The sequence below is a fragment of the Agaribacterium haliotis genome, from assembly GCF_002312815.1.
GTDB classification, from domain to species: domain Bacteria; phylum Pseudomonadota; class Gammaproteobacteria; order Pseudomonadales; family Cellvibrionaceae; genus Agaribacterium; species Agaribacterium haliotis.
Map to the genome: position 1 here is coordinate 1 of NZ_NKQJ01000019.1, position 49,940 is coordinate 49,940.

At 51.6% G+C, this 49,940-nt stretch carries 43 protein-coding genes; 28 read left to right on the forward strand and 15 right to left on the reverse strand.

The genetic code is table 11. From position 1 onward, the window contains the following. Positions 1-201: 201 nt before the first annotated feature. Positions 202-1,071, reverse strand: coding sequence for a hypothetical protein (locus CFK45_RS17300; RefSeq protein ID WP_096087707.1), 870 nt, complete (start codon positions 1,069-1,071; stop codon positions 202-204). A 211-nt stretch (positions 1,072-1,282) separates the two neighbouring features. Here CFK45_RS17300 and CFK45_RS17305 point away from each other — a divergent pair, with 211 nt between their 5' ends. The 5 genes from CFK45_RS17305 (at position 1,283) to CFK45_RS17325 (ending at position 7,092) form a co-directional block, all read left to right on the forward strand. Continuing rightward, complete coding sequence (locus CFK45_RS17305) at positions 1,283-1,816, forward strand: zinc ribbon-containing protein (protein ID WP_096087708.1); 534 nt, start codon at positions 1,283-1,285, stop codon at positions 1,814-1,816. A gap of 267 nt (positions 1,817-2,083) precedes the next feature. Continuing rightward, positions 2,084-4,450, forward strand: a complete 2,367-nt coding sequence (locus CFK45_RS17310) for an efflux RND transporter permease subunit (protein WP_096087709.1) — start codon at positions 2,084-2,086, stop codon at positions 4,448-4,450. Positions 4,451-4,467: 17 nt separating this feature from the next. Further along, a complete protein-coding gene (locus CFK45_RS17315; protein WP_096087710.1) occupies positions 4,468-5,277 on the forward strand; it encodes an outer membrane lipoprotein-sorting protein in 810 nt (269 codons plus the stop codon). A gap of 25 nt (positions 5,278-5,302) precedes the next feature. Next, on the forward strand, positions 5,303-5,899 hold the full coding sequence (locus CFK45_RS17320) for a TetR/AcrR family transcriptional regulator (protein ID WP_096087711.1): 597 nt from the start codon (positions 5,303-5,305) through the stop codon (positions 5,897-5,899). Positions 5,900-5,922: 23 nt separating this feature from the next. Beyond that, positions 5,923-7,092 (forward strand): hypothetical protein, encoded by a 1,170-nt coding sequence (locus CFK45_RS17325; RefSeq protein ID WP_096087712.1) that lies wholly within the window; start codon positions 5,923-5,925, stop codon positions 7,090-7,092. Positions 7,093-7,219: 127 nt separating this feature from the next. Here the strand turns inward: CFK45_RS17325 and modC are convergent, their stop codons facing one another. From modC to trmB, 5 genes are all read right to left on the reverse strand, one after another. Beyond that, entirely contained in the window at positions 7,220-8,314 is a 1,095-nt protein-coding gene (gene modC, locus CFK45_RS17330) for a molybdenum ABC transporter ATP-binding protein (protein ID WP_096087713.1), read from the reverse strand. A 62-nt stretch (positions 8,315-8,376) separates the two neighbouring features. Then, entirely contained in the window at positions 8,377-9,060 is a 684-nt protein-coding gene (gene modB / locus CFK45_RS17335) for a molybdate ABC transporter permease subunit (RefSeq protein ID WP_096087714.1), read from the reverse strand. Next, entirely contained in the window at positions 9,060-9,968 is a 909-nt protein-coding gene (gene modA, locus CFK45_RS17340; protein ID WP_158224749.1) for a molybdate ABC transporter substrate-binding protein, read from the reverse strand. Before modA ends, modB begins: the two co-directional genes overlap by 1 nt. 106 nt (positions 9,969-10,074) lie before the next feature. Beyond that, positions 10,075-11,658: a protein adenylyltransferase SelO gene (locus tag CFK45_RS17345; protein WP_096087716.1), complete on the reverse strand. Its 1,584-nt coding sequence runs from the start codon at positions 11,656-11,658 to the stop codon at positions 10,075-10,077. 10 nt (positions 11,659-11,668) lie between these two features. After that, on the reverse strand, positions 11,669-12,340 hold the full coding sequence (gene trmB, locus CFK45_RS17350; protein ID WP_096087717.1) for a tRNA (guanine(46)-N(7))-methyltransferase TrmB: 672 nt from the start codon (positions 12,338-12,340) through the stop codon (positions 11,669-11,671). A gap of 281 nt (positions 12,341-12,621) precedes the next feature. Here trmB and CFK45_RS17355 point away from each other — a divergent pair, with 281 nt between their 5' ends. From CFK45_RS17355 to ggt, 7 genes are all read left to right on the forward strand, one after another. After that, on the forward strand, positions 12,622-13,443 hold the full coding sequence (locus CFK45_RS17355) for an outer membrane lipoprotein-sorting protein (protein ID WP_096087718.1): 822 nt from the start codon (positions 12,622-12,624) through the stop codon (positions 13,441-13,443). Beyond that, entirely contained in the window at positions 13,443-14,690 is a 1,248-nt protein-coding gene (locus tag CFK45_RS17360; RefSeq protein ID WP_096087719.1) for an ABC transporter permease, read from the forward strand. The genes CFK45_RS17355 and CFK45_RS17360 overlap by 1 nt, the downstream gene beginning before the upstream one ends. Beyond that, positions 14,690-16,009 carry an ABC transporter permease gene (locus tag CFK45_RS17365; protein ID WP_096087720.1) on the forward strand — a complete coding sequence of 440 codons (1,320 nt, stop codon included), beginning with the start codon at positions 14,690-14,692 and terminating at the stop codon, positions 16,007-16,009. The genes CFK45_RS17360 and CFK45_RS17365 overlap by 1 nt, the downstream gene beginning before the upstream one ends. Positions 16,010-16,013: 4 nt before the next feature. After that, a complete protein-coding gene (locus tag CFK45_RS17370) occupies positions 16,014-16,709 on the forward strand; it encodes an ABC transporter ATP-binding protein (protein ID WP_096087721.1) in 696 nt (231 codons plus the stop codon). A gap of 4 nt (positions 16,710-16,713) precedes the next feature. After that, positions 16,714-17,979: a hypothetical protein gene (locus CFK45_RS17375; RefSeq protein ID WP_143247636.1), complete on the forward strand. Its 1,266-nt coding sequence runs from the start codon at positions 16,714-16,716 to the stop codon at positions 17,977-17,979. A gap of 276 nt (positions 17,980-18,255) precedes the next feature. Then, positions 18,256-20,724 carry a putative bifunctional diguanylate cyclase/phosphodiesterase gene (locus CFK45_RS17380; RefSeq protein WP_158224750.1) on the forward strand — a complete coding sequence of 823 codons (2,469 nt, stop codon included), beginning with the start codon at positions 18,256-18,258 and terminating at the stop codon, positions 20,722-20,724. Positions 20,725-21,317: 593 nt separating this feature from the next. Then, positions 21,318-23,072, forward strand: a complete 1,755-nt coding sequence (ggt, locus tag CFK45_RS17385) for a gamma-glutamyltransferase (protein ID WP_096087724.1) — start codon at positions 21,318-21,320, stop codon at positions 23,070-23,072. A gap of 63 nt (positions 23,073-23,135) precedes the next feature. Here the strand turns inward: ggt and CFK45_RS17390 are convergent, their stop codons facing one another. Beyond that, the gene (locus tag CFK45_RS17390; RefSeq protein ID WP_096087725.1) at positions 23,136-24,125 is read right to left on the reverse strand and encodes a tRNA dihydrouridine synthase; all 990 of its coding nucleotides are present in this window, start codon (positions 24,123-24,125) and stop codon (positions 23,136-23,138) included. A 211-nt stretch (positions 24,126-24,336) separates the two neighbouring features. Here CFK45_RS17390 and CFK45_RS17395 point away from each other — a divergent pair, with 211 nt between their 5' ends. From CFK45_RS17395 to pyk, 4 genes are all read left to right on the forward strand, one after another. After that, positions 24,337-24,591, forward strand: coding sequence for an OadG family protein (locus CFK45_RS17395; RefSeq protein ID WP_096087726.1), 255 nt, complete (start codon positions 24,337-24,339; stop codon positions 24,589-24,591). 53 nt (positions 24,592-24,644) lie between these two features. Next, positions 24,645-26,432 (forward strand): sodium-extruding oxaloacetate decarboxylase subunit alpha, encoded by a 1,788-nt coding sequence (gene oadA / locus CFK45_RS17400; RefSeq protein WP_096087727.1) that lies wholly within the window; start codon positions 24,645-24,647, stop codon positions 26,430-26,432. Positions 26,433-26,506: 74 nt separating this feature from the next. Then, on the forward strand, positions 26,507-27,748 hold the full coding sequence (locus CFK45_RS17405; protein WP_096087745.1) for a sodium ion-translocating decarboxylase subunit beta: 1,242 nt from the start codon (positions 26,507-26,509) through the stop codon (positions 27,746-27,748). A gap of 250 nt (positions 27,749-27,998) precedes the next feature. Continuing rightward, positions 27,999-29,444 carry a pyruvate kinase gene (gene pyk, locus CFK45_RS17410; protein ID WP_096087728.1) on the forward strand — a complete coding sequence of 482 codons (1,446 nt, stop codon included), beginning with the start codon at positions 27,999-28,001 and terminating at the stop codon, positions 29,442-29,444. A gap of 69 nt (positions 29,445-29,513) precedes the next feature. Here the strand turns inward: pyk and CFK45_RS17415 are convergent, their stop codons facing one another. Further along, the gene (locus CFK45_RS17415; protein WP_096087729.1) at positions 29,514-30,158 is read right to left on the reverse strand and encodes a response regulator; all 645 of its coding nucleotides are present in this window, start codon (positions 30,156-30,158) and stop codon (positions 29,514-29,516) included. A gap of 85 nt (positions 30,159-30,243) precedes the next feature. Between CFK45_RS17415 and CFK45_RS17420 the strand changes: the two genes are divergently transcribed. The 6 genes from CFK45_RS17420 (at position 30,244) to CFK45_RS17445 (ending at position 37,388) form a co-directional block, all read left to right on the forward strand. Continuing rightward, positions 30,244-30,642: a BolA family protein gene (locus CFK45_RS17420; RefSeq protein ID WP_239923743.1), complete on the forward strand. Its 399-nt coding sequence runs from the start codon at positions 30,244-30,246 to the stop codon at positions 30,640-30,642. A 123-nt stretch (positions 30,643-30,765) separates the two neighbouring features. Then, on the forward strand, positions 30,766-31,743 hold the full coding sequence (trhO, locus tag CFK45_RS17425) for an oxygen-dependent tRNA uridine(34) hydroxylase TrhO (protein ID WP_096087730.1): 978 nt from the start codon (positions 30,766-30,768) through the stop codon (positions 31,741-31,743). 171 nt (positions 31,744-31,914) lie between these two features. Next, the gene (locus tag CFK45_RS17430) at positions 31,915-34,023 is read left to right on the forward strand and encodes an ATP-binding protein (protein WP_143247637.1); all 2,109 of its coding nucleotides are present in this window, start codon (positions 31,915-31,917) and stop codon (positions 34,021-34,023) included. Positions 34,024-34,119: 96 nt separating this feature from the next. Then, complete coding sequence (gene trxA, locus CFK45_RS17435; protein WP_096087732.1) at positions 34,120-34,974, forward strand: thioredoxin; 855 nt, start codon at positions 34,120-34,122, stop codon at positions 34,972-34,974. Between the two features lie 95 nt (positions 34,975-35,069). Beyond that, positions 35,070-36,188, forward strand: coding sequence for a phosphoserine transaminase (locus CFK45_RS17440; protein WP_096087733.1), 1,119 nt, complete (start codon positions 35,070-35,072; stop codon positions 36,186-36,188). 27 nt (positions 36,189-36,215) lie between these two features. Beyond that, on the forward strand, positions 36,216-37,388 hold the full coding sequence (locus tag CFK45_RS17445; protein ID WP_096087747.1) for a phosphoglycerate dehydrogenase: 1,173 nt from the start codon (positions 36,216-36,218) through the stop codon (positions 37,386-37,388). Positions 37,389-37,834: 446 nt separating this feature from the next. On the opposite strand, the gene gap is transcribed toward CFK45_RS17445, so the two are convergent. Next, positions 37,835-38,836, reverse strand: coding sequence for a type I glyceraldehyde-3-phosphate dehydrogenase (gap, locus tag CFK45_RS17450; protein ID WP_479686146.1), 1,002 nt, complete (start codon positions 38,834-38,836; stop codon positions 37,835-37,837). A 332-nt stretch (positions 38,837-39,168) separates the two neighbouring features. Here gap and zwf point away from each other — a divergent pair, with 332 nt between their 5' ends. Together zwf and CFK45_RS17460 are read left to right on the forward strand one after the other, a co-directional pair. Next, positions 39,169-40,656 (forward strand): glucose-6-phosphate dehydrogenase, encoded by a 1,488-nt coding sequence (zwf, locus tag CFK45_RS17455; protein WP_096087735.1) that lies wholly within the window; start codon positions 39,169-39,171, stop codon positions 40,654-40,656. A gap of 463 nt (positions 40,657-41,119) precedes the next feature. Beyond that, positions 41,120-42,427, forward strand: a complete 1,308-nt coding sequence (locus CFK45_RS17460) for an HD domain-containing phosphohydrolase (RefSeq protein WP_096087736.1) — start codon at positions 41,120-41,122, stop codon at positions 42,425-42,427. Between the two features lie 117 nt (positions 42,428-42,544). On the opposite strand, the gene CFK45_RS17465 is transcribed toward CFK45_RS17460, so the two are convergent. The 6 genes from CFK45_RS17465 to CFK45_RS17490 all read right to left on the reverse strand — a co-directional run bounded on the left by CFK45_RS17465 (position 42,545) and on the right by CFK45_RS17490 (position 46,276). Beyond that, entirely contained in the window at positions 42,545-42,958 is a 414-nt protein-coding gene (locus tag CFK45_RS17465; RefSeq protein ID WP_096087737.1) for a CBS domain-containing protein, read from the reverse strand. 115 nt (positions 42,959-43,073) lie between these two features. Then, positions 43,074-43,865 carry a pyridoxine 5'-phosphate synthase gene (locus CFK45_RS17470; RefSeq protein ID WP_096087738.1) on the reverse strand — a complete coding sequence of 264 codons (792 nt, stop codon included), beginning with the start codon at positions 43,863-43,865 and terminating at the stop codon, positions 43,074-43,076. A gap of 27 nt (positions 43,866-43,892) precedes the next feature. After that, the gene (locus tag CFK45_RS17475; RefSeq protein WP_239923745.1) at positions 43,893-44,513 is read right to left on the reverse strand and encodes a peptidylprolyl isomerase; all 621 of its coding nucleotides are present in this window, start codon (positions 44,511-44,513) and stop codon (positions 43,893-43,895) included. Between the two features lie 68 nt (positions 44,514-44,581). Then, positions 44,582-45,250 carry a TIGR04211 family SH3 domain-containing protein gene (locus CFK45_RS17480; protein ID WP_158224751.1) on the reverse strand — a complete coding sequence of 223 codons (669 nt, stop codon included), beginning with the start codon at positions 45,248-45,250 and terminating at the stop codon, positions 44,582-44,584. Further along, positions 45,250-45,549 carry a YciI family protein gene (locus CFK45_RS17485; protein ID WP_096087740.1) on the reverse strand — a complete coding sequence of 100 codons (300 nt, stop codon included), beginning with the start codon at positions 45,547-45,549 and terminating at the stop codon, positions 45,250-45,252. Before CFK45_RS17485 ends, CFK45_RS17480 begins: the two co-directional genes overlap by 1 nt. 10 nt (positions 45,550-45,559) lie before the next feature. Beyond that, positions 45,560-46,276 (reverse strand): VC0807 family protein, encoded by a 717-nt coding sequence (locus CFK45_RS17490; protein ID WP_096087741.1) that lies wholly within the window; start codon positions 46,274-46,276, stop codon positions 45,560-45,562. Positions 46,277-46,398: 122 nt separating this feature from the next. On the opposite strand from CFK45_RS17490, the gene CFK45_RS17495 reads away from it, so the two are divergent. From CFK45_RS17495 to scpB, 4 genes are all read left to right on the forward strand, one after another. Then, positions 46,399-47,250 carry a PHP domain-containing protein gene (locus CFK45_RS17495; RefSeq protein WP_096087742.1) on the forward strand — a complete coding sequence of 284 codons (852 nt, stop codon included), beginning with the start codon at positions 46,399-46,401 and terminating at the stop codon, positions 47,248-47,250. 67 nt (positions 47,251-47,317) lie between these two features. Further along, positions 47,318-47,944, forward strand: coding sequence for an L-threonylcarbamoyladenylate synthase (locus CFK45_RS17500; protein WP_096087743.1), 627 nt, complete (start codon positions 47,318-47,320; stop codon positions 47,942-47,944). Positions 47,945-48,020: 76 nt separating this feature from the next. Next, a complete protein-coding gene (locus CFK45_RS17505) occupies positions 48,021-48,980 on the forward strand; it encodes a segregation and condensation protein A (RefSeq protein WP_239923746.1) in 960 nt (319 codons plus the stop codon). Between the two features lie 19 nt (positions 48,981-48,999). Continuing rightward, the coding region (scpB, locus tag CFK45_RS17510) for an SMC-Scp complex subunit ScpB (protein WP_096087744.1) at positions 49,000-49,940 on the forward strand (941 nt) is incomplete at its 3' end.

Below are 49,940 nucleotides of genomic sequence, written 5' to 3' on the forward strand. Positions count from 1 at the left end.
AGTTTGGTTTGCTCCAAATAAGCGACAAACAACACAGAGAGCGGGATGAGGGGCACAACCCGAAGGGCTGGGCCTGAATATCCGCCCCGATGCGTTACTTATCGCTTATTTAGCTCGCTAAACTGCGCTCAAAGTGCCTTTCAGGTCGAATACTCAGGCTCCAGCAGAGCGTATTTAATTAGTGTTAACAGGCCCTAGCAACTACTGATTTAGCCGCGCCTTTAGTTCGGCAGCGAAACGATCGCTGGCCCCGGGCCCACACTGGTAGGGCAGGCTCCACCACGACTCGCCATTGATGTTCTGGCTTTTAGTGATGCATTTCCCCGCGTGCTGCACAACGAGTGCGCCGTCGCCGAGCACTTGGTAGTTGCTATCCTCTGTACTGGCGCTGGCAGTGTGCGGGGAGCTGTGTTGAAGTCGCTCGTATCGGGCTTGCCCGGCGGCGGTTAATTTTTCTCGAAGGCGGGGGTCAAAAACGGAGCGCTGTGTTGCGGTTTCGCTATTTTGTTTGCTGTTGTTTAGCTGCAAAAATCGATTGTGTTGCTGCGGGCGTTTTTGTCGCAGTGAGTGCGTAAGTTTCTGAGAGTGTTCTTGTTGCAGGGCTTCTTCTGGGTCTTGCAGGTTTTTATCTGATGCAGGTTTTTTACCTGAGTTTAGCTGAGCCCCTGTTGTCGATATCCGCCTATCTATCCGGCTTGTTGTTTGCTCTGCTTTTGTTTTCTCGGCTTTTGTTGTCGATGTTGGCTTTTTAAACGGCGCCGGGGTTTCGGGGGAGCTAACCGCGGTGCTAGTGGTGGAAATAGCCGTAGGCTTATTTGCAGTAACGCTGCGCTGGGCACGGGTTTCGGCCAGCGTTAAAACAAGGCGGTGCTTTGTGTTTGGCATGGTGTTTGGCTTGTTTAAGGCAAGCTGCGCATCATACGCGGAGTTATCCAGGTGTTTTGTAGCAAGTGTTGGCTCAATTGCGCAAAACGCGCCAATGTGAAATAGCGCCGATACCAGCAGAGCTATAAACAGCCGTTTGCGCCGGCGCAGCTGCTCGGCATTGTCGCTGTTATCTATCGCATGCACGTGCTTATCCCTGCAGTGTGACTAATCGCCGATGTATGAGGCTGTTTAATAATGAGTGTTCAGACTAAGGCGCGCCGTTGAAGTTCCTCGCTGTCATATTTGTTAAGCTGCTAATGAGCTATCTTCTAACTATCAACGGCTAAACGGCCAAGTTTTAGCTGGCAATTTTTTGCAACAAGAATTGACGGCGACAAATCCAAGGAGAATGTCTATGAGTGGTGGCGAGAGTAAAACAGGCGATGCGCACGGCGATGGAAAGCTTGCCGAACTGTATGAAAAACTGTCGGATAAAACCAAAGAGTTTTACGCAGAGTCGAGTGAAAAAAGCCTCGCTGCACTCGAAACTGCGCTGGAAAAAGCGCGAGTAGGCCTGGAAAAAGCCGGCGAGCTTAGCCGCCAGGAAGGGCAGAAGTTAAAGTTGTTTGTGCGGCGCGACCTTGAACAGGCCGCGGCAAAAATGAAAGGCCTCGGTGCGCAGACCCGGGATCAGGTTGTTGAACCTGCGATCAACAAAGCTGAAGAGGGCTTTTTCAGTTTAACCCACCACCTTGCGCACAACGCCAGTGAAGCCTTTGCCCGCCTGGCCGACTGGGCCGATACCAGCAGTGTCTACCACACCGGGCAGGTGACGTCGGCAGGCACCTTGCGCTGCTTAAGCTGTGGCAAAGAGATGCAGTTCAAAAAAACGGCCAATATTCCGCCGTGCCCGAGCTGCCATAAAACGGATTTTGAACGCGCGCACTGAGTCGGCGCTTAGTCATCTTTTTCGCCCGCGGTGCCTGTCGCCGCGGCTTTGCCCCTGCCATTTCCCCCGGTGTTTATAGCTTGTTATCGCAGTTGCGCGACTTTTCTGTCATCAAACTTTTATTTGACAGACTAGTTGGTCTGTAGTTCAATCTGCATCCAGACCAACTGGTCGGTATGTGTTTTGACATCGATGTCAGGCACAGGCGCCGTCTGGCTCGTTTTTCACCCAACCACTTCAGCTTACTGAGATTAAGGAGAAACTCTGATGGTGACGCGTTACGCTGAGCTCATCCTCCGTTATCGCTGGTTTGTTGTTGCGCTGACTTTTGTTGCCGTATTTATGGCGGCCAAAGGCGCAGGCAATCTTGCGTTTACTAACGACTACCGCGCTTTTTTTGCCGAGGAAAATCCTCAGCTACAAGCGTTTGAAAAACTGCAAAACACCTACGATAAGAGCGATAACGTTATGTTTTTGCTCACCCCGAAAGAGGGCACGGTGTTTGAGCCTCGCACGCTCGAGGCCATCGCCTGGCTGACAGAAGAAGCTTGGCAAACCCCCTATAGTAATCGTGTTGATTCGATTACAAACTTCCAGCATACGCGCGCCTTTGAAGACGATCTTGAAGTTGCAGATTTGATCGAAGACCCGATGAGTTTTAGCGCCGCCGACCTGGCTTATGCCGAAGGCATTGCCCAGAACGAGCCGCAAATTAAAGGCCGCTTGTTAAGCGCCGACAGCGAAGTGACCGGCATCAACGTCAATATCCAGTTGCCCGGCAAGGCGCTGACAGAGGTACCGGAAGTTGCGCAGTTTGTGCGTGCCTTAAAGGCTGAGTTTAATCAGTTGTATCCCGATATCGATGTCAAATTAAGCGGCATCGTGATGATGAACAACGCCTTTGGTGAGAGTGCCCAGCGCGACATGGCGACGTTGATCCCGCTGATGTTTTTAATTGTGATTGTCACCCTCGCTTTTATGCTCTGGAACATTAGTCGCAGCTTCACCAGCCTCAGTGCCACCGTTGCCTCTGTGCTGGTTATTTTTATGTCGATCTTAAGTGCGATGGGCGCTTTTGGTTGGAGCGGTGGTTTGTTAACGGGCATGACCGTCAGTGCGCCAACGATTATCTTGACCATGTGTGTTGCCGACTGTGTGCACCTGTTGATCAGTTTTTTCTGGGGTATGCGCCACGGCAAAAGTAAACACGAAGCAATGGTCGAAGCGATGCGCATCAATATGATGCCGATCTTTATTACCTCAGTAACCACGGCGATTGGCTTTTTGAGCATGAACTTCAGTGAAGTGCCGCCAATTGGTGAACTCGGCAACATTGTTGCGATTGGTGTGATGGTCGCATTTGTTTTGAGTGTCAGCTTTCTGCCTGCGCTGGTAATGATTCTGCCCGTTAAAGTTAAAGCCATTGCCGACGATCAGAAAAAGGCCGAGTGGCCAGACAAACTTGCAGCTTTTGTTATCAACCACCGTAAAAGCCTGCTTGCCGGCGGTGTTGTGGTCACGGTGTTGTTCCTGGCAGCCATTCCTCGCAACGAGATCAACGATGAGTTTGTTAAGTACTTTGACAAGAGCATGGATTTTCGCACGGCAACCGATTACGCCTCCGATCGTTTAATTGGCCCCTATACCATTGAATATTCGCTGCAGGCCAATTCCGATCGCGGCCTTGAAGGCGCAATTAGCGAGCCGGCGTTCCTGGCCAAAGTTGATCAGTTTGTCGATCACTTAGAGGGCTATGACGAGGTCAGTCATGTTTTTACTCTGACGGACACGATGAAGCGCTTAAACAAAAACATGCATGGCGACGATGACAGCTGGTACCGGCTTCCCAATGATAGAGAGCTCGCCGCGCAATATCTGTTGCTTTACGAAATGTCTTTGCCTTACGGTTTGGATCTAAACAACCAGATCGATGTTAGCAAAAGTGCAACGCGCGTCACCGTGAATATGGACAACCTGAGCACAAACGAAGTACTTGCGCTCGAGAAGGCCTGGGCAGCGTGGTTACACAAAAATGCCCCTGAAATTGAGTTTCAGGCAGCCAGCACCAACTTAATGTTTGCCCATATCGGCTATCGCAATGCACATTCACTTGTTACTGGTACCATTATTGCCCTGTTTGCGATTTCGATGATCATGGTATTTGCGCTGCGCTCGCTGAAGCTGGGTTTTATTAGCCTTATTCCCAACTTGATTCCAGCTGGCCTTGCCTTTGGTGTCTGGGGCTTGATCGATGGCCAAGTGGGCATGAGTGTCAGCATTGTTGCCGGCATGACCTTAGGTATTGTGGTGGACGATAGTGTGCACTTTTTGAGCAAATATTTAAGGGCGAGAAGAGAAAAGGGCCTGGATTCGCAACAAGCGATACAATATGCCTTTAGCCATGTGGGTAAGGCGCTGTTGGTCACCACCGTGGTACTGGTTGCAGGCTTTATGATGCTGACTTTGTCGACCTTTAAAATTAATTCGGATATGGGGCTGCTTACGGCCATTACCATCACCGCCGCGCTGATTGTCGACTTTTTGTTACTGCCACCGCTGTTGATGCTGTTTTCGTCCGACAAAAAACAAGCCGATGCCGTTGACCCTTTGCCGGGTCAGGCAACTGCATCCTAAGTTAACAAGGAAATACAATGAAATTGAAGATGTTTGTAAATGCCGCGCTGTTTGCGGGCCTTGCCTTAAATCAAGCGTGGGCCGCTGCACCGGCCGACGTATCACCTGAGGCCGCTGCGCGCGGCCTTGAGATCGCCAAAGAAGTCGTGCGCCGCGATGATGGCTGGGGCGATAGCAAGGTCAGCATGCAGATGATTTTGACCAATAAACACGGCGATACCAGCGAGCGCCAGATTCGCCTGCAGTCGCTTGAAGTCGATGGTGACGGCGACAAAAGCCTGAGTATCTTTGACGAACCGCGCGATGTAAAAGGCACTGCATTTTTGTCGTTTACCCACGCTACGGTACCGGATGAGCAGTGGTTATACCTGCCGGCGCTCAAGCGTGTTAAACGCATATCATCGGCCAACAAAAGTGGCCCATTTATGGGTAGTGAGTACGCCTTTGAAGATTTGACGTCGTTTGAAGTTGAAAAGTACGACTACGAATTTTTGCGTGAAGACACCTACGACGGCCAGGATGTTTTTGTTATCCGTACCTTTCCCCGCTATCCAAAGTCGGGTTATACCAAACTTGAAGTGGTGATTGATCAGGCCGAGTACCGCACCTTAAAAATTGACTTTTACGACCGCAAAGGGGATTTGTTAAAAACCCTTGAGAACAAGGCGTACAAGCAATATCTCGACAAGTATTGGCGCGCGCACAACGCTTTGATGGTCAACCATCAAAGCGGCAAAAAAACCGAGCTTATATGGTCTGGCTACGATTTTCAGACGGGTTTAAGTGATAAAGATTTTAATAAAAACAGCTTAAAACGCGCTAAATAATCGCAGTTAGAACTGGAGTTGGTCGATGGTAGAACGCAATGCCGAACAAACGCGCGAACGTATCTTGCAAGCGGCGTTTGAAGAAATATATCAAAACGGTTATCAAGGAATGAGGATAGATGCTGTTTTAAAAAAAACAGGCTTGGCAAAAGGAGCGTTGTACCATCATTTCCCTAACAAACAGAGCCTCGGTTACGCCGTAGTCGACGAACTTTTGTTTGCGCGCACCAAGGAAATCGGTAAGCGTCTGCAGTCGTTTGCCGACCCGATTGAAGGTTTGTGCTGTATTTTACAAGACTTTAGCAGTTGCCTATCCGATGAAGAGTTAGTACTCGGTTGCCCGGTTAATAATTTGTCACAGGAGATGTCCGGGCTCGATGAAGGTTTTCAAGAGCGCCTTAGCAATATTTACAGTGAAAAGTGCCGGGCGATTGTCTGCGCACTTGAAAAAGGCAAAACCGAGGCCCTGGTCCGCGAAGATGTCGTCTGTGAAAACGCCGCATGTTTTATTATTGCGTCGTATCAGGGGCTTATCGGCGCGACCAAGTGCACAGGTAATCGCGGCATGTTGACGGCGTTAATCAGTGAGCTGTGCAGCTATATTGGCAGCCTTAGGCCTTAATCTGGATAAATACGGAATTAAACGTGAAAAAACTTAGCCTTCTACTGGGCCTGCTAAGTGCAGGCTCATTGGCTCACGCAATGCAGTACTCAGGCCGGGTCGGTCTTGAGACGCGTTTCTTTACTGACGACAGTGAGTATCAAAACTCGGTATTGGCTGAACCTGAGTTTTACTGGGAAGATGCCAGTGGCGATAATAATTTTACCGTCGAGTTGTTTGGCCGCTGGGATGAGCTTGACGACGAGCGCACACATTTTGATGTGCGCGAAGCGGCCTGGCTTCATGTTGGCAGCACCTGGGAGATGCGCCTTGGTGTGTCCAAGGTTTTTTGGGGGGTGACCGAAAGCAATCACCTGGTTGATGTTGTCAATCAGACGGACTTAGTTGAAAGCCCGGACGGAGAGCAAAAGCTCGGTCAGCCGATGCTGCAGTACACGGCTATTCGCGACTGGGGTGTCATCGATGCATTTGTTTTACCGTGGTTTCGCGAGCGAACGTTTCCCGGCCCCGATGGCCGCCTAAATGGTTTGTTGCCGATTAACGCCGATGAAGCGAGCTATGAAAGTGATCAGGAGCAGCAGCACCTTGATTTTGCGCTGCGCTACAGTCAGAGCATCAGTGTCTTTGATATTGGTTTAAGCTGGTTTAAAGGCACCAATCGCGACCCTCATTTAGTTGCCTACAGTGAAGCAAACACGCCGCTTGAACTCAGGCCCTATTACGATCAGATGCAGCAACTTGGCATTGACGTTCAGGCGACTACCGGCGACTGGCTGTGGAAGTTAGAAGCTATAGCACGCGATGATAGCGTGCGCGACTACGGTGCTTTTACTGCGGGCTTTGAATATACCTGGGTTGGTTTTGCCGGCTCGGCCATGGATTTGGGCCTGCTCAGTGAAGCCAGCCGCGATAGCCGCAATAATCAAGCGCCGACACCGTCGGAAAAAGACGTATTTTTTGGTACGCGTTTCACCTTTAACGACGCAGCCAGCTCAGATTTATTGCTTGGCTATTCGCGCGGCATCAACGAGCCAAAAAGTTATGCGCTGTTTGCTGAAGGCAGCCGCCGCTTTGGGAACAACTGGCGCACCACACTCGATGCGCGTATTTTTAACGGCGAGCGCCCTGATGACCCGGTCTATCAATTTAATGACGATGACTATATTTCGTTGACGGTTGAGTTTTTCTATTAGCCAGCCGAACTGTTTATTTACAGCTACTATCGTTTTATTTGTAGCTACTCGCGTTGTATAACGCCTACTAATGCATAGGCGCCCGCTTTTAAGTGGGCGTTTTTTTGGTTTTCAGTGTTAGTAGGCCCTAGCGCAAAAGCGCAGCGCTTTTGATCTGAGCTTTTATTTGTTGGCCAATGTGAAGTTTGAGCTTTTCCGCTGACCACGCCGTAATTCTTGCAAGTAGTTGCTGCTCACCCCAGGCCAGTTTTAATAAAACAATCGACTCGGGTTTGCTTGGGCATATATCGATAATTTCAGCGTAAATATGATTGCTGATGCTGCTGTCGTTTTCGTGTGCTTGCGGTTCATTATCGAGCAGTTCAATGCTGACGTCGCGCGCCATCACCCGCAAGCGCAATTTGCTGCCCGGGGCTTTATCTATCTGGTTTAGGCTCAGCCGAGCGCCGTCGACGTCGATGCAGCTTAAATGGTACTCGGGGCTGTGTGTGTGTAGTGTGCCTTGCAGCAGGGCACTGGCGTCATCGTCGTGATTAAAATACAGCGAGGTATCACACAAGACTTCATTGCAGGGGCCCTGTGCGATAATTTGGCCGCTGTTCATCACTAACAGTTCGTCAGCCAGGCGCAGGACTTCATCTGCACTGTGGCTGACGTACAGCACGGGGATAGACAAGGTGTCTAAAATCGCCTCGAGGCAGCCGATCAGTTGGCTTTTGCTGCTTTTATCGAGCGCTGAAAACGGCTCGTCTAAGAGCAAAAGCTCAGGCTCACAGAGCAGGGCACGGGCGAGCATGCAGCGCTGAATCTGGCCGCCGCTTAGCTCTGCCGGACGGTGCTCAAGCAGATTTTGTATGCCGCACAGCTCGCTTACCTGCTCGACACTTAAACGCGCTTGCTGCTGATAGCGATGGGCAAAATGCAGGTTGGCGCGAACGTTCATATGCGGCAGTAAGGTGTTGTGTTGACTGACATAGGCGAGCTTGCGCTTGTGCGTTGGCAGCTGAGACTTGCCTTTTTGCCAAATAGTTGGGCCAAGCGCGATATCGCTTTGTGCGCTTTGTTCCAAACCGGCAATGATACGCAGCAGTGAAGTTTTACCGCAGCCACTTGGGCCAAATATGGCGTGTACTGCTGGGCGAAACTCGGTGTTGATATCGAGCTTAAAATCGCCGCGTTGAAGCTGGCTTTTAACAACAAGCGTATGCGTGCTTTTATCCATATGCGGCTAATTAATCTCTCTTGTTTCGGCTGAGCGCTTTAAGGCAGCTTCGCTAACAGTTTTTAAAGGCTGCCCATTTTGTGAGCTTTGCGGCCATTGGACAGGTACAACAAACTCAAAATTAGCAGAGAAAAGACCAGCATCAGTGTCGATAGCAGCGCCGCCTGGGTGTATTCAAGCGCTTCGACATGATCGTAAATAGCGATGCTTAACACCCGCGTCTCACTATCTATATTGCCACCTATCATCAATACCACACCAAACTCACCCATGGTGTGGGCAAAACTGAGTATCAGCGCACTGTAAATGCCGTTGCGGGCCAGGGGTAATACGATATAAATAAAACGCTGCACTGCGTTGGCGCCCATGCACGCGGCAGCCTCGAGATAGGCTTTGTTGACTTGGCTAAAGGCACTTTGCAAAGGTTGCAGCGCAAATGGCAGTGAATACACCATGGAAGCAAGTACCAGACCGCGAAAACTAAAGCTGAGCGGTTCGAGACCGAGCGCTGCATTTAACTGCCCGAGCCAGCCACCGGGGCTCATTAACAGCAGTAGATAAAAACCGATGACCGTCGGCGGCAGCACCAGAGGCAGTGCGCACAAAGCGTTAATCAACGCCTGGCGAGTGGGTTTTTGCTGTACCAGCCACCACGCCAGAGGAATACATATAACAAGTAACAGCATGCTGGTGAGCGCTGCGAGCTTAATGGAAAGATAAAGTGGCTGAAGGTCAACGGCGTGCATTAATAAATATCCGATAAATAACCACAGTTGCGAACGATTTGCTGAGCCTGTTTTTGTTTTAAGAAACGAAAAAAATCATTCGATGTGTTGTTGGCCCAGGCCTTAATTTCGATCGCCTGTTGTTGTATCGCGCTGTGTAAGTCGGCGGGGACGAGCCAGTATTGGCCGCGCTGCTCGCTGTCGAGTTCCAACCACTGAGCATAGGCAATAAAACCCATGTCGGCTGCGCCGGACGCGACAAACTGCAAACTTTGAGCGACGTTTTGGCCAAAGACAAGTTTGTCTTGTAGCTCGCCGTAAAGTCCGAGCTGTTTTAAGCTTTGCTCTGCGGCAAGGCCGTAGGGTGCGTGTTTGGGGTTGGCCAGGCTCAGGCGCTTAATAGCATGTGTGCCGTGTTCTTTTAACCACGCAGGCCCCGGTTTTTGTTCGAGCTTAGGGGCCCAGAGTACAAGCTGGCCTACGGCGTAAATAAAACCATTTTGTGCATCGGCGAGATCGCGCTGAATTAATTGCTGCGCGCGCTTTTGATCGGCAGATAAAAAAATGGCAAACGGTGCTCCGCGGCTAATCATTGCAGCAAGCTGGCCACTAGAGGCATAACTGGCTTTAATTTGTTGTGGCGCTAAGTTGTGTTGTTGAGAATAAGCCTCGGCAAGCTTTTCGTAACAGGCCTTAAAATTTGAAGCCACGGCAATATTAAAATCAGAACCGTTTGTTAAGGGCCCGTTGTTATTTGTATTGTTTTGTTGATCGTTATCTTTGGCCAAGCTTGTTGTGCTTAAAATACTAAATACAAAGAGACTGACTATCGTAGATGCACGCTGTGATATATAGCTTGATACATACGTCGATACAGATCTGGCAAGGCCGGTCAGCCAGCTAATAGCGTGGGCCCGAATAAAAACCATAGATGTCGGCATTCTCGTCAAGGTGTTTAATCCTAAAATAAGCCCGCTTCAGTGTTGACTTCAAGTACTGGCTTCAAACGCTGGGCTCAGCTACCAGGCGCTTGGCCTAGGTGCCACAAAAAGTTCGGTAGTGTTGATCAAAATCGGCCTTGCTTTGCAGCAGCTCACACTGATCAGCCTGTTTATCATACGGCCGTTGCCAGGCGCTTAGATAGTCTTGTATCAAGTTTAAGCCTTGCGTTTTTGTCGTTTGATTCAGCGTTTGTTCGATTGCCTGCTCAACAAAATAATTGCGCGGAATCAGTTCGGGATTGTTGGCCCGCATCAACGCCACAGCGCTGTCGTGCTTGTGTTCTTCTTTGCCGGGCTCAGAGCCCTGTTGTCGAGCCAGTTGCCGCTCGCCACATTCTTGTAAGTTGCTACCGTGAAGGCCTAACCAATCGTGCAGGGAGTCGGAAAAATAATGCTCAAGCTGATCTTGTGCCTTGGGGTCGAGTTCGCCGGCTAACAATTTAGTGAGCTGGCGAAAGCTCAGTGTGTAATCGAGCTCGTGTTTGGCCATCGCTGCGAGCATGGTATCGATCAGGCTTCGAAGCTCAGCGGGGTTATTTTGTTGGCCAGCGCTGATATCACTAAAGCCAAATTTATTGGCGAGCATCGTGTAATACGCGCTGTCAAAACGCGCCGGAATGCCTTCAATCAGGGGCCTCGCCAAGTCCAGAGCGGCCTCGACGTTCGTGTCTATCAGCGGCAGCAGGCTTTCAGCCAAGCGCGCCATATTCCAATTCATCATTGCCGGCTGTTGAGCAAAAGCGTAGCGGCCCTGTCGGTCAATGGAGCTGTATACGGCGCTCGGGTTAAAGCTGCCTAGCATTGCGCAGGGGCCAAAATCGATGGTTTCACCGGCGATGCTGCAGTTGTCGGTATTCATGACTCCGTGGATAAAACCGATACGCATCCAATGGCAAAGCAGTTGGATCTGTTTGTCGATCACCGCATCGAGCAGGGCAAGTGCGGCCGCGCTGTCGCTATTGCCTGCCTGCTGTTTGACGCCGGCGGCTTGTTCAGGGTAATGGCGTTTGAGCGCGTAGTGAGTCAGTTTGGCAAGCACCGGGTGCTGCTCGGTTGCGGCGAACCACTGAAACGTGCCGACACGCAAGTGGCTCTGGGCGACGCGACAGACAATGGCGCCGCCTGTGGGGCCATCGCGCTCGACAGTTGCACCTGTGCTAACAACGCCAAGACTGCGCGCACTTGGCACACCGAGCGCATGCAGTGCTTCGGACATCAGATACTCACGCAGAGCCGGGCCGAGCGCACAAAAACCATCGCCACCGCGAGAGAAGGGCGTAGGGCCGCTGCCTTTTAATTGCAGGTCGACAAGTGAGCCAGTTGATGTGGGCCACTCTCCGAGCATATGCGCGCGACCGTCGCCGAGGCGCCCGGCAAACTGGCCAAATTGGTGGCCGGCGTAAACCAATGCATAACTCGAGCTATTGGCAAGGCTGGTTTGACCACTTAATAAATCACATTGGAGCTTCGGCTGTTGGCGCAGCGCCTCGGGCAGGTCGATTTCTTGTGCCAGTTTGTTATTCCACAGCAGCAGCTTAGCTTCGGGCCAATCGGCGATGGCGCAGTTTTCAAAAACGGCTTGATCAAGCTCGCGATAACTATGGATAAATTGTTTCATTTGTCGTGGCTCACAGCTGGTTTTGGCAAATAAGTTGGTAAAGCGCCTGGCCGCTGTTTAGGTACTTGCGCTCAAATAAGGTCAGCGGCTCTTGAACGGCCAGCTCATTGAGCTGGGTCTCGCCGGCGCCCAGGTGGCGCCAGCACAGTTCAAATTCTTCAAGGTAGATACGCCAGTTGCTGCGCAACTCGGTTTTTTGTGCGAGTTTGGGCAGCAGCGGAAAGACCGGGTGGCCGTGCCAGCGCCTTTTTAAATGCTCAGTTTTTGGATAGGGGTTGGGATAGAGCAAAAAGTGTTGTTTAAACACAAGCCCTTCGCGCTCGCAAAGGCGCCAGATATCTTCGCAGTTGGCTCGCAATAACAGGCAATTTTCCGGCAGCTCGCCGGCGTTGAGCGATTCGGTATTTAGGCGTTTTAAACTGCGATCAATGCCGATAACCAGAGCACCGGGGTTATTGTTGGCCAGCGCCCTCGAACTTAGGCCCGTGCCGCAGCAGGAGTCCAGAATTAGCTGCTCGTATTTGTTGCTGTTGATGTGTTTTAGCAGTTGTTCAAAGGCCTCGAGGTTGTGGGTTTGTAGTGGTTTTTGATAGGGCGCTGCAAGGTGGCGCTCGAGATCGTCGATCAGGCGCTTGTGTGGCGCCTGTTGTGCGCTGCTGATTTCTTTTGAGGCAAACTGCATGGTAAATACTGGTCTTCGACGGGGCGCTTACTATAGCATGGCTGGATAAGAGACCGGGCTGGGCTTTATTTTGCGCCTTGCTTTGCGCTTTAGGTTCCTTAGCGGCACCTTGCCAAGCCTTTTACGGTCAAGGACAACCGAGTCAAGAACAGTTCAGTCAAGCGCGACTCAGCGAGCATACGCGAATGGTGAATGCAGTTTTCTGAAAGAGAATTTTTGCGAAAGTAATTTTTGAACACAACAACTGAACACAACAACACAAGTACTTTAAAGGAATAAATATGGACATAGGTGTTTTCAGTGTTTGTGCCCGGCGTTTTTTTCTGCGCGCCTTTTTATATGTGAGTGTTTTTTATTCAAATGGGATTTTGGCGGACACGCGCGATGGGCAAGCGGCTTCAGTTAACGCGGCTGAACCTGATGCTCGCGAGCTGATTCAAAAAAGCATGGATCTGTGGCGCGGTAAAACGTCCTACAGTGAGGTGAGCATGACCATTCACCGGCCCGACTGGCAGCGCAGTATGAGCATGCAGGCCTGGACCGAAGGTGAGAAAAACAGTTTGGTGCGTGTCAGTGCCCCGGCGCGCGATGCCGGTAATGCGAGTTTAATTAAAGATCGCGATATGTGGAGCTTTGCGCCGAAAATTAACCGCGTTATCAAAGTGCCGTCGTCGATGATGGCGCAGAGCTGGATGGGCAGTGATTTTTCTAATAAAGATATCAGTCGCAATACGGATATTATCAATCTGTACGATCACAGCTTGGCAGGCCAGTCGAATCAAGACGGGCACCTGGTTTACGAGATTCACTCTGTGCCGCATGAAGCGGCGGCCGTGGTTTGGGGCAAAGAGGTACTGTTTATTCGCGATGACTATGTTTTGCTCGAGCAGCAGTACTGGGATCAGGATGGCAAACTGGTGAAGACGATGAAAACCATCGACTTTATGCAGGCTGACGGGCGCACCATCGCCAAGACCATGCGCATGAATAAAAGTGATGATAAAAACAGCTGGACGCAGATAGAAAACACCAAAGTGCAATTTGATATTGAATTGTCGAGCTCGACCTTCACCTTATCTAACTTGCGCAATCCGAGGCTCTAATGCTTTCGCTGGCCCTTGCCTGGCGCAATTTGTGGCGCCACCGCCGCCGGACCTGGCTGACCGTAGGTTCAATGATATTTTCCAATCTGCTGCTTATTTTTGCGATATCGCTGCAGCTATCGACTTATGAGCAGATGATCAAAAATAGTCTGAGGGCGTTTTCAGCGCCCTTGCAATTGCAAAAAACCGGTTACAACGTCGATCAAAAGATGCGCCTGGCGCTCAATAACGGCAAGCTACTTGTCGCAAGCTTAAGCGAGGCTTTCCCCAAGCTTGCGATTGCGCCGCGCGCGCAGGCCTTTGTGCTTGGCGCCAGCGAAACCCGCAGCTTGGGCATTGCTGTGGCGGGGGTGGACAAAACGGCCGAGACGCGGCTTTCGTCCATTCCGACATCGATGCTTCGCGGCGCTTATTTAACCGGGCGGGCCGGCGAGGTGGTTATTGGAGAGGCGCTGGCGCGCAGTTTACAGATCGACATAGGCGATGAGCTGACCTTGCTCGGTTCGGGTTACGACGGCTCGTTTGCGGCGGCAGTGCAAACGGTTAGCGGTATTTTTCGAACTGGGGTCATTGAGCTCGATAAAAGTGTGGTGCAGATTAATTGGAGCGACTTCGACGCGATTTTTTTTATGGGCGCTCGTGTGCACAGTATTGCACTTGCGCCGGATTCGTTAAACGAGCTTGCTCGTTACCAACAAAGTTTGCAGGCTTTTATTGATACCAGCGATATAAAAACACAAAGCCACAACACAGAGCTTGAGCTGCTCAACTGGCAAGCTCTGCACCCGGAGATTAAACAAAGTATTGAAGCGGATTTTGCCAGTGCCTGGTTTATGTACGCGGTATTAATTGCCCTGGTTGCCTTTAGTGTGCTCAATACCCAGCTGATGTCGGTGCTCGAACGCACGCGTGAGTTTGGCATTATGATGGCTATCGGCTGCTCCAACGGGGTATTGGTTCGCTTGATTGTGATCGAAAACTTTCTACTTGCCGGGCTCGGTTTTGTGTTGGGGCTGGTTGCAGGTGGCGCCTTGGTATTTTATTTCTCTCACGCGGGGCTGGTACTTTCAGGTATGGAAGAGGCGGCTGCACTTTACAATGTGCCGAGCACGCTTTATCCGCAATTAAGCCCGCTGGCGCTTTTGCTCGGTCCCTCGGTGTTGTTGTTATTTTGCCTGTTGGCGAGTTTATATCCGGCGCTGAGGCTGATTCGCCTGCAGCCGATTATGGCGATGAGGGCAAAATAATGGCAGCGCTTGAATCTGGCAGCCCTGGCTCTCAAAGCCCTCAACGCAGCGCTCGTACCGGCACTCACAGTACAAATGGCACATTGTTGGGCATTTCCCTGCAGCTGGCCTGGCGCAATCTGTGGCGCAATAAAAAGCGCAGTTTGATTATGTTGGCGGCCATCAGCTTGGGCGCCTGGGCAATGATTTTTATGCCGTCGCTGATGCGCGGTATGTTAAACGACAGCTTACAGCGCAGTTTCGATGCTCTGCCGGGCCAGGTTCAGGCCCACCAAAAAAATTACCGTTTAGACAGCAGTATTGAATCTAGTTTTTTAGTGCCCGGGGCCGAGCAACAGGCCTTGCTCAGCGAGGCACCGGTAACGCACTGGGTTGCGCGCATTAAGTTGCCCGCAGTGCTAAACAGTGAACGAGAAAGCCGCGCGGTACAGTTGATCGGCTTAAATTACCAGCGAGAAACCCAGCTCGATTTGAAGCTTGTAGCGGGGCACTGGCCGGCCGATAACAGCGAAATGGGCTTGGTGATCGGCAGCAAATTGGCTGAGCGCCTGGAGACCGGGCTCGGCAAGCGAGTCGTGCTGATGTCTCAGGGGGCCGACGGTGAGCTGGCAGAACGCGGTTTTCGTATCGTTGCCCTGTATCGCAGTGAACTCGGGGCCGGCGACGAGCGAGTAATCTATTTGGGTTTAGATGCCGCGCAGCGTTTTTTGAAGATGCCCGGCAAAATCTCCGAACTTGCCTTTTGGGGCGGTGCCGATGCGGATAGTGTTGCAGATAAACACAGCGAGACTGCGCTGCTTAATTATGTGCGCTCGGTACTCGACAAGCAGTTAGAGGTTTTGCCCTGGTACGAACTCGACCCGTATTTAGCGTCGATGATGGGCATGCTCGACGCGATGATTGTTATCTGGATCTTAGTGGTTTTTATCGCCATGGGCTTTGGTTTGGCCAATACCTTGTTGATGGCAATCTTCGAGCGTGTGCGAGAGCTGGGGCTGATGATCGCGCTAGGTATGCCAAGGGCGATGGTGCTGGTGCAGCTTCTATTAGAAAGCCTGTTCATGTTGATGATTGGCTTGGCGGTCGGCAATGCTCTGGCCTTGCTGTGTGTCTTTGCGTTTCGCGATGGCATTGATTTAAGTGCGTTTGCCGATGCGATGGCGATGGCAGGTGTCGGCAGCCGCCTGTACCCGAATTTACAGTTTACAGATGTGGCGCTTGCCAATGTCACCGTGCTGGTGCTGGGTTTGGCTACAAGTCTGTTGCCGGCCTGGCGCGCATCCCACTACGACCCCGTACAAGCGTTGAGTAAGGATTAAATATATGTCGGCAATACAGTGTCGGAAATTGCTAAAGCAGTTTGTGCAAGGAGAGCAGCTTGTTCGCGGCCTCGACGAAGTTGACCTCGAGGTAGAAGCGGGCGAATTTGTGTGTTTGTCGGGCCCGTCTGGCTCGGGCAAAACAACGCTTCTAAATGCCCTGGGTGGCCTGGACAGTTTGGATGCCGGGCAGGTGCAGGTGGCCGGCCAGCAAGTCGAGCAGTTGAGCAAAAACCAGCGCGCCAAACTCAGATTAACAAACATCGGTTTTGTGTTTCAGGCTTATAACTTGATCCCGGTACTCAGCGCGCTTGAAAACGTAGAGTTTGTGATGCAGTTACAAGGGCGCTCTAAGCAAGAGCGCCGTGAAAAAGCCCTGGCGGTGTTGGCCGAGGTCGGCTTGCAGGGCTTAGAGGCGCGTCGCCCGTCTCAGTTAAGTGGCGGCCAACAGCAGCGCGTTGCAGTTGCCCGGGCGATTGCCAGTGAGCCCGATCTTGTGCTGGCCGATGAGCCCACGGCAAACTTAGATTCGGCCTCGGCTTCTCAGCTGATTGATCTTTTTTTGCAGCTCAATGCCAAGCACGGATTGACGTTTGTTATCGCCACCCACGATCAGCGTGTGATGCAGCGCTGTCGGCGCTTAATCACCATGCAAGACGGTAAAATCATTGCTGATGTTCGCCAAGATGCGGCCGCATAAGCATGTGTTGTACCTGAAATGGGCAGCTATCTATTTAGGTTTTGGCGCTTTTTTTAGTTCTTTAAGTGGGCTGCTACATGCCTGGCAGCTCAGCGGCCACACCAAAGCTCAGTATCAGTACAACAATTACGGTTCGGATTCCGCCTTTGCGCCCTTACTGGGGCAGCAAGACGGCGATGCGCTTGTGAATGTGCGTTTAAACCTACTTAAAAATAAAAACAACTGGGCTTTTGAAGCGGATTACGAGCTGGCGGCTTATCACAGTGATAAGTTAGAGCTTGAGCAAGCGGCCGGTTTAAACGATGGCACTTACGCTGAATTTACTCTGCCCAATGACAACAGACGTTTTTTTAACCTAAGCCAAACGGTCGAGCAAGATGGGCCGCGCGCTTTGGTTCAGCGCATAGACCGGTTGGCGCTCAGCTACCAGCGCCAGGATCTGGTGCTTAAGCTCGGCCGTCAAGCGCTCAGCTGGGGCAACGGCATGATGTTCAGTGTGATGGATCTGCTCAACCCTTTTGATCCTCAAGCCATCGACACGGAATACAAAAGTGGCGACGACATGCTTTACGCTCAGTACCTGCAGGGCAATGGCAACGATCTGCAGTTCAGCTGGGTGTTGCGCCGCGATGAGAACGGCGAGCACAACAGCGACGTCGACTCCTATGCGCTTAAATATCACGGCCTTTGGCGGGCGCTTGAATACGATGTATTGGTGGCTCGGCACTACGGTACAGATGTGCTCGGCATCGGTGGCAGCGTTGCTTTAGCCGGCAGCTTGTTGCGTGCCGATTGGGTTCAGCATCACGACGATGGGCAGGTGTATAACAACGCTGTTGCCAGCCTCAGTTATTCGTGGACGGCCATGGGCAAGCCGAGCTCGGCAATACTTGAGTATTATCACAATGACTTTGGTTTTGCCGAGCCGCCGTACAGCGCCGGACGTATTGCTGAAAACTCGGCGCTGGCGAAGCGCCTTTTGCGCGGTGAGCTTTACAATCTCGGCCGCAACTATCTGGGCGCATCGCTCTTGTTAGAGTTACACCCGCTGTGGCAACTGAGCCCAAACCTGTTTGTAAATCTAGATGACCGAAGCTACCTGACGCAGCTTTTGACCATTTGGGATGTGTCGCAGAACTCGAGGCTGACCTCGGGCCTGATCTGGGGTAACGGCAGCGATGGCAGTGAATTCTCAGGGCCAGAGCTTGTGCCAGGCGCGTTTGCCAGCAGCCGCTGGGCGGTCTACGCCGAATTAGCCTGGTATTTTTAGTAGAGCCTTGCCTGCCTTGCAAGGCGCTGCGCTGGTGTTCCTGGCCCCTTGTCTATACTCAACAGTGAGTTCTCGGGGCGAAGCTATGCAAGGCTTAGTGTTTTTTGTGATCAGATCTATCGCTGCCATATCGTCGCCAGGCCTATGTCACGTGTTTGCTTGCTTGTTTGGCTCTGCCTGGTGGCTGCGGCCGTTTAGCTCTGGTGGGCAGATACCGCAACGCCGGCTATGTGCACGGCGAGTCTGCCTGCTTATTGTGGCGCTCTGGGCTTATTGATGAAATTAAGGCTCAACTTAAAACTCAAACGCGTCTCTTTGCAGCTTAAAGCACTGGTTTTTATTGTCGTACTCAGCACCGTTTTTTTTGCGCTGACGCAGATTATGATCTCCAAAGATGTTGCCAAACTGGTCGATTCAAGTATTCGCGAACAGCTAAAACTGACCAGCCACTCACTGCTGTATGAGTTTGAAACCCGAAAGCAGCAGCACCAAACACTGCTTGAGCAAATCAGCTCCGACGAGTTAATTCAGCGCTTTTTTAAAAGCCAAAACGAGGCGCAGCGCAGCCTCTTGTATCGATCGGTCGCAGATTATTTTAAAACCCTGTTGGATTTAAATGAGCACATTATCGATCTGGCGCTGGTGCTGCCCGATGGGCGCGAGCAATTAAGGGTTAGTTCGGGGCCGATTAACAAAAGCACGATTGATCGAAGTTTTTTAATGAGCGATGTGCTCTTAGGGCGCGATGTACAGGCTTATGAAGTTCGCTGGAACGATGATGTCAACGCCTACAGTTTTTTCCTGTATAAAAAAATAGTTCTCGATCGTGACGCCACTGATGATGCTTCGGCCGTTAATACGGAAGCGGTGGCGCTGGTGCGCGTCGCTGTTAAAGCGCAGGCGATGTTAGACAGCGAGCTGTTGGCGTCACTAAATGAAAATATCGCGTTGGGGGTGGTAAATAGTACCGGTAATTTTTTTGTGAATGTCGGTCTCGATCGAATCCCCACAAGCTTGCTTGGCCGTATTCATGACCAGTTTTTTGTCGATGAGAACCTTTATGTCAGCGCTATTAAACTCAGTGACAAGTGGCAACTGGTTACGGTGTTTGATACAGATAAAGGTGATGTGCAGTTAAAGTCGATTACCGATCGAACCCGTTTGATGTTGATGTTGTTTTTTTTTGCGGCGGTGGTGTTAGGGTATTTTTTACTGGACGTTTATATTATTCGCCCAATCGCTTCGCTCAATGATGCTGTACGCGCATTGTCTCGCGGTGAGGCCGTGCCGCTATTGAGTCGGGGCAGCGGTGAAATTGAGCAGCTGCGTAAATCATTTATCGGTATGCGCCGCAATATTATTCAGCAAAAAGATCTGTTGCAGCGCCAGGTGAATACCGATGCGTTAACCGGCCTGCCGAATCGCCACGCGCTGAGTCTGTTATTGGAAGGCGATCTTGCCTACGCCGATGAGCACGGCCAGGTTGTGGCGCTGCTGTTTATGGACCTTGATGGTTTTAAGCAGGTTAATGACGTCTATGGTCACGACGCCGGCGATGAGCTGCTCAGACAGGTGGCAAAGCGTCTGAGTTCTCTACTCAGGCCAACAGATAGGCTTGGGCGTTCCGGGCAGGGGCCTGAAAATGCGCTTATCCGCTTAGGTGGCGACGAATTTACAATTATTCTGCCGTCGATACAAAATGCGGATAACGCGGCGATGGTTGCCAATCGTTTGGTGCGCCAGTTTCGCGAACAGTTCAGTGTCTTTGGCAATCAGCTTTTTGTCGGCGCCAGCATAGGCATTGCCATGTTTCCAAAAGATGCAGGTGATGCCAAAGATTTAATCAGTCACGCGGATACGGCGATGTACGCTGCCAAACAAGCTGGCAAGATGCGCTTTAGTTTTTACGACAACACCATGCTTGAGCAGGACCTGGCCAACGTACATATCGATACCTTGTTGCACAACGCTTTGGAAAATGAGCAGATTTATGTGCATTTTCAGCCCAAGGTTGACCCTGTCGATAATAGTTGTATCTGTTTCGAGGCGCTGGCGAGAATGTTTGTTCCAGACAAGGGCAGTATTAGTCCCGCGATCTTTATTCCTGCGGCGGAAAAAAACGGTTTAATTGATCGATTAACTTTGAGTATTTTTCGTGCTTCGTGCCACCTGTTATTGGCTCTAAAAGCTCAGGGCTTAAATGGTATGAGCTGTGCGGTGAATATCAGCCCGGGTCAACTGGCAAATAAAGATTTGTTTAAAAAAATTATCGATATTATTGTCAGCAACGATTTAATGCCGCATGAATTTGAGCTGGAGATTACCGAAAGCTCTCTGATCAATGATGAAGAAGCCAGTCAGCGCGCCATTCGCTACCTGCAAGACTTGGGCTTTTCGGTCGCGCTGGATGACTTTGGTGTCGGATATTCAAGTTTAAGTCACCTTAAAAACTTTTCATTTAACACCTTGAAAATAGATCGTATCTTTTTTAAAGATTTGGAAATTGACAACGTTTCAAAGGCTATTTTGCATGCGATTATCGGCCTTGCAAGACAATTGCGCATGACCATCGTCGCTGAAGGCATAGAAGACGACTACCAGTTGGAGTTTGTCAGGCGCCAGCAGGTGCATTTAATTCAGGGATACATCTACTCTAAACCCTTGCCGCCAAAAGATGCGGTGCAATTTGCACTCGAGCATCGCAGCATCGCAAAGGCGGGCAAGCGCGGCCCCGATACAGACTAATTATTATTGGCTTTGCTGCTTCCACCTTGGCGAACACAGCGGTTGCGCTGCCTAAGCCGAGGCGTTAGCATGCGCGCTCGATTTTTGATCACCACCTCCATTAGCCATAACAGGTCTTATTGCTGGCTTATCGAGCTAGGCTGTTTCACGCGTGGTTGATCTAAGCGCTTTATATCTAGTGAAAGAAGTAAGTGAATGTTTTGGGGTAATGCTCAGCTGTTTTATCACAGCCTAAGGCTTCGGGCTGTTGGCCGCTTGAGTGGCCGGATGAATATCAACGGCTGTCGCAACGGTTGTTTTTGGGCCTGAGCTCGCGGCTGTATCTCAAGCTTGTATTTTAAGGTCGTATTTTACGGTTGTGTTTTAAGGTCGTATTTCAAGGTCGTATTTCAAGGTACAGGCATCGACCCTTGTCTTTTATTTGCTGGCAGAAACTATTCGCGAAGCGCTTCGTGTGCCATTCGCTAGTTCGGCAAAGCCGCCATTGATCTCACTGTAGGTGCTCAAACTACCGCGAACAGGTATTATGCTGGTCGCGCTAGCTGCGCCAGTCTGACCTTTGTTATTACAGCTTGAATCAAGTGGATGCTTCTATGTTTAGACGTCTCTCCCGTCGCTGCTTTGTATATGTATCGTGCGTGTTCTGTTTGCCGGCGCTGTTGATCGCAGCAAGCTTGCATGCCGATGAGCTCGGTTACGCGCGTATCAGTGATGATGGCAAGCTTGCGCTTGCGTCTGTTCAGCCCTTAGCTACTGAGGCGGGCATGGATATGTATCGACGCGGTGGCAATGCTGTCGATGCGGCTCTGGCGATGGCTTTTAGTTTAGGGGTTGTCGATTCGCACAACAGTGGCATTGGCGGCGGCCTGTTTATTATTGCGCGTTTGGCCGACGGCCGCGTTTTGGCCATCGATGGTCGCGAAATGGCGCCTAAGCTTGCCAGCAGAGATATGTACTTGCGCGATGGTGTGTTTCACTCCGAGTTGAGTAAGACCGGGGCGCTGGCTGTTGGCATACCCGGTTCGGTGCAGGCGCTGGCCGAGTTACAGCGCTTGGGCGGCAAGCTCAGTTTGGCTGAAACGTTAAAGCCCGCCATCGATGTGGCCGAACAAGGTTTTGCCATTGATCACGTGCTGGCCGCGCGATTGCAGCGCAGTAAAAACAAACTTCAGCGTTTTCCCGAGGCGGCGGCCATCTTCTTGCCTAAAGGTCAGACCCTGAAAGCCGGTGATACTCTGGTTCAGAAAGACCTTGCCCAAACTTATAAAAAACTCGCCAAGCAGGGGCCTGAGTATTTTTATCGCGGCGACTTTGCTAAGCAGACGGCAAAGTGGATGCAGGCCAATGGCGGCCTGATCAGCGAGGCAGACTTTAAGGCCTATCACACGGTCAGGCGCGAGCCTGTGAGAGATATGTTCTTAGGTTATGAGCTGATCGGCTTTCCGCCGCCAAGCTCCGGCGGTACACACGTTGCACAGATTCTGAAAATGACGCAGATGCTCGGCGCCTATCAGGCTCCGCCGGAGCAGCGCTACCACCTGTATATCGAAGCGAGCAAGTTGGCGTTTGCCGATCGTGCGCACTGGATGGGCGACTCCGATTTTGTCGCCGTGCCCAAGGGCTTGACCGACCGCAATTATCTACTCGAACGCATCGCGCTGGTGAACAAAAAAGCCGCAAACGACAACTACAGTTACGGCACACCCAAAGACTGGCAAGACAATATTTTTGATAAACACACCACGCATTTGGTAGCGGCAGATAAACAGGGCAATTGGGTGTCGATCACTACCACGCTCAATACCAGCTTTGGCAGCGGTGTGGTGATTCCGGGCACCGGTGTGCTGATGAACAATCAGATGGACGACTTTGCTGCCCAACCCGGCGTCGCCAACGCTTTTGGCTTGATAGGAGCCGATGCCAATGCGATTGCCCCGGGCAAGCGGCCACTGTCGAGCATGAGCCCGACTCTGGTGATGAAAGACGGTAAACCGCTAATGGCTTTGGGGGCTGCCGGTGGGCCGACCATTATTTCGCAAGTGGCGCAAGTGATTCAAAACAGCCTGGCTTTTGGCATGACGCTAGACCAGGCGATGCTGACACCGCGAGTGCACCACCAGTGGAAACCCAATCTGGTCTTTATCGACAGTTACGCAAGTGAACAATTAAAAAAGAGCTTAGAGGCGAAAGGGCACAAATTGCGCAACTGGCCGCCCTTTGGTTCGACTCAGGCGCTGATGCTGCGCGATGGCACATTCCAGGCCGAAGCCGAGCCGCGTATTCGCCCGGGTTTTCAGAGGCGAATCGAGACGCTTGTGAAAAACCAAGAGCCTATTGGCAGCCGTTAAGCGTATGGTGCAATTCTTACAGCCCGTATCTTAGTTTGTTGAGCGAGCAGGCTTGTTTAGCGTTTATTGGCTACAGCTGGCGCTCGCTTTAATGGCCGCGTAAATACTGTCGTAATCGCGGCTGCGTTTTATTTGCTTAAATAGCTCGGCTGCCTCGAGGTAGTGGCGCTGTAAGTAGTGCAGCCACTGTTTAACGCGGTTGCCCATAAAGCGCGCTGGGTAGGCGGCGCTCGTGTGTTCAAAAAAATCAAGCAGCAGCGGCGCCAGCTGTAGCCAGCTTTGCTGGCTGGACTGGTGATAATCTAAACCGTCGGCGCGAGCCCGAATCTCGTGGGCGAGAAAGGGGTGGGCGAGCAGGCCTCGGCCGAGCATAAAGTCCTGGCAGTGACTCTGCTTTTTACAAGCGACAAAATCTTCCCAGCTCCAGATTTCACCGTTGGCAACCACCGGTATATCGATGGCCTCGCGAATATCTGCGCAGTAGTGCCAGTACGCGGGTGGTTGATAGCCGTCGCTTTTTGAACGAGCGTGCACAATCAACTCATCGGCACCGGCGCGAGCGATGGCTCTGGCGTTGTCGAGATAGCTCAAACGGTCGTTGTAGCCTAAGCGGATTTTGGCGCTGACCGGAATACTTGCCGGCACTGCGTCGCGCACGGCGGCGACAATCTCTTCGATCAGTGGGCTCTCATCCAGTAAACAGGCTCCGCCGCGGTTGCGATTGACGCCCTTGGCCGGGCAGCCAAAATTGAGGTCGATACCGATCGCACCGAGCCGCGCAGCTTTTTTTGCATTTAAGGCCAAAAGGCTTGGGTCACTGCCGAGCAGCTGGATGCGAATCGGGATGCTCGGGTGCTGCCCGGTTGTGCTGTGTATGCTCTGGTTCTGTGTTAGCAATTCAGGGCAGGATTTAATAAAAACATGGCGCGGCAAAACGGTTTGGCTTACGCGAATAAATTCGGTGACGCACAGATCTATGCCGCCGATGGCCGCAAAAATCTTTCTCAGGTGCACGTCTACGACACCCTCCATCGGAGCGAGCATCAATCTCATAATATTTATCGAATAAAAAAAGGTCGCGGATCTTAGCAAAAAGTACCAAAGCTTTATATGTTTTGGTTGAAATGTGTTCGCTTTGGCGTCAAAACATGCAGTTGCTGCGCTTTTACTTGCTCAGCACCGGGTTTTTTCTTTATTGTATAGGGCTAAGTGCGCTTGGTAGGCGCCTCGATTCTAATTATTAAGAAATAAATTTGGGGGATTCGTGGAAGCGGATTTAATCCAGCAGGGCGTCGACTTGATGCTCTTTGGCATGGGCACTGTATTTGTCTTTTTGAGTGTCTTGGTTGTCAGCACAACCCTGATGTCCAATGTCGTTACTCGCTTTTTCCCTGAAGCGGAAGTGCCCGAACCGGGCCCAACCGCGCCTGCTGCCAATGCGGGCGCAGCTAAGGTCGATGCCCGTACCCTGGCTGTTATTCAGGAAGCTATCTATCAACACCGCGCCAAAACCAAGTAGGGCGCGGCGAATCCGCATCCATCTTATCGCGATCACTTCTGGGGAAGATCTGAATGTCTAATCCTAAAAAGCCTTTAGGTATCACTGAACTTGTGCTGCGAGACGCGCACCAGTCACTGTTTGCGACACGCATGCGTATCGATGACATGCTGCCAATCGCCGAAAAGCTCGATAAAGTGGGTTTTTGGTCGATGGAGTCATGGGGCGGTGCGACCTTTGATGCCTGCATTCGCTATCTGGGCGAAGACCCATGGGACAGAATTCGCGAGCTCAAAGCTGCGATGCCGAATACACCTCATCAGATGCTGCTGCGTGGCCAAAACCTGCTCGGCTACCGCCACTATGGCGATGATGTTGTTGAAAAATTTGTTGAGCGCGCAGCCAGCAATGGCGTTGATGTATTTCGTGTCTTTGATGCGATGAACGATATGCGCAATATTGACACCGCGCTCAAAGCGGTAAAAAACCAGGGCAAACACGCTCAGGGAACCATTTCTTATACGCTGAGCCCCGTGCACACCGTCGACAAGTGGGTTGAACAGGGCAAGCGTATTGAAGATATGGGCGCCGACTCAATTGCCATTAAAGATATGGCCGGCCTGCTCAAACCTTACGACGGCTTTGAGCTGGTCAGCAAGCTAAAAGCTGCCTGTGACATCCCGATTCATATGCAGTGCCACGCAACCACGGGCCTGGCGCACGCAACTTATCTTAAATGTGTTGAAGCCGGCATCGACAACGTTGATACCGCGATCTCATCTATGTCGATGACCTATGGTCACAGCCCTACGGAAACCCTGGTCAGCATACTCGAGGGCACCGATAGAGACACTGGCCTTGATTTAGAATTGCTCGAAGAGATCGGCCTGTACTTTCGCGATGTGCGCAAAAAGTACGCAAAATTTGAAGGTTCACTTAAAGGTGTGGATGCTCGTATCCTGCGCGCGCAGGTACCCGGTGGCATGCTGACCAATATGGAAAACCAGCTCAAAGAGCAGGGCGCCGAAGACAAGTTTGACGAAGTGTTGGCGGAGATTCCGCGTGTGCGCGAAGATTTGGGTTATCTGCCCCTGGTAACGCCGACCTCGCAGATTGTTGGCACTCAGGCGGTTATTAATGTCTTGCGCGGTGAGCGTTATGCAAGCATCTCCAAAGAGACAACGGGTGTATTAAAAGGCGAATATGGCGCTACGCCTGCGCCGGTAAACGCCGAGTTACAGCAGCGTGTGCTCGCCGAGGGTGAGCAGGTTATTACCTGCCGGCCAGCCGATCAGATTAAGCCAGAACTCAATGCCTTAAGTGATGAGCTCAAAAAGATTGCTGCCGAGAAAGGTATCAAACTTGCCGACGCCGAACAGCAGATCGACGATGTGCTGACTTACGCCCTGTTTCCGCAAATTGGCCTTAAATTTCTTGAGCATCGCGGCAACGCCGATATGTTTGAGCCGGCGCCGACCGGTAAAGAAAGCACTGCGGTACTCGCCGACAATGGCGATGAAATATATACCGTTGATGTCGAAGGTAAGAGCTACACCGTTACGGTGAATAACGGTGGCGATTTAACTGGTATTGTGCCGCTCAGCGGCGCTGCTGATGTATCCGCATCGGCCGCTGTGGTTGACGGTGCGGGCGAGCCGATAGCGGCGCCATTGGCGGGGAATATTTTTCGTGTGTTGGTTACCCCGGGGCAACAGGTCGCCGAGGGCGATACCTTGCTTGTGCTTGAGGCGATGAAGATGGAAACTCAAGTAAGCGCGCCTAAGGCGGGTACCGTTTCTGCGGTTAATGTGAAAGAGGGAGACGTTGTTGCCGTTGGCGATACGCTCCTGAGCATCGCTTAAGGCGGGGGAGAACTAAGTTGTTTAGTCTTTGGCAGAGCTCTGGTATTTACAATCTCCAGTTTGATCAACTGGCGATGATTTTTATTTGTTTGGGTTTATTGTTCCTCGCCATTCGCAAAGGTTTTGAGCCTTTGCTGTTGGTGCCCATTGGTTTTGGTGGGGTTCTGGCGAATATTCCCGCGGCGGGTTTGGCCCAGTCCGCACTTGAAAATGCACTTTATGCCGGCAACCCGGCGGTATTGGCAGAGCTTGCGATGTTGGCAGGTCTCGATGTTTGGGAGAGCAGCAAAGACATTGCTTACGCGCTTAAACTTGCAAGCCCAGCTGTTCAGGCCTCAGCTGAAGAACTTGCCTATTACGCCGGTTACAACAATGGCATGTTGTACACGTTTTACTCCGTTGCCATCGCTTCAGGCATTGCCCCGTTACTTATTTTTATGGGCGTGGGTGCGATGACCGATTTTGGGCCGCTGCTGGCGAACCCAAAAACATTATTTTTGGGCGCGGCGGCCCAGTTTGGTATTTTTGCAACCGTGCTCGGTGCGGTAGCGCTCAGTGCTGCCGGCGTGTTTGATTTCAGCATCGCCGATGCCGCAGCGATCGGAATTATCGGCGGCGCCGACGGCCCGACGGCAATTTACGTCTCCAGCAAACTTGCTCCTGATTTACTCGGTGCAATTGCAGTGGCAGCTTATTCCTACATGGCCCTGGTGCCGTTGATTCAACCGCCTATTATGCGCGCGTTAACAAACAAGGAAGAGCGTAACATTGAGATGGTCCAGCTGCGGGTTGTCAGCAAGCGTGAGCGTATTGTGTTCCCAATTATTCTGTTGATACTGGTTGCCTTGGTATTGCCAGATGCGGTGCCGCTGCTGGGTATGTTCTGCTTTGGTAATTTGATGCGCGAGTGTGGTGTTGTCGATCGTTTGAGCGACACCGCGCAAAATGCCTTGATTAATATCGTCACAATTTTCCTGGGGCTATCGGTTGGCTCCAAACTTGCGGCCGATAAATTTCTCGACCCTAAAACACTCGGTATTTTGCTGCTCGGTATTGTTGCCTTTGGTATTGGCACGGCCGCTGGGGTGTTAATGGCCAAATTTATGAACGTGTTTGTTAAACACAAAATTAACCCGCTTATTGGCTCGGCCGGGGTATCGGCAGTGCCGATGGCTGCGCGTGTTTCAAATAAACTCGGCTTGGAGTCCAATCCGCACAACTTCCTGTTGATGCATGCCATGGGGCCAAATGTTGCAGGGGTTATTGGCTCGGCGGTGGCGGCTGGAGTTATGATTTCTCTCGTATCGGCGATGTAATTGCCGCCTGACAGGGCGGCCTTGCGCTCGCCCTGTTAATTAGCTCGCGCTGTATTCAGCTAAGCTTGCCCAAACATCCTCTATAACTATAACTACAATTCGTTTTTTATATGGCGGCGTCGTGTAGAATCGGCGACGTGTTCGCAATTGTAAGTACCGACGATAAGTAGCGATTGTTAGTACCTATAGTAAGCCGCTATTAGATATAGCACCTATCGTAAGCCTCTTTTCAAGTACAGTGGAGAAACGCATGTTCAGACGTACAAAGATTGTTGCAACCCTCGGCCCGGCCACGGATGAACCCGGCGTACTTGAAAAGCTGATCCTCGCAGGGGTTAATGTTGTACGCATGAATTTCAGTCACGGCAGCGCCGAAGATCACGAGGCGCGCGCAAAAGCGGTGCGTGAATACAGTGATAAGCACGGCAAGCATGTGGCGATTCTCGGTGATTTACAGGGGCCTAAAATTCGTGTTGCACGCTTTGGCGACGGCCCAATTACATTGTCGGTCGGCGATAAATTTGACCTGGATGCCTCGCTTGAGCGCGACGCCGGCAACCAGCACGAGGTTGGCATCGATTACAAAGAGCTGCCCAACGATGTGGTGCCTGGCGATTTACTTTTACTCGACGACGGCCGGGTAATACTCAAAGTGGAGTCGGTTGAAGGTTCGCGAGTTAAAACCGTGGTTACGGTCGGTGGCAAGCTCAGCAATAACAAAGGCATCAATCGCCAGGGTGGCGGTTTGACGGCGCCGGCGCTGACCGAAAAAGATAAAGCCGATGTTAAAACGGCAGTTGCAATCGGTGTGGACTACCTGGCGGTAAGTTTTCCGCGCAGCGCCGATGATATGAAATTTGCCCGCCAACTGGTTAAAGAAGCTGGTGGTGATGCGTATTTGGTTGCCAAGATCGAACGCGCTGAAGCGGTTGAGAACGAGCAAATACTCGATGCGATTATTATGGCCTCCGATGCGGTCATGGTTGCTCGCGGCGATCTCGGGGTTGAAATAGGCGACGCGCAATTAATCGGTGTGCAAAAACATATTATCGATCGAGCGCGCGCATTAAATCGCTGCGTTATTACCGCAACGCAAATGATGGAAACCATGATTTCTAGCCCACTGCCGACGCGTGCCGAGGTTTTTGATGTTGCCAATGCGGTGCTCGACGGTACCGATGCGGTTATGCTGTCGGCGGAAACCGCTGCCGGCCAGTACCCTGTGCAAACAGTCGAAGCAATGGTGCGCATTATTCTCGGTGCTGAAAAGCATCCGGGCTCGGTGACTTTGCCGCAGCGCTCGGAAGATCACTATCAGGCGATCGATGAAAGTGTGGCGATGGCTGCGATGTACACCGCCAATCAGATGAAAGCGGTGAAAGGCATTGCCGCGCTTAGTGAAAGCGGGGCGACACCACTGTTGATGAGCCGCTACGGTTCGCGTATGCCGATTTACGCCTTTTCGAAATCGAAAAAAACCTTGCAGCGCGCAGCGCTGTTTCGCGGAGTGCAAACCGTGCAGTTTGATACGGCGGGCATTCCTTCGGAAGAGATCAACCGCCGCGTTATTGATTTTTTAAAAGAGCAAAATATTGTTGCTGACGGCGACTTTATGGTTTTGTCAAAAGGCGATTACAATGGCGCCGGTGGCACAAATACCTTGAAGATACTTCAGGTTGGCCAGGCAATTTTGTAAGCGTTTAAAAAGAACAGCACAAACAAGGCCGCTTAGCGGCCTTGTTTGTGCTGTTCGAGTTTAGCTAGGCTAGCTGGCGTTTTGTTGATTGCGAGCGTCGATGGTCGCTTTCATTTTATTTTCTAAGGTTTGGCCGTCTACGGGTTTAACAACGTAGTCGTTGACACCGCTTTGAATGGCCTGGCGAATTTTCTTCGCTTCGGATACGCCGGTAACCATACAAAAATGCGCCCCGCGCAGGGTGTTTGATGCCTTGGCTTTTTTGTAGAGTTCCATGCCGCTGAGTTCGGGCATGTCCCAGTCGCAGAAAATAAAATCAAAAGCGTCTTCGGTTGTTTTGATTTGGTCAAAGGCCTCGCGCCCGTCGCTGGCGACAACAATGTGCTTAACGCCAATATCTTCAAGCAGGCCTTGAAGTAAAGCTTGAGAGTCGGGCTCGTCTTCTGCGACCAATACCAGCACATTGTCCATGCTCAGGTTTTTTCGTTTAGCTGCTGGCCCAGCTTTGGGGGAGCCGGCCTTGTCACTGCTCGCTGGCGAACTTGAGCTTAGGGAGGCCAGTTTTTTCATTGCCGATTCGAGCAGGTTTAAGGTGTTTTTGTGCTCCTCGCGAACATCCGCATCAAGCTTGCTGTCTTCGAGGGTCTTGCGCAGCCAAGCTCGTCTCTGGGTGAGCGTGCTAATAACGAGTTTGCTCTCCTGGGCGCTAAGCATCAGTGTTTCCTCATATGAATACTAGCTTCAGTATAGAAGGCGGCTCTGAGCGTGCAGGGCTTTGGCGTATAATGGCGGCGCTTTTGTGCGCCACTATAAACACATGGCGTATCGAGCCGCCAAAGCAGCGATAGCTGCGCGCTTTTACATCGAATACCCCGCAGGGCTTAGTACTATGAATATAGAGCAACATATACGCAGCGTGATTGAGCAGGAGCTTAAGCCCACGTTTTTATCGCTTGAGAACGAAAGTCATATGCACAGTGGCCCGGCGACACAAAGTCACTTCAAAATGAGCTGTGTGAGCACTGCATTTGAGGGCTTGAGCCGGGTCAAGCGCCATCAGTTGGTCTACGCTGCACTGCAGCCGGCCTTTGATGCAGGCTTGCATGCACTGGCGCTGCATTTGTATACCGAGCAGGAGTGGCAAAATAAGTCGGTGCCTGAAAGCCCGAAGTGCATGGGCGGCTCCAAACAAGGCTGAGCGCCGGCGCACCTTGTTTGTCCAGCCTGCTTTGCCAGGCTTTGCTTGCTGTAATCGTGCACTATCTGTACAATCTCGCGCCCTTTCTATCCAGTAAACCGCCTGACTACCCCGGAGCATGCCGTGAGTAAGCAAGTATCTGGCGATGCTATTGTCGTTGCCGCCCTCTATAAATTTGTGAGTCTGCCCGATTATCGCGACTTGCGTGAGGCGTTGTTGGTTTTTTGTTCGACATGGCAACTTAAAGGTTCGTTGTTGCTGGCCAGTGAAGGCATTAACGGCACCGTAGCGGGTTCGCGTGCGGCCATCGATGCACTTCTGGCTTATTTAAAAGCCGACGAGCGCTTAGCTGATTTGGAGCACAAAGAGAGTTTTGAGGCCGAACAGCCTTTTTATCGCATGAAGGTCAAACTCAAAAAAGAGATTGTCACCATGGGGGTTGAGGGCATCGACCCGCGCCAAAGTGTGGGCACCTACGTTGAAGCGAAAGACTGGAATAAATTGATCAGCGATCCAGAGGTGCTGCTGATCGATACGCGCAACGACTACGAAATCAGGCTGGGCAGTTTTGAAGGCGCGATTAACCCCAATACCGAGAGCTTTCGAGCCTTTCCAGACTACGTTAAACAGAATCTAGACCGGGCGCAGCATAAAAAAGTTGCGATGTTTTGCACCGGGGGCATTCGCTGTGAAAAATCCACCGCCTACTTAAAAGAGCAGGGTTTTGACGAGGTTTACCACCTCAAAGGTGGCGTGTTGAAATACCTTGAGCAGGTTGATCCGGGTGACAGCATGTGGCGCGGTGACTGCTACGTATTTGACAATCGTGTTGCAGTGAATCACCAGCTTGAAAAAGCTGACTGGGATTTGTGTCACGGATGTCGCGAACCTATAAGTGCCGACGATAAGCAAAGTGAGCTTTACGAGCAGGGGGTTAGTTGCCCGCGCTGTCACGATCGGCTCAGCGAAGCGCAAAAACTGGGTTTTCGCGAGCGCCAAAAGCAGATACAACTCGCCGCCGAGCGCGGTGAAGTCCACGTCGGTGCACCAGCACCACAGCGTCAGAAAACAAGCCCGCGCAGCCAACAAAATAAGAACTAGTAGGCTTAATTTGTGCTCGCTCGCGTTAGCGGCGAGCACCTCGCTTGCTTAGCGCCTTAAATCGAGCAAGTTGAGTTTGTCCGTGCTGTTGTTCACCGGTGAAGCGGCTACACTGAAGCAGTGGGATTAATAACGAGAGGCAGGTTTTGCTACAACTGACAGGGCGGGGCTGTGAATAAGACCCGACTCATACGCACCCAACATACTTTCTTAGCGCTGACCGGGGCCTTTCTTCTCAGTGCCATTTTGATTTATGCATACATTCGCGGCTCGCTTATTTTTACCGGGCCCTGGTTATTGACCGCGTTTGTCGTTTTTTGGTTGGTCAATATTCTGTTTGTCGCGGCCATCGTCACCGGCTTTTCCGAGCGCTTTAAAGACCCGTCGCTGAGCCTTGGCCAGATGTCTTGGGCATCGACCGTTTGCCTGATGAGCATGCTGGTAATGCCACGCTACGCATTTCTTGTCTATTTTTTGCTGTTTATGATCTCGATCTTTGGCGTCTTTCGCTTGAGTCCGCGCAGATTTTTACACTACGCGCTGTTGCAGGCTTTGAGTTTGGCGGCACTATTGCTTGTGCAGGGCAGCATGGCACTGACAGACTTGAGTCAGTCCGACCTGCTATTAACCTGGCTGGTCTACGGAGTCTGTTTGTTTATTTTGACGATGCTGTGTCGCTCGATGTCGGCTCTGCGGGCCAAGCTCAGGCTGCGCAATGCCGAGCTGCGCGATGCTGTCGAGGCGCGCAGTCAGTTTTTGGCGAACATGAGCCACGAAATTCGCACGCCGATGAACGGCGTGATAGGCATGCTGGAGCTGATGGAAAACAGCGAGCTCAACGCGGTTCAAAAGCGCTATCTCGACATTGCGCGCTCTAGCGGTCACACGCTGGTTGCACTGATTAACGATATTCTCGACTACTCCAAAATTGAAGCGGGCATGCTTGAGCTGGATCAGCAGGCGCTGGATTTGCGCTCGTTGTTACTGTCTCAGTGTCAGGCGTTTTATTTTCTTGCTAAGCAAAAGGGGCTGGATTTTATTCTGGACTTGGACCCGGGCCTGCCGGCCAGCTTCCAAAGTGACGCACTGCGTTTGCGCCAGGTTTTAAATAACTTAATTGGCAATGCGCTGAAGTTCACCGAAGAGGGCAGTATTGAGGTTTCTGTGATTGAGCTGCGGCGGGAACAACAGCAATCGTTGATTGAGATTCGGATTAAAGACAGCGGCCCGGGTATTAGCCCCGAAGTTCAGAGCTTGATTTTTGAGTCGTTTGCCCAGGCAGATAACAGTACAACGCGCCGTTTTGGTGGCTCGGGCTTAGGTTTGGCGATATCCAAACGCCTGTGTGAGGCCATGAACGGTGAGCTTAGTTTAAAAAGCGAGCTCGGCAGTGGCAGTGAGTTTATTTGTCGCCTGTCTTTGGCGCTTGCCGACGAGGGGCAGGCCGCTGAGACTTTGGCTCCGGATTTTGATGGCCAGTGTGCTCTGGTGTTTGACGCTTTGCCGCGTCGGGCTCAAGTGCTTGCCCGCGATCTTCGCCATCTTGGTTTGAAGGTGATTCTGTGTCCCCAGCTTGACGACCAGGCGGCGATGATTGATTTGGGTTTAGCCGGCAAGGTGCGCTTGGCTGTCATTAACCTCGGCAGCATCGATGAGCAAAGCGAGCAGTCGCTGAATCAAACTCTGATGTTGCCGGTGTTTAATGGTCTGAAAGTGGTGTTTATTGGTGAGCGGCGTTTGCCGGCCGAGCGTTACGCTGGCGCGAGCCAACTGGCCGAGCCATACTCTTTACAGGCGCTGAACCAAACCTTGCTGGAGCAATTTGGTGTGACGGTCAACGTGGCGACGCAGGAGCCGCTAGCTAAGCGCCGCCAGAAAACATTTGCCTGGAGTGCAAACATGCCCAAAGTGTTATTGGTCGAAGACAACCTCACCAATCAGGAAGTGGCGTCAATGCTGCTCGAAGACTGTGACGTCGAAGTGGATATCGCCGCCGACGGTGAACAGGCTTTGACAAAGCTCGGTGATCAATCTGCCGCATACGCGCTGGTATTTATGGATTGCCAGATGCCGATTATGGATGGTTTTAGCGCAACTAAAGCGATTCGGGCCGGGCAGGCTGGTGAGCACTGCAAAGATATCGCCATTATTGCCATGACCGCCAATGCACTGGCCGGCGATAAAGAGCGCTGTCTAGAGGCGGGCATGAACGACTATATTAGCAAGCCGATAAGTTTTGAGCTGGTTGAGCAAAAGCTCGAACAGTGGCTCGCTAAATAGCTTCTTTGTTTTCCGGCAAGCCTTAAGTTAGCGCTTGTCCTTGAAAAATTCCAAAATGACCTTATGCATGGACTTTAGTTTAAAGAGTCCATGCCCATGTCTGAGCACATCGTCGAAATCACCCCTGAAAACGCCCAGAGCTTATTAATTGAACAGAGCCAAAAACGATTGGTGCTTGTCGATTTTTGGGCCGATTGGTGTGCGCCCTGCAAAGCGTTAATGCCAGTGTTGGAAAAGCTGGCCGTTGAATATGCCGGCCAGTTTTTACTTGCCAAAATTAACGCCGATGAGCAGCAAATGATTGTTGCGCAGTTTGGCGTGCAAAGTTTGCCTACGGTGATGTTGCTTAAAGATGGTCAGCCGATTGATGGTTTTACCGGCAGCAAAACCGAAGCAGAGATTCGTGAACTGCTTGACCAACATCTACCTAAAGCCTGGGAGTCCGATTGGCAGCAGGCCGTACAATATGTGAACGATGGGCAGTTTGGGCAAGCCTTGCCCTTGTTAAAAGCAGCATACGTTGATTCAGGTCAGCGCGCGGATATCGCCTTGGACTATTGTAGCTGCCTGTTGCACGAGCGCCGGCTGGAATTGGCCGAGCAGGTACTTGCGGCGGTGAAAATGGCCGATCAAGACGGGCGCTATCAGCAATTAAAAGCGCAGTTAGAGTTGGCGCAGCTGGCCGGCAAGAGCCCGGAGCTCGAAGCCCTGGAGCAGCAGCTTGAAGCGGAGCCCGAGAACCTTGAGCTTGTGCAGCAGCTAGCAGTGCAATACGCGCAAAACAAATTTGAAGAAGAGGCCCTGGCATTGCTTTATAGCCATTTGAGCCGCAATTTAAATGCGCTTGACGGGGAGCTAAAGCGCTGCTTTAACGATGTGCTTGCCAGTTTGGATAAAGGCGATGCGCTTGCGACTAAGTATCAGCGCAAGCTCTATACCTTGCTCTACTAGCTCGGGCCAATAACTGGCATAATGCGCGCAAATTTCGTAGGCCTTGCGCCTGTATCAGCCACCTAAGGGTGGCCTTTGTTTTTTTGAGGACTTGTATGCAAGACTTAGCCAAACCACAAAATCCTAACTTTTCCTCTGGCCCTTGTAGCAAACGCCCCGGCTATGAACTCAGTGCACTGCGCACGGACATTCTCGGTCGTTCACATCGTTCGGCGCTAGGCAAAACTGTTCTCGAAGAAGCGTGCACTAAAACTGCAGAAATTCTCGGCCTGCCCGAAGGTTATCGAGTTGGTATTGTGCCGGCATCGGATACCGGCGCGGTTGAAATGGCGCTGTGGTCTATGCTCGGTCAGCGCGGTGTCGACGTTATGGCCTGGGAAAGCTTTGGTTCCGGCTGGGTGACGGATATTGTTAAGCAGCTCAAACTTGACGACGTACGTGTGATGGAAGCCGACTACGGTGAGCTACCGGATTTAAACGCGGTTGATTTTAACAAAGACGTGGTATTTACCTGGAATGGTACAACTTCTGGCGCCAAGGTTCCGAACGGCGACTGGATCGCCGATGACCGTCAAGGCTTAACCATTTGTGACGCGACTTCTGCGGTATTTGCGATGGACTTGCCGTGGGAAAAACTCGATGTTGTGACCTATAGCTGGCAAAAAGTGCTCGGTGGCGAAGGTGCTCACGGCATGCTTATTTTGAGCCCGCGCGCGGTTGAGCGTCTTGAGTCTTACACGCCGCCGTGGCCACTGCCAAAAATTTTCCGTTTAACCAAGGGCGGAAAGCTAATTGAGGGTGTATTTAAAGGTGCAACCATTAACACGCCTTCGATGCTCTGCGTTGTTGATTATCTTGACGCATTAAGCTGGGTCGAATCTTTAGGAGGTGTATCGGCGACAATTGCACGCTCAAACGAGAGCCTTGCGCTTATTGAAAAATTTGTCGCCGAAAACGACTGGATAGACTTTCTCGCCAAAAATCCGGCTGAGCGCTCCAACAGTTCTGTGTGCCTAACGCTTGATACCACGCCTGAAAATGTTAAAGCCATGGTCAAGTTGCTCGACCAAGAGGGTGTGGCCTATGACATTGGTGCTTATCGCGATGCGCCTCCTGGTATCCGCATTTGGTGTGGTGCGACGGTTGAACCAAGTGATGTCGCCAAATTATTGCCGTGGATGGCCTGGGCCTATGAGCAAGTTACCGCAGCCTAATTAACTAATAAATTGGAAATGGATCTTATGTACAAAATCCGTACTTATAATGCGATCTCGAATAAGGGCTTGAGTCGTTTCCCTAGCGACAGCTATGAGGTTGGTGCTGACGTTGATGCGCCCGAAGGTATCGTTTTGCGCAGCCATAAAATGCATGGCGAAACCTTGCCGTCTTCTGTGCTTGCCGTGGCTCGAGCTGGTGCCGGAACCAATAATATTCCCGTTGCTGACTATACGGGCCAGGGCATTGTTGTATTTAATACCCCAGGCGCCAACGCCAACGCGGTAAAAGAATTGGTCCTTGCAGGTTTGTTGTTGAGCTCGCGTGGCATACTCGAAGGTCGTGCGTACGTCGATACGCTCGGTGATATGGATGACGCTGCAGAAATGAGTAAATTGCTCGAAAAACAAAAGAAGCAATTTGCCGGCTCTGAGTTGATGGGTAAAACCCTCGGCGTTGTTGGTCTCGGTGCTATCGGTTCAATGATAGCCAATGCCGCGCTGGCTTTGGGCATGCGCGTGGTTGGATTTGACCCGGCTCTGAGTGTTGAGGCCGCGTGGCGCTTAAGCTCTCAGGTTGAGCGCAAAGAAAGCTTGCAGGCGTTACTTGGCGACGTTGATTATTTAACTTTACACGTACCGGCGATTGAACCAACCATTAATTTAATTAATGCCGACGCATTAAAATTAATGAAACCCGATGCGGCCATTTTAAATTTTGCGCGCGACGCTATTGTCAATGCAGGTGATGTTGTTGCGGCGCTGAATGCGGGGCAGTTGCGTCAATATATTTGCGACTTTCCTATGCCGTCGCTGATTGGTCTCGACAAGGTTATTGCTTTGCCTCATATCGGCGCAAGCACGGCCGAGGCGGAAGAAAACTGCGCGGTCATGGCGGTTGATCAACTGCGCGATTATCTTGAGAACGGCAATATTACTAATTCGGTTAATTTCCCGCAGACCACAATGCCGCGGGCGCCGGGTGCATGCCGTATTTGTTTTACCAATGAAAACGTCAGCGGTGTACTCGGTCATGTGTTGACTGTGCTGGCGGAAAAAGACGTCAATGTTATCGATATGGTAAACAAAAGCCGCAACGACGTTGCTTACAATATTCTCGATGTTGAAGGTCAGCCAAGTGCCGAAGTGCTCGAAGCGATTTGCGCTGTCGAGCATGTCATTTCTCTGCGTGCAATCTAAACTTCCCGGATTCACGCGGTATTGAAACCCGGCCCAGGCCGGGTTTTTTTATGCCCATGGATGGGCGGTATGCCGCGGGCGCATGGATGCGCAGGAGCGGCGTGCTCAAATTCACTCCGATATAGATCTGTGCGAGCGCAGGAGCGGCGTGCCAACGTTTATAATGGAATTTCAGGGGCAGGAGGTTGTCACTTGCTGTCTGCACTTGCGCCGTCCATAGTCGCTGTATGTCATCGCCCTATCGCTACATGGATGTAGCTATTAGAGCAATGCAGGAGTAATTGCCGATGCATGTGCAGTATCGGCGGCGTGGACTGCCGGCACTGTGACTGAGTGTTTATTCCCGTAAAGGTAAACCTTGCAGAAGGCGGCGCAGAAAAAACAAGTGGGCACAAAAAAGCCCGGCATAAGCCGGGCTTTTTCACACAAATATAAAGCTAAAAAAATTAAGCTTTAGCAATGTGTGCGATCAGGTCAACAACTTTGTTGCTGTAGCCGATTTCGTTGTCGTACCAGCTGACCACTTTAACAAAGTTGTCGTTCAAGCTGATGCCGGCAGCGGCGTCAAAGACTGAAGTGCACTTTTCACCGATGAAGTCGTTGGAAACAACAGCGTCTTCGGTGTAACCGAGAACACCTGCCAACGCGCCTTCAGAAGCTTCTTTCATTGCAGCGCAGATGTCTTCGTAAGAAGCGGCTTTGTCCAGGCGGCAAGTCAGGTCAACAACTGAAACGTCAGGGGTGGGTACACGGAAAGCCATGCCAGTCAGTTTGCCGTTGAGCTCAGGGATAACTTTACCCACGGCTTTGGCTGCACCGGTAGAAGAAGGAATGATGTTCTGGCCAGCGCCGCGGCCACCGCGCCAATCTTTAACAGATGGGCCGTCAACCGTTTTCTGGGTGGCGGTGGTGGCGTGAACAGTTGTCATTAAGCCTTCAACAATACCGAACTTGTCGTTCAGTACTTTGGCGATAGGAGCAAGGCAGTTGGTGGTACAAGAAGCGTTGGAAACGATGTCCTGGCCGGCGTAAGACTCGTGGTTAACACCCATAACAAACATTGGGGTAGCGTCTTTTGACGGTGCAGACATAACGACTTTCTTGGCGCCAGCTTCGATGTGCTTGCGAGCAGTTTCGTCAGTCAGGAAGAAACCAGTGGATTCGACAACGTAGTCTGCACCGATCTCGTCCCATTTGAGGTTGGCTGGGTCGCGCTCAGCGGTAATGCGAACAGTGTTACCGTTAACAACGAGAGAGCCGTCAACAACTTCGACGGTGCCGTTGAAGCGACCGTGAGTTGAATCGTACTTCAGCATGTATGCAAGGTAGTCAACGTCGATCAGGTCGTTGATGCCAACAACTTCTACGTCAGAACGCTCACAAGCAGCGCGAAATACGAAACGGCCGATACGACCAAAACCATTGATGCCAATTTTGATTGCCATAATAAGAAAATTCCACTGTGTCCAGGTTTTTGGAGGCGGCGATTATCCTCAATCGAAGTTGAAAAATCAAGTTCGACCAACGTACAATAGCCGCCCGGTTAATGGGCTAGAGCCCAGATAATACGGGCCTTGGGCAGCAAAGTCCTTGGCCTGAATCAAGCCGCCAGCCTTCCGCGACTTATGTATAGGGATGTCATATGTCTGTCGAGAATCAGCGATAACAAAGACGCGCAGGCGCCATTCGTGGCGCTTAGCGCTCTGGTGCATAGGCAACCGCCAATAGAGATGGCAACAAACATAGGTTGCATTGCAACCTGAGACTAGGGGTAGTAACAATGAGTACCGATCTGTTAATCGTCGGTGGGGACGGCGACCTCGCTTTGAGGAAGCTTTATCCGTCGCTTTATTATTTAGAAATCAATGATTGTATGCCCGAAGGTATGCGCATCATTGGTTCAGCGCGAACAGGTCAAAGTCGCGAAGAGTTTCATGCAAAAATTAAACTTTGGTTACAAAAAGCGGTCGACGCCAGTTTGTTTTCCGAAGAAAAATGGTTGAGCTTCGCCGACAAAATATATTTTGCGCAAGGCGATGCCACCCAACCTGAACAGTTAAAACTGATTGGCGAAGAATTTTTCCGCCAAGATGCGGTACAGGTTATTTATCTTTCCATTCCGCCACAGATTTTTGGCAAGGTATGTGAAAGCCTCGACGCTTGTGGTTTGGTTAAAGACAGTACCCGCCTCGTGGTCGAGAAGCCGCTTGGCGATAGCCGCGAAAGTTTCTTGGCTATTAATGCAGAGCTTGCGCGTGTCTTTGACGAGCGCCAATTGTTTCGCATCGATCACTACCTTGGTAAAGAGAGTGTTCAAAATTTATTGGCACTGCGTTTTGCCAATGATTTTTTCGAGCCGTTGTGGAATAACAAATACATCGAATCTGTTCAGATTACTGTTACTGAAACGGTCGGCGTCGGTAATCGCTGGGCTTTTTACGATAAAACCGGCGCAACGCGCGACATGGTGCAAAACCACTTGTTGCAGGTTTTGTGTTTGATGGCGATGGAGCCACCTTCAGCCCTGGATGCAGACTCGGTTCGTACAGAAAAACTAAAAGTACTGAAGTCGTTGAAACCGATTACCAAAGATGAGGTGTTTGATCACACGGTGCGCGGGCAATATATTCGTGGCGATGTCGGCGGTGAAACAGTGCCTGGCTACCTGGAAGAGGAGAGCGACAAGTACGAAGTCGACCCGAACTCTCAGACTGAAACCTATGTTGCAATTGAAAGCGAAATTGAAAATTGGCGCTGGTCAGGCGTGCCTATTTATTTGCGCACCGGTAAGCGCTTAAATAAAAAGCACAGTGAGATTGTGGTGTATTTTAAACAGAGCCACCACAATATTTTTAAAGACAGCGAAAACAGCCGCTGTCAAAACAAACTGATTATTCAGCTGCAGCCAGACTCGGGTATCAGCTTGCACTTAAATAATAAGGTGCAGGGCCTGGATGCCGGCATTCCTCTGCGCGATGATATTTTGAACCTGGATTTCGAAGATCATAGCGAGCCAATGAAGCACGATGCATATTCACGTTTGTTTTTTGATGTGTTCCGCAACGATCAGACCTTGTTTGTCAGCGCCGATGAGGTTGAGACTGCGTGGAAGTGGATCGATCAGATCTTCGATGCCTGGCAAGAGCGCGGTCAAAAGTGTGAGCCTTACGAGGCCGGTACTGAAGGCCCCGAGCGCGCCAATATGATGGTTAACAGCCGCGGCCAGAAATGGTACGACGGCGAATACTGCCCCATTGACCTGGGCTGATCACTGCACTTAGCTGCTTGATCTGCAAGCGGCTTGTAAGGCAGCACACGGATGCCGCTGCCTTGTCCGCGGGGCTTTTTCTATCGGCCGCTAATTTATTGAACCTTAATACGCTTGAGCTGTTTGGTAATTTCCGGCCTTAGGCGATTCCCCGCACATGAAACGCCTGGCCTGAGCAATTTAGCCAGCGCTACTCCTTAGTTAAATAGCTCATTGTTTTAAGCTATCCCTGCCCCAAACAACTTCTGCTTTAAAGTCATTCCCGGCCTTGTCTGGTGGTGCCTCGCCTTGAGTTGGTTATTCGAATCGATGTTGCGCCTGCTTTCCGTTTGTTATCGCATATTCTTTTATAGGCGCTTGCGCTTTTGTAATGCTCGCTTTTTTGTTGACTACACTTGCTGGTAAGCAAGTGTTGGAATTGGCCTTAAGATGGATATCTTGATTCAGCAGCGGGGATGGCAACATGAGTGCGTATTGGCACTACCTGGCTGAGGCAACGATCAGTACGCCGCTGCGCTTGCGCGGGGCTTTGCGCACTGATGCGGGCACTTATCTGCCAGCGGGCGCCGAGCCCGGTACGGATTTTATCGAGCAGTGTGCCGACAGCTTTGAGGCCGAGCGTATTGAGGCGCTATTTGTTCTGGATGTGCCTTACGATGCAGACTTACTTGAGCGGGAACTCATTGCATACTTGAGTGAAAACTTAAGTTTCTCCGAGCTATATCAGGAAATTAAACACCGCTACTGGCTCAAGCTTGGCGCGGACTTGTTGCTCACTTACCCCTCGATTGGATTTAGGCTCGCAATTATGCGGGCCTGTTTGCCTTTTGAGTACAAGCGCACCTTGTTTTGCCTGTGGATGGCTGTGTTTGAAAGCGAATTTAGCGAGCGTGAACAAGCTAGCTTTGAGATGCTTTTTTTGAGCGCTTTGAGCCACGATTTGGGGCTGCTTGATGTCAACCCACACTTCACCCGCCTCGATCATGATCCTCGCTCGTCCAAGGATGATAAAGACGGTTACTACAGCCATGTTTATTACGGTGTTTCATTTTTAGAGCGTGTAGGTTCCGTGCCGAGTGCAGTGCTTCGTTCGATCAAACAGCACCATGAAATCCTCGATGGTACGGGTTATCCCGCAGGGGCTAGTGGCACGCAATTAACCGAGTTCAGTCAGCACATTAATCTCTATGATACGCTGTACTCTATTTTTCAAAAAAATTATCGGCCGCTAAGTAAGCGCTTGGCTGATTTAAAACCAGTAATTGAAATTAATGCGGTAACTCATTTTGGTGCGGTGGCGGTGCGCATGTTGGAGCTATTAACTCAAGCGAGCCGCAGCGATGAAGTGTTTTTTAAGCGCGAAGAGTTTGAGCGCATTCAAACCGAAACCGAGCATATGGCGATGTTTATCGAACGCGCGATGGCGATTATTCAGGATTTCACTTCGACGGTTGGTTATCGCCACGACGATAAATCGATGTTTGTTTTGCAAAACAGCTTTATTCATATTTCTCTTGCCTATTACAAGTTGCGAATTTTGCACAAACAGGCGCGCCTTGATGATGCAATGCACGCTGACGGGAATTATCGTCAGTTATCGCGAGTGCTAGAAGATAACTTTTTAGCCCTGCGCGAAATCATCTTTCACATTAATAAGTTTTTATACCGTCTGCGTTTATATCGCAGTAGTGTTGATCAAGAGACGATACGTATCGCCGCGGAAGCGGCGATTGATAAGCTGTCGGCACTTGCGGTGAAGTTGGTTAGATAGTTTATTTAGGCCGGTCTAGATTGATAAAACACGGGCAGCAGGTGCTCAGATACAAAAATTGTCAGGCGCTATGCGCTTTCTTGCGGCTTGCTAAGTTAAAAGCGTGTATCTATGGTTTTAATGGCGAAAATAACAGTCGTCGCCATTTTCTAAAATCGCGTTGAGTATGCGCGAGCGTGAGATTAAGCCGACAAGTTTTCCGTTCTCGACAACAGGGTAGTTTCTGGGTGTGCTGTCGGCCATCAGTTGGGCCAGTTCAAGTATGCTTGTGCCCGGCGAGGTGGTCGCCACTGCGTTTTGCATAACCGTTGAAACGCTCGGGCTGTCGTCACAAAAAAAGGCGTCGTTGAGCACTTCCGCCATACAGTCTTGTTCAGAGACAAAGCCGATTAGGCGGCGAGTGTCGTCGACCACGGGCGCACCGCTTATCTGCTCTTTTAATAAAAACTGCACGACTTGGCGCACGGAGCTGTCGCTGTTCACAGCGTGAGGGTTGTGATCCATATATTCGCTAACGAGAATAGAGTGCACGGTGAGCCTCCTTTTCGATATAAATCTGCAGTGTGCTGGAGGCGCATGAGTTTTGCAGCCTCCAGCTAAGAATAGTCGCTAAAGAAAGTATAGATCAGGCTTTCGCTGGCGCGCTTTATCCGTTTGTCAGCACCGCGTCTATGCCGGTCTCAGCACAGATATCTGCATAGGCGCGCACGGCTCCTGCAAAGCCCATGCGCAGCGCATCAGCGGTCAGCGCATGGCCTATGCTGACTTCGGCGAGCTTGGGTAGCCGGCAGTATTGCTTGAGGTTGGCCAGGTTCAGGTCGTGCCCGGCATTGATGCCCAGGCCTAGGCTGTGGGCGTGTTCGGCGGCGTCACAGTGCTGCTTAAAGACAGCATCGGCTGCGCTGCTGCTCTGGCTGAAGGCCAAAGCATAGGGGCCGGTATAGAGCTCAATGCGATCAGCGCCGACGCCAGCGGCCAGGCCTATCTGGTCGAGATCCGGGTCCATAAATAGGCTGACACGACAGCCGAGCTGTTTGAGCTCGGCGATAATGGGCTCAAGCTTGCCGCCGTCTTTGTTTAGGTTAAAACCGTGATCAGAAGTCAGTTGATTATTGGCGTCGGGAACCAGCGTGCACTGCGCGGGTTTGGCCCCGCGCACCAGCTCGAGAAAACCTGGGTAGTCGCCGAGAGCCTCGCAAAAGGGGTTGCCTTCCATATTAAACTCGACGCCGCGTTCGCGGGCTTTGGTCGCCAGTGGCAAAATGTCACTGGCGCGTATGTGGCGCTGATCTGGGCGAGGGTGGGCCGTTAAACCGGCGGCACCGGCGTCGAGAGCGATATCGGCAAAATCGAGCAGGTCTGGGTTGTTGTCGGTGCGGGCGTTGCGCAGCAGGGCGACTTTGTTCAAGTTTACGCTAAGGGCTAAGGTGCCGCTCACATTGTGGTCCTTGGTCTAAAAGGTGTTTTATTTATTGTTCAGGCGATAAGCTTTTTCGACAATCACCGGGTAGTTCGGCGCTTCGGGGCGCGAACGATAAAGGCCGCGCGGCTCGCGTTCAATCTTTTTAACGACGTCAAAACCTTCAACCACTTTGCCAAATACGGCATAGCCGGCGCTTTTGCTACCGCGGCTGTCTTTCCAGCCGTAGTCGAGGTTGTCGTTGTGTTTGAGGTTGATAAAAAACTGTGAGGTTGCACTGTCGGGGTCGGCCGTGCGCGCCATGCTCAGAGTTGCTTCGAGGTTGTCGAGGCCGTTTTTGGCTTCGTTCACAACCGGGGCATGGGTTTCGCGGCGTTTAAACTCGTAGTCGTAACCGCCACCTTGAACAACAAAGTTGGGAATAACCCGATGGAAAATTGTACCGGTATAAAAACCCTCATCAACGTAACGCAAAAAGTTTTTAACGGTTTCCGGCGCTTCATTTGGATAGAGCTCAATGGTCATTTTGCCCAGCGAGGTTTCAAAAACCACTTCGGGGTAGGGGCCCTTGGTTTTATTCTCTTTGGCGGCAAAGGCGCAGCTGGCCGCAGTAAATATCAGTGCTAAGGCCAAAGAACACAGTTGCTTGATCATTTGTTTGCTCATTGATAACCCCGTAGTCAATTGAGTTGGGCGTGTTATAAATTGTTTTGCCAGTTTGCGATAGGCAGACTTTAAGTCCATTCCGAATGGCGCTTTTTGGGTTTGAGGCGCGGGATAATAACAGCCATCAGCATGCCGATAATAATTAAGATGGCGCCGTTGTACATATAACTTGAACGCCGGTCGGCTTTGAGTGTTGCGTTTTCAGCGTTGAGGCTGTCGTTCTCAGTTTGCAATAACTGGTGCTGCTCGAGCAGTTTTTGATAATTTTGATCAAGCTCGATGGCGCCGGACGAAATACTTTTGATGCGGTGCAGTTCAAGGTTAAATTGCTGTTTTTCTTTTTCGGTTTGCTCAAGCTGTTTTTTGGTATCGCGCAGCTCGGCGCTCAAGCTCGTTTGCAGGGTTTCCAGCTCGCTGAGTTTGGCGCTGGCATCGCTTGCTACTTTCTGCGCTTTGAGCAGTTTGATTTGCGCGGTTGGCTGATCAAGCAAGTACTGTTCGGGCAGCCAGCCTTCGCGACCATTTTTTGTTCGAACTTCTATCCAGCCCTGTTCGCGTCCACCGATGGCCTTGACTTCGGTGCCGCTAATAAGGCCTTTGTGCAGAATGCGGTTTTGAGAGCTCGGGCCGCTGCGCAGCGGCACATAGACAACATCTTTGACCCAAAGGCTGGTTGCCTGAGCGTTTGCGCCTGCAAATAGCCAGGCACAGGCAAAAAATGTAGCAAGTTTTTTCACTAGGGCAATACCTTTTTAAAGGGTTTTACGGTGACCTTTTGATAGACGCCGGCATCGACATAGGGGTCGGCGTCAGCCCAGGCCTGGGCCGCGGCGAGAGAGTCAAACTCGGCAACAACAAGCGAGCCACTAAAACCGGCATCGCCGGGTTCACTGCTGTCGATAGCCGGGTGGGGGCCGGCGAGTACCAATCTGGCTTCATCGCGAAGCGCATTCAAACGCTCGATATGAGCCGGGCGCGCCTGTTGGCGCAGGGGCAGGCTGTTGGGTACATCTTCGCTGATAATTGCATAGAGCATGCCGCTCTCCTTATTTTTGTTCGTGAAAAACGTCTTCGAGTTCGAGCCCGGTCAGTCGGGTGATGCGCTTAAACAGATAAATCATCGCGCCGAGCATAACGGCGATGCTCGGCACCACGATAACAACATAGCTGTAGGCGGTCATTTTACCCAGCTCCTCGGCAAAGGCTTCTGTGCCCGGGGCACTGACAACGACCATTTTCGCCAAGACATAGTTCAATACCGACGAAAGAAAAAACGAAGCGGCAACAATATAAGAAGCCTTAACTAAGCAGGATTCAAACTCGGCTTCGGTCTCGCGCTTTTTTAGCTGTTCGGCAATGCGCTGGGTGTGCAGAACTTTATCGTTGTACAAAAACACTTTTACCAATGGGTAGGGCGTATAGGTGGATATCAAGGTAGCGATGCCGATCAGCGCCGGAATGGCGGCTTCTTTGATGGCGATATATTGCGGTGGCAACTCGAGTAAACTTATGCCCCCGGTTAAAAATACACTGATGACACCGAGCGCCGAAAAAAAGTTAATTTTGCGCTCGCGAAAAAAATCGGCGACGCCGTAGACGATTGGAAAGGCGAGGGCTACCACAATGGAAAGCTTGGGGCCGAGTTGATCTTCACCGCTAAACTTGGTCAGTATCAAGGTTGGGATTATGATGTTTAACAGCAGGTTAAGCAGTAAACTCTCTTTCTTGGGCTGTTTTTCCTGACCCGTATTATCTGTACTCATGGGGTAACTGTACTCATGATTTGCCCGTACTCGTCCAAGCTCGAAGACTCGGCGTAAGTACTTAGTAGTTTGTTGACGTCACGGATGCCGTCAATATATTAATTTAGAGATGAGAATGATCGATGCCGGAAATTGAACAACGGCCAGTCTATGACCTGCACTGTCACAGTGCAGCGTCGGACGGTATTTTAAGCCCTGAAGCGCTGGTGTCGAGGGCCAAAGCGCAAGGTGTGACAACTTTGGCGTTAACTGATCACGATACAACCAATGGTTTGCACAAGGCTCTGGCCCAGGCCGAGCTTGATGGCCTGCGCTTGATCAGTGGTGTGGAGTTTTCCAGCCTCTGGTACGGTCGCAACATTCACTTAGTTGGCTTAAATTTTGATCGCAAGCACGATGCGATTGTGGCACTGGTTAAGCGTCAGCTCGATCGGCGCGAAGAGCGCGCACAGCATATTGGCGAGCGTTTAGAGCGGCTCGGTTTTAAGGGCATCTTGGCGGCGGCAAAAGCTGAAGCCGGGGACGCCACCTTGGGTCGGCCGCACTTCGGCCGGGCGATGGTTAAAGCCGGTCAGGCAAAAGATCTCGCGCATGCGTTCAAACACTATTTGGGCGCAGGCAAAGTCGGTGATGTCAAACTGCAGTGGCCCGACTTTGACGAAGTGGTTGAAGCCGTTGCACAAGCAGGCGGCTGCTGTGTTATTGCTCATCCACTGAAATATAAAATGACACGCACAAAACTTTGTAGCATGATCGAAGACTTTGTTGAGTGCGGTGGGCGCGCGATTGAAGTGGTCAGCGGCAGCCAAAGTGCTCAGCAGTCGGCAGATATGGCCAGGCTGGCAAATAAGTATCAACTGCTGGCCTCAACCGGCAGTGATTTTCACGGCCCGACAAGCTACAGCCCCGATCTCGGCCAGCAGAGCCCAATGCCCGAGAACGTTGAGCCTCTTTGGCAAAGTTGGGCTGCTTAATCGAACACATGGCAGAGCGCCCTCGCCGCGCAGCGACGCTCTGCTAAGCACTACTTAGAAGGATCGCATGTCTCAGTTTTTTAGCATACACCCCGAGAATCCTCAGCAGCGCCTTATTGATCAAGCCGTTGAGATCTTAAGAAAGGGCGGCCTGATTGCCTACCCAACCGATTCGGCCTACGCCCTGGGCTGTCATATTGGCGACAAGTTTGCCCTCGACCGCATACGCGCGCTGCGCCAACTCGACAAACACCACAACTTCACCTTGATGTGCCGTGACTTGAGTGAGTTGGCTAACTATGCCCGGGTTGATAACAGCGATTATCGCCTGATTAAAAGCAAGACGCCGGGCGCCTACACCTTTATTTTGAACGCAACCTCGGAAGTACCTCGCCGCCTGCAACACCCAAAGCGAAAAACCCTGGGGCTTCGGGTGCCCGACAACAATATCGCCCTGGCGCTGATGGAAACACTCGGCGAGCCACTGATGACCAGCTCTTTGATTCTGCCCGGTGACGATTTGCCGTTGACGGACCCCTACGATATTCGCGACACCCTCGAGCACCAGCTCGAGCTGGTGATCGACGGTGGTTTTTGCGGCATGGAGCCGACCACGGTGATCGACCTGACCGGTGACGAGCCGGTGCTGGTACGCCGCGGCTGCGGCCCGGTAGAAGACGACGAATTCGCCTAAATCTGCTTAGGCAAGGCCCTGGCTTTGCCGCTATAATGCGCGGCCATTGATAATGCCTGAGCAAAGGGAGAGCGATTTGTCCGAGGCAGAAGAACAAGCAAGTGCCTTAGTTGACGCACCCGAGGTTGACGCCCCAGAGGCTGACACTGCAGCGACGCAGGCTGCCGATTCAGAGTCTGCAGCCCACGCTGACGGGCAGCACGCCGCAGAAAGCAGGACACAGGCGAGTAGCCAGGACAGCGAACAGCCGTCTCAGGGCGAGATGCCGTTTGCGGTTGTGCAGGGCAAAGCGCTGACGGAGATGCCCAAAGACCTGTACATTCCTCCCGATGCGCTCGAAGTCATTCTTGAGGCCTTTGAAGGCCCGCTCGACTTACTGCTTTACCTCATCCGCAAACAGAATCTCGACATACTCGAAATTGACGTCAGTGAAATCACTCGCCAGTACGTCAGTTATGTTGAGATGATGCAAAATATGCAGTTTGAACTCGCCGCCGAATACCTGGTGATGGCGGCGATGCTGGCTGAAATTAAGTCGCGCATGCTGCTGCCGCGCGCGAACGAAGGCGAAGACGAGGATGAAGAGGACCCGCGCGCGCAATTGATACGCCGCTTGCAGGAGTACGAGCGCTTTAAAAAAGCCGCCGAAGATATCGACGAGATGCCGCGCATGCATCGCGATTTACATATTGCTAAAGCCAAAGAGCCCGATCGCACGCTGACCCGCCCGGACCCGGACGTCGATATGAAAGAGCTGCTGCTAGCGTTATCAGAGGTGATGCGCCGCGCGGATCTCTACGAGAGCCATCAGATCCAGAAAGAAAAACTCAGCACACGCGAGCGCATGACGCAGGTGCTCGATCAGTTGCGCGGCCGCCAGTTCACACCTTTTGTCAGCCTGTTTAAAGCCGAAGAGGGCAAGTTGGGTGTGGTGGTTACATTTTTGGCGGTCATGGAACTGGTCAAAGAAAGGCTCGCCGAATTGGTACAAACCGAGGCCTTTGGGCCGATACACGTTAAAGCAAAATCAGATTAGGCCGTGAGGCCGCAGTGATATGAGCGAAGAAAAAATAGACAAAAACAAACACTCAGACGAACTCGATGAGGCTCAAGCCGTCGAGCCTGCGATCGATGAGGGCGAAGACAACGACGCTATTGAAGAGCTCGATAGCAAGGCTCTGGCGGCGGCAGAAAAGCGAGCAAGTGCCTTAAGTGAAGAGGAAAAAAGCGAGCGAATTCAACAGCTTAAGCCGATCATTGAAGGTGCTTTATTAGCACTTGGTGACAGCATGTCGCTAAAGCGTATGCAGAGCTTATTTGACGAGCACGAGTTGCCGTCCAAGGGTTTGTTGCTGGAAGTGCTCGAGCAAATCCAGCGCGACTGCGACGGCCGCGGTTTTGCTCTGGTCGAAGTGGCATCGGGCTGGCGCTTTCAGGTGCGCGAAGACTACGCTACCTGGGTCAATCGCCTGTGGGATGAGAAACCGCAGAAATACAGCCGGGCCCTGCTCGAAACACTGGCGCTAATCGCCTATCGGCAACCGCTGACGCGCGGCGATATTGAAGAGGTTCGCGGTGTTGCGGTGAGCTCCCACATTATCAAAACCCTGAGCGAGCGCGAGTGGGTCAAAGTTGTTGGCCATCGCGATGTTCCGGGCCGGCCGGCGCTCTACGCAACCACGCGCCAGTTTCTTGATTATTTTGGTTTAAAAAGCCTCGAAGAATTACCGAGCCTCGGTGAGCTGAAAGATATCGATGGCCTCAATGAAGCGCTCGAGCTCGAATCGGCACCGGATACCAATATCAGCGCCGATGATCTGGCGCCAAAGCCGATCGATTACGAACAAGCCCAGCAGGCAGCCGATGAAAAAGAGGCGGCCGAAGGACTTGACCCCGAGTCGGGCGAGCAGCAGCCTGTTGCCGAAGCCGAAGCCGAAGCCGAAGCCGAAGCCGAAGCCGAAGCCGAAGCCGAAGCCGAAGCCGAAGCCGAAGCCGA

Excerpts from the sequence above, each read along its gene's own strand:
- CFK45_RS17345 (WP_096087716.1), bottom strand. The coding sequence starts at position 11,658 with ATGAAACAATTTATCCATAGTTATCGCGAGCTTGATCAAGCCGTTTTT.
- CFK45_RS17485 (WP_096087740.1), bottom strand. The coding sequence starts at position 45,549 with ATGCTCTATGCAATTATCAGCGAAGATGTACCCAACAGCCTGCCCCTG.
- CFK45_RS17365 (WP_096087720.1), top strand. The coding sequence starts at position 14,690 with ATGGCAGCGCTTGAATCTGGCAGCCCTGGCTCTCAAAGCCCTCAACGC.
- zwf (WP_096087735.1), top strand. The coding sequence starts at position 39,169 with ATGAGTACCGATCTGTTAATCGTCGGTGGGGACGGCGACCTCGCTTTG.
- CFK45_RS17500 (WP_096087743.1), top strand. The coding sequence starts at position 47,318 with ATGTCTCAGTTTTTTAGCATACACCCCGAGAATCCTCAGCAGCGCCTT.
- CFK45_RS17370 (WP_096087721.1), top strand. The coding sequence starts at position 16,014 with ATGTCGGCAATACAGTGTCGGAAATTGCTAAAGCAGTTTGTGCAAGGA.
- CFK45_RS17320 (WP_096087711.1), top strand. The coding sequence starts at position 5,303 with ATGGTAGAACGCAATGCCGAACAAACGCGCGAACGTATCTTGCAAGCG.
- CFK45_RS17390 (WP_096087725.1), bottom strand. The coding sequence starts at position 24,125 with ATGAGATTGATGCTCGCTCCGATGGAGGGTGTCGTAGACGTGCACCTG.
- modA (WP_158224749.1), bottom strand. The coding sequence starts at position 9,968 with ATGGTTTTTATTCGGGCCCACGCTATTAGCTGGCTGACCGGCCTTGCC.
- CFK45_RS17440 (WP_096087733.1), top strand. The coding sequence starts at position 35,070 with ATGCAAGACTTAGCCAAACCACAAAATCCTAACTTTTCCTCTGGCCCT.
- modC (WP_096087713.1), bottom strand. The coding sequence starts at position 8,314 with ATGGATAAAAGCACGCATACGCTTGTTGTTAAAAGCCAGCTTCAACGC.
- trxA (WP_096087732.1), top strand. The coding sequence starts at position 34,120 with ATGTCTGAGCACATCGTCGAAATCACCCCTGAAAACGCCCAGAGCTTA.
- modB (WP_096087714.1), bottom strand. The coding sequence starts at position 9,060 with ATGCACGCCGTTGACCTTCAGCCACTTTATCTTTCCATTAAGCTCGCA.
- CFK45_RS17405 (WP_096087745.1), top strand. The coding sequence starts at position 26,507 with ATGATTTTTATTTGTTTGGGTTTATTGTTCCTCGCCATTCGCAAAGGT.
- CFK45_RS17315 (WP_096087710.1), top strand. The coding sequence starts at position 4,468 with ATGAAATTGAAGATGTTTGTAAATGCCGCGCTGTTTGCGGGCCTTGCC.
- CFK45_RS17355 (WP_096087718.1), top strand. The coding sequence starts at position 12,622 with ATGGACATAGGTGTTTTCAGTGTTTGTGCCCGGCGTTTTTTTCTGCGC.
- CFK45_RS17310 (WP_096087709.1), top strand. The coding sequence starts at position 2,084 with ATGGTGACGCGTTACGCTGAGCTCATCCTCCGTTATCGCTGGTTTGTT.
- CFK45_RS17495 (WP_096087742.1), top strand. The coding sequence starts at position 46,399 with ATGCCGGAAATTGAACAACGGCCAGTCTATGACCTGCACTGTCACAGT.
- CFK45_RS17360 (WP_096087719.1), top strand. The coding sequence starts at position 13,443 with ATGCTTTCGCTGGCCCTTGCCTGGCGCAATTTGTGGCGCCACCGCCGC.
- ggt (WP_096087724.1), top strand. The coding sequence starts at position 21,318 with ATGTTTAGACGTCTCTCCCGTCGCTGCTTTGTATATGTATCGTGCGTG.
- CFK45_RS17415 (WP_096087729.1), bottom strand. The coding sequence starts at position 30,158 with ATGCTTAGCGCCCAGGAGAGCAAACTCGTTATTAGCACGCTCACCCAG.
- oadA (WP_096087727.1), top strand. The coding sequence starts at position 24,645 with ATGTCTAATCCTAAAAAGCCTTTAGGTATCACTGAACTTGTGCTGCGA.
- CFK45_RS17490 (WP_096087741.1), bottom strand. The coding sequence starts at position 46,276 with ATGAGTACAGATAATACGGGTCAGGAAAAACAGCCCAAGAAAGAGAGT.
- CFK45_RS17305 (WP_096087708.1), top strand. The coding sequence starts at position 1,283 with ATGAGTGGTGGCGAGAGTAAAACAGGCGATGCGCACGGCGATGGAAAG.
- CFK45_RS17380 (WP_158224750.1), top strand. The coding sequence starts at position 18,256 with ATGAAATTAAGGCTCAACTTAAAACTCAAACGCGTCTCTTTGCAGCTT.
- CFK45_RS17475 (WP_239923745.1), bottom strand. The coding sequence starts at position 44,513 with ATGAGCAAACAAATGATCAAGCAACTGTGTTCTTTGGCCTTAGCACTG.
- pyk (WP_096087728.1), top strand. The coding sequence starts at position 27,999 with ATGTTCAGACGTACAAAGATTGTTGCAACCCTCGGCCCGGCCACGGAT.
- CFK45_RS17445 (WP_096087747.1), top strand. The coding sequence starts at position 36,216 with ATGTACAAAATCCGTACTTATAATGCGATCTCGAATAAGGGCTTGAGT.
- trmB (WP_096087717.1), bottom strand. The coding sequence starts at position 12,340 with ATGCAGTTTGCCTCAAAAGAAATCAGCAGCGCACAACAGGCGCCACAC.
- CFK45_RS17460 (WP_096087736.1), top strand. The coding sequence starts at position 41,120 with ATGAGTGCGTATTGGCACTACCTGGCTGAGGCAACGATCAGTACGCCG.